A 56,997-nucleotide genomic window follows, 5' to 3' on the forward strand; every position below is an offset into this window, starting at 1 on the left:
CCACTGTTCATCGTGGAAAACGGTTTTGGTGCCTACGACAAAATCGGCGACAGCGGCATCATTGAAGATGATTACCGTATCGATTACCTGCGTGCGCATATCGAAGAGATGAAAAAAGCGGTGTTTGACGATGGCGTGGAGCTGATGGGTTATACGCCGTGGGGCTGCATCGACTGCGTCTCTTTCACCACCGGACAATATGATAAGCGCTACGGTTTTATCTACGTCAACAAACATGACGACGGCAGCGGCGATTTTTCCCGCGCGAAGAAAAAGAGCTTCAGCTGGTATCAGCAGGTGATTGCCAGCAACGGTGAGCAGCTGTAACACACCGTGCTGTTTATCTGATAACACACAATAAAAAGCCGGGCATTGCCCGGCTTTTTTTATGCGCAAAATTACTGGTAGTCGCCGATCGGCACGCAGGAACAGAACAGATTGCGGTCGCCAAAGACGTCATCAAGGCGCTTCACCGTTGGCCAGTATTTGTTTTCGCTGCCGCCAGGAAACACCGCCAGCTCACGGCTGTAAGGATGCGTCCATTCACCGACGATCTCTTTCTGCGTATGCGGAGCATTCACCAGCGGGTTGTCTTCAGCAGACCATTCGCCTGCGGCAACGCGATCGATCTCCATACGAATCGCCAGCATGGCATCGATAAATCGATCCAACTCGATTTTGCTTTCCGATTCCGTCGGCTCCACCATCAGCGTTCCGGCTACCGGGAATGACATGGTCGGCGCATGAAAACCGTAATCGATTAAGCGCTTGGCGATATCCAGCTCGCTAATGCCGGTCTGCTCTTTCAGCGGTCGAATATCCAGAATACATTCGTGCGCCACATGACCGTCACGACCGGTATAGAGAATTGGGTAGGCTGATTTCAGACGGCTGGCGATGTAGTTAGCGTTTAAGATCGCCACTGAGCTGGCCTGTTTTAGCCCTTCCGCGCCCATCATGCGGATATACATCCAGCTGATCGGCAGAATCGATGCGCTGCCGAACGGGGCAGCGGACACCGCGCCCTGCTGCGTCAGCAAGTCGTCGATTTGCACCACGCTGTGACCTGGCACGAACGGCGCCAGATGCGCTTTAACGCCGATAGGGCCCATACCTGGACCGCCACCGCCATGTGGAATGCAGAAGGTTTTGTGCAGGTTCAGGTGCGAAACATCCGCGCCGATGTAACCTGGCGTGGTGATGCCCACCTGCGCATTCATGTTGGCGCCGTCCAGATAAACCTGGCCACCAAACTGATGCACGATTTGGCACACTTCACGGATGGTTTCTTCGTACACGCCGTGCGTTGACGGATAAGTCACCATAATGCAGGAGAGTTTGCTGCCCGCCTGTTCGGCCTTGATGCGCAGATCGTGCAGGTCAATGTTGCCCTGTTTGTCACAGGCGACCACCACCACCGACATACCCGCCATCTGCGCAGATGCTGGATTAGTGCCGTGCGCCGAACTCGGAATCAAACAGATTTCACGCTCACCTTCATTGCGGCTTTCATGGTAGCGGCGGATAGCCAGCAGGCCAGCATACTCGCCCTGAGCGCCAGAGTTTGGCTGCATGCAGAGTGCGTCATAGCCGGTCAGCTGCACCAGCCACTGCGACAGCTGGCCGATCATCTGCAAATAACCGCCCGCCTGTTCTGCCGGGCAGAAAGGATGCAGCTCGGCAAATTCCGGCCAGGTAATCGGAATCATTTCCGCCGCCGCGTTCAGTTTCATGGTGCAGGAGCCGAGTGGGATCATCGCCTGATTCAGCGCCAGATCCTTTTTCTCCAGGCTGTGCATGTAACGCATCATCTCAGTTTCGCTGTGATGACGGTTAAATACTGGATGCGTCAAAATGGCATCGTGACGCTGCAGTGCTGCTGGAATAGAGCTACTGTTGCTCGCCGCGCGATCGAGCGCCTCAATATCCTGACCGTGATCGTCGCCAAGCAGGATAGCGAACAGCGTAGCGACATCTTCACGGCTGGTGGTTTCATCCAGCGTAATACCGACGGCGTTGAGAATATCGCTGCGCAGGTTGACGCCAAAGCTCAGCGCACGATTCAGCACTGCTGCCTTGTCGGCGACCTCAATGGTTAAGGTGTCGAACCAGCTGGTATAGCGGCATTTCAGGCCGCCCTGCTGCAGGCCGGCAGCCAGAATATCGGTCAGGCGATGGATGCGGCTGGCGATGCGCTGCAGGCCAACCGGGCCATGAAATACCGCATACAGGCTGGCGATATTGGCTAACAGCACCTGTGAAGTACAGATGTTGGAGTTGGCTTTTTCACGACGAATATGCTGCTCGCGCGTTTGCATCGCCATGCGCAGCGCGGTATTGCCCGCAGCATCGCGCGATACGCCAATGATGCGTCCCGGCATCGAACGTTTGTGCTCGTCGCGGGCAGCGAAAAACGCCGCATGTGGCCCGCCGTAGCCCATCGGCACACCAAAACGCTGCGCCGATCCGAATACGATATCGGCGCCCTGCTTGCCTGGCGCCTCCAGCAGCAGCAGTGACATAAAGTCTGCCGCTACGCTGACCACCACTTTACGTGCGGTGAGTTCGGCAATCAGCTGACGATAATCATGCACTTCGCCACCGGTGCCCACCTGCTGTAACAGCACGCCAAACAGCGAGTCATGCTCAATCGCTTTCTCTGCGCGATCGACCAGTACCTCAAAGCCGAAGGTTTCAGCACGTGTGCGTACCACGTCCAGTGTCTGCGGGTGAATGTCGTCAGCGACAAAAAACTTATTGGCGTTTTTTAGCTTGCTGACGCGCTTCGCCATCGCCATCGCTTCGGCGGCGGCGGTGGCTTCGTCCAGCAGCGAGGCAGAGGCGATATCCAGCCCGGTTAAATCCAGCGTCAGCTGCTGGAAGTTCAGCAGCGCTTCGAGACGACCCTGCGACACTTCTGGCTGATAAGGGGTGTAAGCGGTATACCAACCGGGGTTTTCCAGCATATTGCGCAGGATAACCGGCGGCGTCAGCACCGGGGTATATCCCATGCCGATGTAAGATTTGTAACGCTGATTCTGACTGGCAATCGCTTTTAGCTCGGCCAGCGCCTGATGTTCCGTCATCGCTTCGCCGACCGCCGGTGGCCCCGGCAGCTGAATATCCGCGGGTACAATGGAAGCGATCAACGCATCGAGAGAATCTGCGCCGATCGCCTGCAACATGTCGTGCTGCTGCTGTAGTGACGGGCCGATATGGCGCTCAATAAATGCACCGGTATGTTCAAGCTGACTGAGAGTCTGGGTCATTAGCGGTAAATCCTGCATCGGGCATGGTGAATAAAAATCCCTTCGATAAGCAAAGGGTGCAGGCGAGGCTGGCCTCGCCCAGGCCCTTTCTCGCGGACAAAAAGGGCCAACGCGGGTTTACTCTTCGATAGACGCCTTGTAAGCGTCAGCATCTAACAGGTCGTCCAGTTCTGATGCATCGCTGGCCTTGATTTTAAACAGCCAGCCATCGGTATAAGAGCCACTGTTAACCAGCTCTGGCGAGTCCGTCAGCGCATCATTCACCGCCACGACTTCGCCGCTTAACGGTGCATAAATATCGGATGCGGCTTTAACTGATTCGGCTACGGCACAGTCATCGCCAGCGGTATAAATCGCGCCAACATCAGGCAGATCGACAAACACCATATCGCCCAGCAGCTCCTGTGCATGTTCGGTGATGCCAACGGTGTAAGTGCCGTCCGTTTCTTTGCGCACCCATTCGTGGCTGTCGCGATATTTCAATTCATTAGGTACATTGCTCATCGCCATTCTCTCCTGACGTAAATTACTGGACCGGCTTACCGGCACGAACAAAAACGGGTTTAGTGACGTCAACCGGCATTTCGCGGTTGCGAATCTGCACGATGGCACGCTGGCCAATTCCGGCTGGTACACGTGCTAAGGCGATGCTGTAGCCCAGCGTCGGTGAGAAGCTGCCGCTGGTAATAATGCCCTGCTGTTGCTGACCGAGTTCATCGGTGAAATGCACCGGCAGCGCATTACGCAGCACGCCTTTTTCACGCAGGATCAGTCCCACCAGCTTCTCGCTGCCATTGGCGCGTTGCGCTTCCAGTGCCTCACGACCAATAAACTGACGATCGGCCGGTTCCCAGCTCACCGTCCATGCCATGTTGGCGGCCAGCGGCGAGACGCCTTCGTCCATCTCCTGACCATACAGGTTCATGCCCGCTTCCAGCCGCAGCGTGTCACGCGCGCCCAGCCCTGCCGGTTTCACCCCAGCAGCGATCAGCTGCTGCCAAAAGTCAGCAGCCTGCGCGGCAGGCAGGGCAATCTCATAACCTGCTTCGCCGGTGTAACCGGTGGTGGCGATAAAAAGATCGTCAGCCTGCACGCCAAAGAATGGCTTCATGCCGGCCACGGCCTGCCGTTGCGTGTCGCTGAGTAAAGAGTGCGCTTTTGCCTGCGCCTGCGGACCCTGCACGGCAATCAACGCCAGATCGTCACGTTCGATCAGCTCAACGGCAAAAGGCGCGGCGTGTTCGCGGATCCATTGCAGATCTTTTTCACGCGTGGCGGAATTCACTACCAGACGGAAGAAATCCTCCGCCATGAAATAGACGATCAGATCGTCAATAACGCCGCCGGAAGCGTTAAGCATGCCGGTATAAAGCGCCTTGCCCGGCTGCGTCAGTTTGGCGACGTCATTAGCCAGCAGGTAACGCAGAAAATCACGGGTACGGCTGCCGTGCAGATCAACGATGGTCATGTGCGAGACATCAAACATGCCGGCATCGTTGCGCACCGCATGGTGCTCGTCCATCTGCGAGCCATAATGCAGCGGCATCATCCAACCATGGAAATCGACCATACGTGCACCGCAGGCCTGATGCTGTTCATACAATGGAGTCTGTTGAGTCATAACTATCCTGTGCATAAGCAAGTCGTTATTTTCTGGCGTTTTTACCGGCCGGAATGGCCGACGCAAACGTTATCTTTATCCTGACGTTATCACCTTCAATCGGGATTAACCATAAGCAAAACAGGGTCGAAACCGTTGCGCTGCGCTTTCTACTCGCAGGCGCTAACAGCGAATATAACCAATTATTTTTATGAAAGCAGAGGATTGAACCGCATCTGAAGGCTGCAACCAGTAAAATTGTGCGCAGGCTCGCGTTTGTTGATTTTTTTATTCACCGCTACCTCACCTTTCGAATGAGAAAATCTAATCCGATTACGCAGCAAAATTAGAATTATTCAAATGAAGGATCGTTACGGGGCGGGCGCGCACCAGCAGAGTGCAAAGGCGGCAAAACAGCGAGGGATGAGCAAACCAGAAGCATAAAAAAGGCCAGCAAGCTGGCCAGTTATCTGTTGGATTAGCGCGGCTGGCGTAGCCATTCCGGCAGGTCATTCAGACCCATCGCTTGCCTGAGCATCAGCGGCTTAACGCCCGGCAGGTTATTTGCCAGCTTCAGGCCCACATCGCGAAAGAGTTTTTTAGCGGGATGCGTACCGGCAAACAGCTCACGAAAACCTTGCATGCCTGCCAGCATCATAGCGGCACTGTGTTTGCGGCTGCGTTCATAACGACGCAGATAAAGATGCTGACCGATATCTTTGCCCTGTGTATGCAACCGCTTAATTTCACCAATCAACTCGGCGGCATCCATAAAGCCAAGATTGACACCCTGTCCGGCCAACGGATGAATCGTATGGGCGGCATCGCCGACCAGCGCCAGCCGGTGCGCGGCAAAATTACGCGCATAGCGCGCCACCAGAGGGAAGGTGTGTCGCTCGCTCTCAACCTGACACAGACCAAGACGCATATCGAACGCTACCGAGAGCTGCTGATTAAACAGCGCAGCGGGCATCGACTGCAGGCGTGAAGCCTCCTGCGGTGAAATCGACCAGACGATCGAGCTAAGATGCGGATCGCTCAGGGGCAGAAACGCCAGAATGCCTTCGCCATGAAACACCTGACGTGCCACGCCATCGTGCGGTAGATCCGTGCGCACATTAGCGACCAGCGCATGATGTTCATAATCCCAAAAGGTGAGCGGAATATCCGCTTTGTTACGCAGCCAGGAGTTGGCACCATCGGCGGCAATCAGCAAGCGGGCGCTCATCATGGTGCCATCCTGCAGCGTCACGAACGCTTCGTTATCGCCAAACGCCACCTGCTGCAGCTGCGCCGGAGCAATCAGCGTCACTTCGCTGAGCGAAGATGCACGCTGCCAGAGTGCCTGATGAATCACCTGATTCTCAACGATGTGGCCAAGGTGCGACAGCCCCTGCTGTTCATCGTCAAAGCTAATGGTGCCGAAGCTGTCCCGATCCCACACCTCCATGCCGTGATAGCAGCTGGCGCGTAATTCAAGAATGGAAGACCAGACGCCAAGATGCTGCAGCAATGTCTCGCTGCCTGCATTGATCGCCGATACGCGCAATCCCGGCGCGTCATCAGGCTGGAAGGGCTGCGGCTGCGCCTTTTCCAGCACCGCCACGCGCAATCCGCTGCCCTGCAAACCACAGGCTACGGCGAGCCCAACCATTCCGCCACCGGCGATTATCACATCATAAGTTTGCATTCAAAGCCTCATGTTAACGCTTAACCCAGCCCAGCGTACGCGACGCCAGCTGGTTGCGCAGTAACGGTAAATTGTCCATGGTCATCAGCCCCAGATTACGGCCAACAACTAACGGAGAGTAGCGATTGGCAAACAGGCGCACCAGGCTGTCGGTGACACCAATGGTTGCCTGTCGATCGGGCTGCCGACGCTGTTGATACTGCTGGAGAACGTTAAAGCTGCCGATATCCCTCTGTTGGTGATGCGCTGCGGCCAATGTTTCCGCCAGCGACATCACATCGCGCATGCCCAGGTTGAATCCCTGGCCAGCGATCGGATGCAGCGTTTGCGCCGCATTACCCACCAACGCCAAACGGTGGCTGATCTGCTGATTGGCCTGCTGCAGCGCCAGCGGATAACAGCTGCGCGTGCCGACCTGCGTGAAACGTCCCAGCCGCCAGCCAAAGGCGCGCTGTAGCTCGGCGAGAAACTGCGTATCGCCCCAGTTTTCAACCGCGTGACGCTTTTCCTGCGGATGACACCAAACCAGTGAACTGCGCCCGCCTGACATCGGCAACAGCGCCAGCGGCCCGTGTTCGGTAAAGCGCTCAAAAGCGCGGCCCTGATGCGCGATCTGCGTGGAAACGTTAGCGATCAATGCCACCTGTTGATACGCCTCCTGCTGCCAGTGAATGCCGCAGGAGGCGGCCAGCGGCGAACGCGTACCATCGGCAGCGACCAGAAGTTGTGCCGTCAACGTCTCGCCGTCAGCGAGCGTAACCTCGACGTTATCCTGCTGCCGGGAAACCGTTTTTACCGATGCCGGGCAGCGCAGGCTAATGCCCGGTGCCTGCTGCAACAGCGTAAACAGGCGCTGGCCGACTTCGTGCAACTCGACCACCTGCCCCAGCGCCCGCAACCCATAATCCTGTGCATTGAGAGAGACAAAACCCGCGTGGCCGCGGTCGCTTACGTGCACATGGGTAATCGGCGTGGCCAGGCTTTGCAGAGCAGGCCATAAACCAATGGCCGCCAGCTGTTGGCAGGTACCCTCAGCCAGCGCAATTGCACGACCATCGTAGCCAGGATGCGCATTGCTGCCCGGCTGGCGCGCTTCGATTAAGGTAACCGGTAACGTGCCCTGAGTCAGCGCGGAAATGGCCAGCGCCAGCGTGGCGCCGGTCATGCCACCGCCCGCAATGATGATGCTCATTTTGCCGCCGCCATTGATGCTCATTTTGCCGCCGCCATTAATGCCTCAATCTCAGCCGCCTCTTTAACCACGCTGGCGGTGAGATTCTCATTACCTGTTTCGGTAATCACAATGTCATCTTCAATGCGTACGGCGATACCGCGATATTCAGCAGGCACGTCAGCATCTGGCGCTATATAGAGGCCAGGCTCAACGGTGAGCACCATGCCCGGCGCCAACGTGCGGGTGCGCTCGGAGGTGCCATAGTTTCCGACGTCATGCACATCCAGTCCCATCCAGTGACCGAGGCCATGCATGTAAAACTGACGATGTGCAGAATCTGCAATCAGCTCGTCAACATCGCCCTGCATAACGCCCAGCTTCACCAGGCCAGAGACCATAATGCGCACAACAACGTCATTCACTTCGCGAATGCTGATGCCGGGGCGAAACAGCGCCAGCGACTGATTCAGGCAATCAAGGACGATGTCATAAATAGCACGCTGCGCGGCGGTAAATTTACCGTTAACCGGATAGGTACGCGTAATATCGCCAGCGTAGCCGTGTAACTCGCAACCGGCGTCCACCAGCACCAGATCGCCGTCGCGCAGCTCACTCTCGTTTTCGGTGTAATGCAGGATACAGCCGTTTACGCCGCCGCCGACAATGGTGTTATAGGCCGGGAAGCGAGCACCGTGACGAATAAATTCATGCTCAATCTCGCCCTGCAGCTGATATTCATACATTCCGGGCCGACAGGCTTGCATGGCGCGTGTGTGGGCCAGCGCGCTGATCTCACCGGCACGGCGCAGCACGGCTAGCTCCTCAGCGCTTTTGAACAGACGCATTTCGTGCACCCAGGGACGCCAGTCAGTGACGGTTGCCGGCGCCGAGAGGTTTTTACGAAAGCCGCGGCGCAGTGTTTCCAGCGCGTCGAACAGCTGGCGATCGGCGTCGGCGTATTCGCCCTGAGCGTGGTACACCACATCCAGACCATTTAACAGCAGATGCAGCTGCTCCGGCAGGTCGCTCCAGGGAAGCGCACGATCAACACCGAGTTTCTCAGGCGCGGCATCCTGCCCGAGACGGCGGCCAAACCAGGTCTCCGCCGTCAGATCGCGAACCCGGTTAAACAGCACGCTGTGGTTATGCGTTTCATCGCTTTTAATCAGCAGCAGCAGCGCTTCCGGCTCATTAAAACCGGTGAAGTACCAAAAATCGCTGTTCTGGCGATAAGGATATTCGGTGTCATTGCTGCGCGGCGCTTCCGGTGCGGCGAAAATCAGCGCGGCGCTGGCCGGGGCCATACGAGACAGCAACGCCTGACGACGTTGCTGAAAAGTGTTCAGCGTAATCATTATCTGCACTCCCTGTTAAATGGACGTTTATACCCCGGCGGTCACTGCGCCACGCGCGGCTAAGTTAGTGTAGCGTCGGTTTTTTTTGCACTTCATGCGCGGTGGGTGACTGATGGGTAAAAGAACTGAAGCAAAGCACGGCGGCAACGCGTACGTATTCGATCACCTCTTCCAGCGACTGCTCCAACTCTTCCTGATCTTCATCCTCATCATAGCCAAGTTGGGCAATGGTGCGCAGGTCGTCAATCGCTTCGCCCGTCTCGCCGGTGACCTTATCCAGTTTAGTTTGCGTCACGCCTAAACCCAGCAGGAAATGGTTAACCCATCCGGCCAGCGCATCTGCACGATCGAAGACGGTAATATCGTCGCCTTCTGGCAGGTAGAGCTGGAACATAAAGCCATCATCTTCTAGTGCATCCAGCACGCTGCCGTGCAGCAGCAGCAGCGGCTGGGAAACCGCCTGTGGAAAAGCCAAACCTTCATTAATCAAATCGTTAACCAGCGGCTTCCAGCTGTGGTCGAGATTGCCGCCGCAGATAATGCCACTCAGTAATCCGTGGATTTCGGCGGGCGTCATGCCGACGCCCTGCTGGGTAAGTACGGCTGCCAGGGTGTCGTAGTCTGGCGCAGAGTTCTGTAAAGACATAAGTATTCATCGTCGTTGGCGGAATAAGTTCATGGTATGCTACCACCAGGTGCCGCAACGATTCCAGAAAAGGGGTTGTAACTTATTTAGCGGGTCTATATAGTGGCGCCCCTCCCAAGCCATTGAACGGTAAGGGTGAAGCGGGCGCAGTAATCAGTCGGGAAGGTTCAATGTCGGCACAACCGGTAGATATACATATTTTTGGCCGTTCTTTACGAGTAAATTGTCCGCCAGAACAGCAAGATGCTTTAAATTTGGCGGCGGAAGATCTCAATCAACGGTTGCAAGATTTAAAAGTTCGCACTAGAGTCACAAATACAGAGCAGCTGGTGTTCATCGCTGCGTTGAATATTTGCCATGAGCTGGCGCAGGAAAAAAGCAAGACCCGCGACTATGCTGCTAACATGGAACAACGCATCCGAATGCTGCAGCAGACCATTGAGCAGGCATTACTTGAGCAAGGTCGCATTACTGAACGCCAGGGTGCTAAGTTCGAATAGTACTTCATGGTTACTGTGATAGAGTAACGGTGAAGCAAATTTTCTCTGAGATGTTTGCAAGCGGGCCAGTCCCCTGAGCCGATATTTCATACCAACAGAGTGTGACGCTCTGCTACCTGTGTGCATGCTCGGTCCGTCCGAGAAGCCTAATGGTTGCGACGGCATACTCACCTTGAACCAAGGGTTCAAGGGTTACAGCCTGCGGCGGCATCTCGGAGATCTCCCCTCTTCTATCACCCTTTAAGTACCAGCACGTTACACGTGAAAAAAATCACTTCTTATGCCTTAACTCTTGCTGTGAGCAACGCTTTTTTCATCCTGCACTTCTTCTCGTTAATCATCCTGTTATAGTGATTTTATTCACTTTCCGCGTTAGCAGGTAACTCAATGCCGTCGCTCTCATTACGTGACAGACAGGATATCCGCAGCCATATTCGGCATCTGCGCCGCTCGCTCTCTGCTGCGCAACAGCAGACGGCAGCCGATCGGGTTGCTGAACACGCCATCAATTTCGCCCCGGTCACGCAAGCGCAGAACATCGCTCTGTTTCTCTCCTTCGACGGCGAGCTGAATACCCGGCCGTTGATAGCGCGTCTCTGGCAGCAGCATAAAAACGTCTTTTTGCCTGTCCTGCATCCTTTTGCACGCGGTCAGCTGCTGTTTTTGCGCTATACGCCAGAAAGCGACCTGCGCCTTAATCGTCTGCGCATTCCGGAGCCGCCACTGGACGTGCGTCATATTATTCCGCTGTCTCAGCTGGATATCATCATGATGCCGCTGGTTGCTTTTGACAGTTACGGCCAGCGGCTGGGCATGGGCGGTGGATTTTACGATCGCACGTTACAGCACTGGCAGCAGCATCGCCTGGCCACGATCGGCCTGGCGCACGATTGTCAGCATGTGGATGCCTTGCCGGTCGCAGAATGGGATGTACCGCTGAGCGCAGTGATTACGCCAGCAAAACTGTGGCAATGGGATTTAACATGAGGAGAGAACGGATGCGCTTACAGAGCATAGGGGAAACAAAATAGCCCGCCGCCTGAAACAGGCATGCGGGCCGGGACATCAGCAGTGAGCGTCGTTAAATCAGTAGAGCAGGCGCGCGCGCATGGTGCCTGGAATGGCCTTCATCAGCTGTAGCGCTTTATCCGCTACCGTTTGATCGGCATCGATGTCGATCACCACGTAGCCCATATACGGCGTGGTTTGCAGGAACTGGGCGGCGATGTTGATGCCTTGCTCAGCAAAGATCTGGTTGAGCGCGGTCAGCACGCCAGGACGGTTCTCGTGGATATGCAGCAGTCGGCTGACATGCTCGCCATGAACTGGCAGAGAGACTTCCGGGAAGTTAACCGCAGAGAGCGTTGAACCGTTATCGGAGTACTTAGCCAGCTTACCGGCCACTTCAATGCCGATATTTTCCTGCGCTTCTTCGGTGGAACCACCAATGTGCGGCGTCAGAATCACGTTGTCGAACTCACACAGCGGCGACGTGAAAGGATCGCTGTTGGTTGCCGGCTCGGTAGGGAAAACGTCAATTGCGGCGCCAGCAAGGTGTTTACGCTTCAGCGCATCGCACAACGCAGGAATATCCACTACCGTACCGCGCGAGGCGTTGATCAGCAGCGCGCCTGGCTTCATCCAGGCCAGCTCTTTCTCACCGATCATATCCTGCGTTGAGGCAGTTTCCGGCACGTGCAGCGTGACGATATCGCTCATTCCCAGCAGTTCGCTGAGCTGGTTAACCTGAGTGGCATTGCCCAGCGGCAGTTTATTCTCGATATCGTAAAAATAGACGTGCATGCCCAGGCTTTCCGCCAGCACGCCAAGCTGCATACCGATGTGGCCATAGCCGATGATGCCGAGCTTTTTGCCGCGCGCTTCATAGGAGCCAACCGCCAGCTTGTTCCAGATACCACGGTGCGCCTTGGCGTTCGCTTCCGGAATACCGCGCAGCAGCAGCAGCAGCTCGCCGATCACCAGTTCTGCAACAGATCGGGTATTAGAGAAAGGTGCATTAAACACCGGAATACCGCGCTGCGCCGCAGCATTGAGATCAACCTGGTTAGTGCCGATGCAGAAGCAGCCAACCGCCACCAGTTTTTCTGCCGCCGCGAAAACTTCTTCCGTCAGCTGCGAGCGCGAACGGATGCCGATGAAATGCGCATCGCGAATTGACGCTTTCAGTGCTTCTGTATCCAGCGCACCTTTATGAAATTCGATGTTGGTGTAACCCGCAGCACGCAGATTTTCCAGCGCGCTTTGGTGCACGCCTTCCACCAGCAGGAATTTAATCTTGTCTTTCTCCAGTGATACCTTTGCCATTTCCCGACCCTATTATGCAGACTTCAGATGGAGCTGATGATCGGCAGCTGTACCCATGCAAAAGAGCGTTTCTCCTGTCCGTCACGATTCAGCACGGTGACCAACCGGACAATTCTCTTCTGCCTGCGTCAGCTAACCAGATATAAGCCAGCCTTCTGCCAAAATAACAAAATTTACGTATGGAGCAATACAAACGATTGCCTGGCATGCAGCACAGGCAGAGCGCCTGTTGCTGCGACATGGCACAAAATCTGGTTAAGGAATTTAGCCCCAGAATGTTAGCAATGTCAGCGTGCTGTTTGTGACATAAGTCACTAAATATTGCGGGTTAACAAAAGTTACGTTTTAGCGGAAAAAACTCAGCGCTGCAGATCATTTCTCAATGGTTCGCACGCCATTTGGACCGCCAATCAATGCCACGTCGGCTCCGCGGGCAGCAAACAGCCCTACCGTCACCACGCCAGGCAGCGCGTTAATGGCCTGCTCAAGCGCAATCGGCTCCATGATACGCAAGTTGTGCACATCCAGAATGATATTGCCGTTATCGGTAATCACATGCTGGCGATATTCCGGCAGACCACCCAGCTTAACCAGCTCGCGGGCAACAAAACTGCGCGCCATCGGGATCACCTCAACCGGCAACGGAAAGTGCCCCAGCACGTCGACTTCTTTTGACGCATCGGCGATGCAGATAAACCTGGTCGCCACGGCGGCAATGATCTTTTCGCGCGTTAATGCCGCGCCACCGCCTTTGATCATTTCCATTTGCGGATTGATTTCATCTGCGCCATCGACATATATCGCCAGCGAATCGACCTCGTTCAGGTCAAAAACGGGAATGCCCAACGCCTTCAGTTTTAACGTCGAAGCTTCCGAACTGGATACCGCACCGTCAATCTGGTGTTTTATCGTGCCCAGCGCATCAATAAAATGCGCGGCGGTGCTGCCGGTGCCCACGCCAACAATCGTGCCGGGCTGGACATATTCCAGCGCGGCCCAGCCTACGGCCTTTTTCAGTTCATCCTGAGTCATGATATAAACCTGTGCTGCCACTAAGTTGAGGCGCGTAGTATAAATCAAGCTTCTGTGAAAGTGCGCATAGCACAGAGAGCGATTCGCAGCTTTGTAAGCCAGCCCACAAAACACACTGTAACGAGAAGTACCCGGCAACAGGCTGTTTTATGGCATAGTGCAGAAAACCATCCTGAGAGAGAAACAGAACGCTAATGAAACGCCCGGATTATCGAACGCTTCAGGCGCTGGACGCAGTGATTCGTGAACGCGGCTTTGAGCGCGCGGCACAAAAGCTTTGCATTACGCAGTCAGCGGTCTCACAGCGTATCAAACAGCTGGAAAATCTGTTTGGCCAGCCGCTACTGGTGCGCACCGTGCCGCCCCGCCCCACCGAACAGGGACAAAAACTGCTGGCACTGCTGCATCAGGTTGAGTTGCTGGAAGAGGAGTGGCTGGGCGATGAGAACAGCGGCACCACACCACTGCTGCTGTCGCTGGCGGTCAATGCCGACAGTTTGGCGACCTGGTTACTGCCTGCGTTAAAAGATGTGCTGGCTGATTCACCGGTGCGCCTCAATTTGCAGGTGGAAGATGAAACACGCACTCAGGAGCGCCTGCGCCGCGGTGAAGTGGTCGGCGCGGTAAGTATCCAGCCGCAGCCATTACCCAGTTGCCTGGTCGATCAGCTGGGCGCGCTGGACTATCTGTTTGTTGGCTCGCCCGACTTTGCCACCCGCTATTTTCCCAACGGCGTCACCCGCTCAGCGCTGCTGAAGGCACCTGCGGTGGCGTTTGACCATCTTGATGATATGCATCAGGCGTTTCTGCAGCAGAACTTCGATCTCTCTCCCGGCAGCGTACCCTGCCATATCGTCAACTCGTCAGAGGCCTTTGTGCAGCTGGCAAGACAGGGTTCAACCTGTTGTATGATCCCGCACTTGCAGATTGAGCGCGAGCTGGCGAATGGCGAACTGGTGGATTTAACGCCGGGACTGCTGCAGCGACGCATGCTTTACTGGCACCGTTTTGCGCCCGAAAGTCGCCTGATGCGTCGGGTAACGGATGCGCTGCTGGCGCATGGTCATCGCGTGTTAAGACAAGATGCGGAGATGATCTAAAAAACAGGGCGGGATGCCGCCCTGTTAACTGATTTACTGCGGCTGAAGCTGGAACACCACATCAACTTGATCGTCAAAGTGGATGCTCTGCTGCTCATAGGTTTGCTGCGCGGTCGTGTCCGCCATTGCCGAAGCTGATTTATACATGCGTGCCACCGGCATTGGCTGATAATTTGAGACGTGATACCGCACGCTCCATACCGCGCCAAGCTTGCTGTGGAAACCTTCAGCCAGTGCCTGTGCCTGCTGGGTCGCATTGGCAATTGCTGCCTGGCGCGCTTTATCCTTGAACGCTTCCGGGTTGGCTACACCTAACTCAACCGAGCGAATCTCATTCAGACCCGACTTCAGCGCACCGTCCAGCAGCTCATTAAGCTTATCGAGCTGGCGCAATGTGACCTGCACCTGACGCACGGCACGGTAGCCTTTCAGCACCGCTTTGCCCTCTTTGGTGTAATCATATTCCGGCTGCGTACGCAGGTTAGCGGCATCAATATCTTTTTTCTCAATGCCATTTTTATTCAGAAAATCAAAATACTGTGCGACGCGATCGTCAGCCTGTTTCTTTGCCTCTGCGGCTTCTTTAGACGAAACATTCACTTCGATAGCCAGCGTGGCGATGTCAGGCGTTGCGTCAACGCTGGCCTGGCCAGACGTCACAACGTGCGGGCCGTTAGGCAGTTCTTCCGCCTGAGAAACCAGCGGCAGCGTGCCCATTGCCATCAGGGCTGAAAGAGCCAGAGCTTTCATTTTCACCAAAGTCCTCCTTGAGGGGTTATCGCTAAAAGATGGGATTACAACGCCAGCTTGCCTGAGCAGCAAGCGGTTTTCCATGTGCGATGTTCTGAGTTTTCATTGTGGCAAAAGTTCCGCCAACGCGCGCGAACTCTTTAGTGAAAACCGGCAATGCCCTGTTGCGCCAGGCGAAACGCGATAAACCACATGATGACACCCACCAGCAAATTGATAATGCGCTGGGCAGCGACCGTGCGCAGAACCGGTGAAAGCGATGCCGCTAACAGCGCCAGGCCAAAAAACCAGGCCAGCGAGGCACTAATGGTGCCAAAAGCAAACCAGCCACGTGCCGCCTGCGGTAGCTGACTGCCCAGGCTACCCAGCACCACAAAAGTATCTAAATAAACGTGCGGATTAAGCCAGGTCACCGCCATCATGGTGGCAACAATCCGCCAGCGGCTCTGCTTTGCCACCGTTTCGTCAGCCAGCGACAGGTTACGATTACAGGCAATGCGTAAGGCACCAAAGCCATACCACAGCAGAAATGCTACGCCGCCCCAGGTGACCAGATTAAGCAGCAGCGGTGACTGCGTTAACAACGCGCTGCCGCCAAAAATCCCGGCACAGATCAGCACCATATCGCTCAGGCTACAAAGCGCGGCGGTCATAATATGAAACTGCCTACGCACGCCCTGATTGAGCACAAACGCATTCTGTGGGCCTAAAGGTAAAATAAGCGCCAGACCAAGCATAACGCCTTGAAAATAATAGGAGAGCATGCCGTTTTCCCGTTATGGCTATGAACAGACGCAGTGTAAATCGCGACCACTATTAGTGGAAATTCAAAATAGTGATAGAGCATTAGCGCAGCTGATAACCTGACAACCGACATAAAAAAAGGAGCCCTCAGGCTCCCTTATTCAATACAGCGTGTTATTTGCTGAGCGACACTTTTTGCTCAGCATCCGGCTGCGCAGGCTCAGCACGATGCAGATGCACATCCATCTGTGGATAAGGAATACCGATGCCGTGCTCGTCCAGCTTGAGCTTGAAGTTCTTCATCAGATCCCAGTAAACATTCTGCAGATCGCCGCTGTTGCTCCAGCAGCGCACCACGAAGTTCAGCGATGACGCTGCCATTTCGTTCAGGCCAATCTGCACGCCTTTTTCCTGCAGTACGCGTGAATCGGCATCAACCACTTCGCGCAGCAGCGTCAGCACCTGATCGACATCCGCATCATACGCGACACCGATAATGAACTCGTTGCGTCGTACCGGCTCGCGCGAGAAGTTGACGATGTTACCGGAGATAATTTTGCTGTTCGGCACCACCACAATTTTGCCATCGGCGGTACGTAACGTGGTAGAGAAGATCTGCACGCTTAATACCGTGCCCATCACGCCGCCGAGATCGACAAACTCACCGGTGCGGAACGGACGCAGCGTGACCAGCAACACGCCAGCCGCCAGGTTAGAGAGCGATCCCTGAAGTGCCAGGCCAACGGCCAAACCGGCTGCACCCAGCACGGCAATCACCGAGGCGGTTTGCACGCCAACCCGTCCCAGCGCGGCAATCAACGTAAAGGCAATAACGCCATAACGCACCAGCGTGGCCAGAAAGTCAGAAACCGTGTCATCAATGTGACGCGCGCGCAGCAGACGCTTGACGCCGTTAGAGATAATCCGCGCGATGATCATACCGATGATCAAAATGGCGATAGCGGCCACGATGTTTACCGCATAACTCAGCAGCAGCGCCTGATTGCGCACCAGCCAGCTCCCGGCGCTGTTAATGCCATCAACTACATGCAAATCTTCCATCTGTTAGCCCTGTTGTTGTTCCTGAAAAGAAGCATTATTGCCGAAGCGCTTCGGCAATCCACAGAGAAAGGGTAACTAATAAATAACGGATACGCCAAATCCCCGTTGAATTTGCTCTGTTTTTTGAGCTGATTCCATAAAAAAAGGCCCCGAAGGGCCTTATTTTGTACAAACTTTCGCAGCTTACAGCACGTCGACAGCGTTCAGTTCCTGGAACGCCTGCTCTAAACGCACAACCATAGAAGATTGTGACGCACGCAGCCATACGCGTGGATCGTAGTACTTTTTGTTTGGCTTCTCAGCGCCTTCCGGGTTACCCAGCTGCGCCTGCAGATAGCCTTCGTTCTTTTTGTAATACTGCAGAATGCCGTCCCAGGTTGCCCACTGGGTATCGGTATCAATGTTCATCTTGATCACGCCGTAGCTGATAGATTCTTTGATTTCTGCAGCAGAAGAACCGGAACCACCGTGGAACACGAAATCCAGCGCGTTGTGCGGCAGATTGTGTTTCTTGGTCACGAATTCCTGAGAATCACGCAGGATGGTTGGGGTCAGCTTCACGTTGCCTGGCTTGTAAACGCCGTGCACGTTACCAAAGGAAGCGGCGATGGTGAAACGTGGGCTGATAGCGCTCAGTTTCTCATACGCGTAGTTCACATCTTCTGGCTGGGTGTAAAGGGCTGATGCGTCCATGTGGCTGTTGTCGACGCCATCTTCTTCACCACCAGTACAACCTAATTCGATCTCCAGCGTCATATCCAGTTTGGCCATGCGCGCCAGATATTTGCTGCTGATCTCGATGTTTTCTTCCAGTGATTCTTCAGACAGGTCGATCATGTGTGAAGAGAACAGCGGCTTACCGGTTTTCTTGTAGTGCTCTTCGCCCGCGTCCAGCAGACCGTCGATCCACGGCAGCAGTTTCTTGGCGCAGTGGTCAGTGTGCAGGATAACCGGCACGCCATACTGCTCGGCCATCAGGTGAACGTGCTGTGCACCGGCGATAGCACCGAAAATAGCGGCGCCCTGTGGCTTGTCAGTTTTGAAACCTTTACCCGCGATAAACGCGGCACCACCGTTGGAGAACTGGATGATGACCGGCGCTTTTACTTTCGCGGCAGCTTCCAGTACGGCATTGATGGAGTCGGAACCCACACAGTTCACTGCAGGCAGAGCAAACTTGTTCTCTTTGGCGACTTTAAAGATTTTCTGCACGTCATCACCGGTGACAACGCCTGGTTTTACGAAATCAAAAATTTTAGACATCTCATAGGTCCTGTTTTGTCGGCCGTGTATACGGGGTACAAGGGATTTAGCGCCCTTGCGGGCAATATTTCAGGCAGGACACTGCGCCTGCCTCCATAAGGTTACTGTTTCGCACGCTCTTCGAGCATAGCAACAGCTGGCAATGTTTTACCTTCCACGAATTCCAGGAAAGCACCGCCACCGGTTGAGATGTAGGAGATTTTATCCTCGATGCCGAACAGATCGATAGCCGCTAAGGTATCGCCGCCGCCAGCCACAGAGAACGCGTCGCTGTCCGCGATCGCATTGGCCACAATTTCAGTGCCCTTGCGGAAATTAGGAAACTCAAACACGCCTACTGGGCCGTTCCACAGGATGGTTTTGGCATTTTTCAGAATGTCAGCCATCGCCTGTGCGGTTTCATCACCGAAGTCCATAATCTCTTCGTTTTCCTGAACGTCGGAAACTTTTTTCACCGTTGCCGGGGCAGTTTCAGAGAATTCTGTGCCGACGCGGGAGTCAGTCGGTACTGGAATACCGTATTGATCGCGCAGGTCTTTCGCTGCTGCCACGAAGTCTGGTTCATAGAGTGATTTACCGACCTTGTTGTCGATCGCGACGAAGGTATTCGCGATGCCGCCGCCAACGATCACGGTATCAGCAATTTTCACCAGCGATTGCAGTACATCAAATTTGGTAGAGACTTTTGAGCCGCCAACCACCGCCACCAGCGGACGTTCCGGGTTGCTCATTACTTTACCCAGCGCTTCCAGTTCAGCCGAGAGCAGCGGGCCAGCGCAGGCAACAGGTGCAAATTTTGCCACGCCGTGGGTCGAAGCCTGCGCGCGGTGTGCGGTGCCAAAGGCATCCATTACAAATACATCGCACAGTGCCGCGTATTTTTTCGAGAGGGCTTCGTCGTCTTTTTTCTCACCTTTGTTGAAGCGCACGTTTTCCAGCACAACCAGTTCGCCTGCGCCTGCTTCAACGCCATCAAGGTAATCTTTTGCCAGCGTAACGTTGGTGCCGTTCAGTTTCTCTTTCAGGTAGTTAACCACCGGCAGCAGAGAAAACTCTTCGTTATACTCGCCTTCAGTTGGACGACCCAGATGAGACGTTACCATCACTTTAGCGCCCTGCTTCAGCGCCGCTTCGATGGTTGGCAGCGAAGCACGAATACGTGCGTCGGACGTCACTTTTCCTGCTTTTACCGGTACGTTCAGATCCGCACGGATCAGAACACGTTTACCTGCCAGATCCAGATCGGACATCTTAATTACAGACATGGTGAACCCTCTCGTTGATTCTCATCTAATTTTGTCAGACGCAGTCCGCGCCTTACCTGAAACCGCTTGCGGCCATGGCTAACGTGGTATCGAGCATCCGGTTAGCAAAGCCCCACTCGTTGTCGCACCAAACCAGCGTCTTGATCAGGTGCTGACCGCTGACCCGCGTTTGCGTGCCGTCCACAATGGCACTGTGCGGATCGTGGTTAAAATCTACTGAGACTAACGGCAATTCCGTATAGTCAACTATACCACGAAATGCCCCTTCTGCCGCCTTGCGTAACAAGGCGTTAACCTCTGTTGCCGTCACCGCCTGTTCAACGCTGACGCTCAGGTCAATGGCCGTCACGTTAATCGTAGGCACCCGCACCGCAATCGCCTCAAAGCGATCGTTAAATTTAGGAAAAATACGGGTAATGCCAGCCGCCAGCCGCGTATCCACCGGAATGATCGACTGACTGGCCGCGCGTGTCCGCCGCAGGTCGCTGTGATAGGCGTCAATCACCTGCTGATCGTGCATCGCCGAGTGAATCGTAGTGACCGTGCCCGATTCGATACCAAATGCATCATCCAACAGCTTGATGACGGGAATAATGCAATTGGTGGTGCAGGAGGCGTTGGAAACGATGCGGTCATCAGGCTGCAGCGCCTGTTCGTTAACGCCAAAAACCACGGTTGCGTCGAGATCGTTGCCGCCAGGATGCGAGAACAGCACCTTTTTGGCTCCCGCCTGCAAATGTGCTTCACCGTCCGCGCGGCTGCCATACACGCCGGTGCAATCCAGCACCACATCCACATTGAGTTCGCGCCACGGCAGATCGGCGATAGCGGGTTGATGCAGCAGGCGCAGCGTATCATCGCCGACCCACAGCAGATCGCGTTCCTGACGCACGTCAAATGCGAAACGCCCGTGGCTGGTGTCATATTTCAACAAATGCGCCATTCCTGCCGCATCGGCCAGCTCGTTGATGGCAACCACGGTGATTTCCGCGCGACGGCCGGTTTCATACAGGGCACGCAATACGTTACGCCCAATACGTCCAAAGCCATTTATCGCCACACGAACAGTCATACTTTTCCTGCAACCCCGGTGATTAAGGCGGTAAGCGTGAGTCAGACAGCGTAATTTGTACAGGAATTTTCGCCGCCCTTGTTTCAGCGTAACCTGTATATGGCACCTTTACTGAAACGGTTCAGCTACGATAATGGAAGGCAGGAATAAGCGGAATGATTGCGATCAATTCATCGTGCGAATTTTCGATCCACATCACAAAACCAGCAAAATTCTGGCTGCTGAATGCGCATCAAACAAATCATCGTCCGTGAGAACAAACCACAATAAAAAAGGGGACGATATGCTCGTCCCCTTTCTGCAGGCAAAGTGATTAAACGCGATTACAGCAGCGCTTTCGCTTTTGCCACCACGTTATCAACCGTAAAGCCAAACAGCTCGAACAGCTGCTCGGCCGGTGCGGATTCACCAAAGCTGGTCATGCCGACGATAGCGCCATTCAGGCCGGTATATTTGTACCAGTAATCGGCAATGCCCGCTTCGATGGCGACGCGTGCGCTGACCGCTTTCGGCAGCACCGATTCGCGATAGGCTTCATCCTGCTTGTCGAACGCATCGGTAGACGGCATGGAAACCACGCGCACCTTGCGGCCTTCGGCGGTCAGCGTGTTGTACGCACCTACCGCCAGTTCCACTTCAGAACCGGTTGCGATCAGAATCAGCTCAGGCTGGCCATCGCAATCCTTCAGCACATAGGCGCCGCGCGCCACGTTGGCCAGCTGCTCGGCTGTACGATCCTGCTGGGCAAGGTTCTGACGCGAGAAGATCAGCGCGGTTGGGCCATCCTGACGCTCGATGGCATATTTCCACGCCACAGCAGATTCAACCTGATCGCAGGGACGCCACAGGCTCATGTTTGGCGTAGTACGCAGGCTGGCCATCTGCTCAACCGGCTGATGCGTTGGGCCGTCTTCACCCAGGCCGATGGAATCATGGGTATACACCATGATCTGACGGATTTTCATCAATGCAGCCATACGGGCCGCGTTACGGGCATATTCCACAAACATCAGGAAGGTTGCGGTGTACGGCAGGAAGCCGCCGTGCAGCGCAATGCCGTTGGCGATAGCGGTCATACCGAATTCGCGCACGCCGTAATGAATGTAGTTACCGGCAGCATCGTCGTTGATTGGCTTTGAGCCAGACCAGATGGTCAGGTTGCTCGGGGCCAGATCCGCAGAACCGCCCAGATATTCCGGCAGAATCTTACCGAAGGCTTCGATGGCGTTTTGCGACGCTTTACGGCTGGCGATTTTGGCCGGATTTGCCTGCAGTTGCTCAATAAACTTCTGCGATTCCTGCTGCCAGTTAGCGGGCAACTGGTTGGTTGAGCGGCGCTTGAATTCCGCGGCCAGCTCAGGATGCGCCTGCGCATAGACAGCAAATTTCTCGTTCCAGGCTGACTCTTTCGCCTGGCCCGTCTCTTTGGCATCCCACTGCGCGTAGATGTCTTGTGGAATCACGAACGGTGCGTGTTCCCAGCCCAGCTGTTTGCGGGTCAGCGTGATTTCGTCATCGCCCAGCGGCGCGCCGTGCGAATCGTGCGTGCCCGCTTTATTCGGTGAACCAAAGCCGATAACGGTTTTGCACATCAGCAGTGATGGCTTATCGCTGACGGTTTTCGCTTCTTCAATCGCGGCTTTAATGGCATCGGCGTTATGTCCGTCTACGCCCTGCACCACGTGCCAGCCGTATGCTTCAAAACGCTTCGCGGTATCGTCAGTGAACCAGCCATCAATGTGGCCGTCGATGGAAATGCCGTTGTCATCATAAAATGCCACCAGCTTGCCCAACTTCAGCGTACCGGCCAGTGAACAGACTTCATGGGAAATGCCTTCCATCATGCAGCCATCGCCCATAAACACGTAGGTATTATGGTCAACAATGTCGTGTCCCGGACGGTTGAACTGTGCGGCCAGCGTGCGTTCAGCAATGGCGAAACCCACTGCGTTAGCGATGCCCTGGCCCAGCGGACCGGTGGTGGTTTCAATGCCCGCGGTGTAGCCATATTCCGGGTGGCCTGGCGTTTTGGAGTGCAGCTGACGGAAGTTTTGCAGCTCGTTAATCGGCAGATCGTAGCCGGTGAGGTGCAGCAGGCTGTAGATCAGCATGGAGCCGTGACCGTTGGAGAGCACAAAGCGATCGCGATCGGCCCACAGAGGATTTACCGGGTTGTGGTTCAGGTAGTCGCGCCATAACACTTCAGCGATATCCGCCATGCCCATCGGGGCGCCCGGATGGCCCGATTTTGCTTTTTGCACAGCATCCATACTCAATGCGCGAACGGCATTGGCCAGCTCTTTACGAGAAGACATGTTTTACTCCAGATCGGATATACGGCTTGGCCACACTTAACCTATTGTAATTAATGGATTATAAGGCAAAGCCAGGGGAAAGATGCCGATCAATGTACATGAAATAAGGGTAGAAAGTACATGGCGTACAATGCGATTTATCATGCGTAATTCGCGCATTCCGCGGTGTGCTGCTGGAAATCTGTGCACACTCCCGTTATAAACAACAGATTCTGCGCTGGCCTCTGTTGCGCAGGCTACTTTGCACACGCTTTTTTGCCTTGTTATTGAATGGAAACAATCTGATGAAAATGACCCAACTCGCCGCCACTCTCGGCGTTACCCTGCTGCTAGCCGGCTGCCAGAATTTCGACAGCAATGCGCTAATGCAGTCCGGTGCGCAGGCTTTTCAGGCCGTCACGCTCAACGATCAGCAGGTGAAAACCCTGAGCGATCAGTCGTGCCAAAAAATGGACAGCGAAAATAAGGTAGCGGATGCCAACGATCCGTATCAGCAACGACTGAATAAAATTGCTGCCGCGCTGGGCGACAACATCAACGGCACGCCCGCTAACTACAAGGTTTATCTGACCAAAGACGTCAACGCCTGGGCGATGGCCAACGGCTGTATCCGTGTTTATAGCGGCCTGATGGATTTAATGTCCGACAATGAAGTGACCGCGGTAGTGGGTCATGAGATGGGTCACGTTGCACTGGGCCATACGCGCAAAGCGATGCAGGTTGCGTACGGCACCACGGCGGCGCGCACCGCGGCGGCTTCAGCGGGCGGCATTGCGGCCACGCTTTCGCAGTCACAGCTGGGTGAAATGGGTGAAAAGCTGGTGAATGCCCAGTTCTCACAGAGCCAGGAATCACAGGCGGATGATTACTCGTTCGATCTGCTGAAAAAACGCGGCATCAGTCAGGAAGGTTTGGTGACCAGCTTTGAGAAGCTGGCAAAACTCGAAGGGGCGCAGCAGAGCAGCAGCATGTTTGACTCGCATCCGTCATCCAGCGCCCGCGCTGAGCACATTCGTCAGCGTATCGCCGCAGGCAAATAAATCAGTGAAACAAAAAGGGGCGTCAGTTGCGCCCCTTTTTCTATTTCAGGAAGCCTTTTAGCAGGCCGCCAACATCACTTTTGCCCGGTGAACTGGTATCCAGCTCGCCTTTCGGCGACAGCTTATCTACCACCATCGGCAGCATTTTTGCCACCGTGGATGCGGCGCTGTGAATATCCGTGCCCAGCTTATCTGCCAGCGATTTCAGACTCTCTTCGCCCAGCGCAGCATGCACTTCTTCGCCGCTCACCGGCTTGTTACCGCTGTTGCTCAGCCAGGAGTCAACTACCGACGACAGACCGCCGCTGCGCAGTTTTTCCAGCAGCCGATCCGGCCCGCCCTGCTCCTGTACCCATTTCCAGATAGCGAGTAGCTGATTAAACTTCACGCCCTGAGCACCGCCGAGCGCGCCGCTTAAATCATCAAGTAATCCCATATTTCTCTCCTGCAAGCTTCTGAACAGAGTTAAGTGTAGTCGGCGAAGCGGCTATCAACCTTTATTGACCGCCTGCACGTGCAGCATATCCAGCGCCAGCGTCGCCGCCGCCAGGGCGGTCAGGTCGGACTGGTCGTAACCCGGCGCCACTTCCACCAGATCCATACCCACGATGTTCATGCCCTGCAGGCCACGTACCAGCTTGGTTGCTTTATCGGTGGTCAAACCGCCGATCACCGGCGTGCCGGTGCCAGGCGCGTGCGCCGGATCGAGGCAGTCGATGTCAAAAGTCAGGTAAACCGGCAAATCGCCTACAATCTGCTTCACCTGCTGCAGAATATCGTCAACGCTGCGGTCATTCACCTGCGCGGCATCCAGCACGGTATAGCCGAGATCTTTATCAAATTCGGTACGAATACCGATCTGCACGGAATGCGCTGGATCGATCAGCCCTTCGCCTGGCGCATGATGGAACATGGTGCCGTGATCAAACTTAGCGCCGTTGGAATAGGTATCGGTATGCGCATCAAAATGCACCAGTGCCATTTTGCCAAAATGTTTGGCGTGCGCGCGCAGCAGCGGCAGCGTGATGTAGTGATCGCCGCCGAAAGTCAGCATGCGCTTGCCGCTGGCCAGCAGTTTTTCTGCGTGCGCCTGCAGTCGGTCGGTGAGATCCTGCGAATCACCAAAGGCGTAAACCAGATCGCCACAGTCCACCACGTTCAGGCGCTCACGCAGGTTAAAGTTCCACGGCCAGCGGCAGCCTTCCCACGCCAGGTTAGTAGAAATTTGACGGATCGCGCCCGGGCCAAGGCGGCTGCCAGGACGGCCTGAGGTCGCCGCATCAAATGGAATACCGGTAATAACCCACTCCGCATCGCTATCCCACGGGGTAAAGTGAACCGGGAAGCGCATAAACCCAAAGGCGTTGGAAACCAGCGAGTTGTCATATTCATGACCAAGGGTGTTATTCATAACAAATCCTCTGTTTTGCCTGTGCACAGCGGTATCAGGCTAAAAAAATCCCCTCCGCGTCGTTAACCCGACGAGGAAGGGATCGATAACGTTAGTTAACGTCACCAGACGACGTTAACTTTAGGGCAGTAACGCGGTTACTCATCTTCCAGATAGGTGTAACCGTACAGGCCGCTTTCAAACTCCTCAAGGAACTGCGCGCGCAGCTCTTCGTCGAGATCGGTTTGCTTCACCTGATTACGGAACAGCGTCATCAGCTCTTCCGGATCAAGCTGCACATATTCCAGCATATCGGCAACGGTATCGCCTTCATCAGAGAGCTGCACTTCAACGCTGCCATCCGGGAAGGCAAAGACGTCAACGGCTTCGGTGTCGCCAAACAGGTTGTGCATGTTGCCAAGAATTTCCTGATAGGCGCCAACCATAAAGAAGCCGAGCATCGGTGGATTTTCCACGTCGTACTGCGGCATCGGCATGGTAGTGGCGATGCCGTCACCGTCAACATAGTGATCGATGGTGCCATCGGAGTCACAGGTGATATCCAGCAATACTGCACGGCGCTCAGGCACCTTATCCAGCCCTTCCAGCGGCAATACCGGGAACAGCTGATCGATACCCCACGCATCCGGCATCGACTGGAACAGCGAGAAGTTGACGTAAATTTTATCCGCCATGCGCTCCTGCAGTTCGTCGATAATCGGGCGGTGCGCGCGGTTGCTTGGATCCAGATGCTGCTGAATATAGTGGCAGATACTCAGATAGAGCTGTTCCGCCCAGGCGCGCTGGCCGAGATCGTAAGTGCCCGCCGAGTAGCCGGTATGGATATCAGAGAGATCCATCTGGCTGTCGTGCAGCCATTCACGCAGTGAACGACGGTTGTTTGGCTCGTGCATCTCCAGCCAGGTTTCCCACAGGCTGATGATGGGACGCGGCGCATCAGCTTCTGGCGCCACCGGTGTGCTGAACTCGTTGCGTTCAACGCCGATGATGTTAGAAACCAGCACCGTATGGTGCGCGGTTACCGCACGGCCCGATTCGGTGATCACTGTTGGATGCGGCAGACCATGCTCTTCACAGGCATCGCCAATCGCCCAGATCACGTTGTTGGCATATTCGTTCAGGCCGTAGTTCACCGAACAATCTGACTGTGAGCGCGTACCTTCATAGTCAACGCCCAAGCCGCCGCCAACATCGAAACATTTTATGTTCACGCCCAGCTTGGCCAGCTCAACATAGAAGCGCGCCGACTCGCGCACGCCGGTGGCGATATCGCGGATATTGGACATCTGCGAGCCGAGATGGAAGTGCAGCAGCTGCAGGCTTTCCAGACGATCCGCTTCACGCATGATTCTGACCAGTTCCAGCACCTGCGTCGCCGACAGACCGAACTTCGATTTTTCGCCGCCGCTTGACTGCCATTTACCGGAGCCCTGCGATGCCAGACGCGCACGAATACCGAGGCGCGGCACCACGTTCAGCCGTTCTGCTTCTTCCAGCACCAGCTTCACTTCGGTCATTTTTTCGAGAACCAGATAGACCTTGTGGCCCATTTTCTCGCCGATCAGCGCCAGACGAATATATTCGCGATCTTTGTAGCCGTTACAGACAATTACCGAGCGCGTCATACCGGCATGCGCCAGCACCGCCATCAGCTCAGCTTTAGAACCCGCTTCCAGACCCAGCGGCTCGCCGGAGTTGATCAGCGACTCAATCACGCGTTTGTGCTGGTTAACCTTAATGGGATAAACCAGGAAGTAGTCGCCGGTATAGCCATAGGATTCGCGCGCACGTTTGAATGCGGCATTGATGGAGCGCAGGCGGTGTTGCAGAATTTGTGGAAAACAGAACAGCGCAGGCAGTCGTTGCCCTTCCGCTTCGCGTTCTTTAACCAGCTTCGCCAGATCGACGCGCGCTGAGGGCACATCCGGATCGGGACAAACGCTGATATGACCTAATTCGTTAACGTCATAATAGTTATTTCCCCACCAGGCAATGTTGTATGTGCGCAGCATTTTGCTGGCATCCTGATCGCTCATCGCTACCTCCTGCATGGAGCGGAGTACACCCTGTTCGCCTGCTGACGAACCCTTAATGTTTTTCATGTCGTCAGACATTGCGAACCTCAATATAAGTAGTTACTGATAAAGTGTAAAACACGTCGCCAAACTCCGTGTTACGAATGATAAAAAAGCGTAAGCCATCCCTCAGCAGAGGCTGAGAGGTCCGGAAATCACAAATTTAACCGGCGCTCGTGTCGTGATGATTACCGAATCGATTAAAATTTCGGCTGATTGCGAAGGAAGAGATCAACGGGATGAGGCACTGAAGCACGAAGCCGCGCAGCGAACCGGAAGAGAGAAGAAAAGCCTGGTTCATTACTCGCATCACCTCCACACATACGGTCAGCATGTGGATAAACGGTAAGAGGATGAATATCAGATATCGCGTAACCTTCCCGCGCCTGACTAAGTGCCAACAGAGCAGCGGCGTTTTATACAGCGGATAAGGGTTAAATGCAAAAACAAAATATTGAATTTGCAGCAGATGTCCGAATATTTAATATATCTTTCCCGCATCACGCGCGATCTAACAAAAAAATTACTGGCAATTCGCCTGAGCTGTAACCTAGAATGGACGTCCAGATGTTAATCCATCTAAACCCTTTTTTGCTGCTCACGGCGTTGCCTGATGGAGCATGCAGATGGCGCAGCCACGCATGCTATGCAGTGCTTTCTAAACCGATTTCTAAGGTACAGATAAATGGCTAAACACCTTTTCACATCCGAGTCCGTATCCGAAGGACATCCCGATAAAATCGCTGACCAGATTTCCGATGCCGTGCTGGATGCGATTCTCGCTCAGGATCCTAAAGCGCGCGTAGCCTGCGAAACCTACGTTAAAACCGGTATGGTGCTGGTTGGTGGTGAAATCACTACCAGCGCATGGGTCGATATCGAAGAGATTACCCGTAATACCGTACGCGATATCGGCTATGTCCATTCCGATATGGGCTTTGATGCGAACTCATGCGCCGTGCTCAACGCCATCGGCAAACAGTCGCCGGATATCAACCAGGGCGTTGACCGCAGCGATCCGCTGGAGCAAGGCGCTGGCGATCAGGGCCTGATGTTTGGTTACGCTACCAACGAAACCGACGTGCTGATGCCTGCACCGGTGACCTATGCGCACCGTTTAGTGCAGCGTCAGGCTGAAGTTCGTAAAAGCGGCGAGCTGTCATGGCTGCGTCCGGATGCGAAAAGCCAGGTGACCTTCCAGTACGCCGACGGCAAAATTGTCGGTATTGATGCGGTCGTACTGTCCACGCAGCATTCTGAAGAGATCGGTCAGAAGGATCTGCAGGAAGCGGTGATGGAAACCATCATCAAGCCGGTACTGCCTGCTGAATGGCTGAACGCCGACACCAAATATCACATCAACCCAACCGGCCGTTTCGTTATCGGTGGGCCAATGGGCGACTGTGGTCTGACCGGCCGTAAAATCATCGTTGATACCTACGGCGGCATGGCGCGTCACGGCGGCGGTGCTTTCTCCGGCAAGGATCCATCAAAGGTTGACCGTTCAGCGGCCTACGCAGCGCGCTACGTTGCCAAAAACATCGTTGCTGCTGGCCTTGCCGATCGCTGTGAAATTCAGGTTTCCTACGCTATCGGCGTGGCAGAACCGACCTCCATCATGGTGGAAACCTTTGGCACCGAGAAGATCTCTACCGAGCAGCTGACGCTGCTGGTGCGTGAATTCTTCGACCTGCGTCCTTACGGTCTGATTCAGATGCTGGATCTGCTGCATCCGATCTACCGTGAAACTGCTGCCTACGGTCACTTTGGCCGCGAACATTTCCCATGGGAAAAAACGGACAAAGCAGCGCTGCTGCGTGAAGCCGCTGGCTTCTGATTATCCGTTTAATTTCTAACTAAAGCGGGCTCTGGCCCGCTTTTTTTGTTCCTGCGCATCTTTTTACTTATTTTCCGATAGCGATTTTTCTGAAAATTCGTCCCAAATCCCGCTAAAAAACTGCTGATAATCGCCGTCTGGCGCAGGCATTTTCATCATCCTCATCTACAATTTTCCCTGCCCGCTGAAGCATTTAAATGATAACGATTACAATTTGAAACGCTTTACTTTTCTGTAATTTAAGAATTTCAGGCCGTGGTTTTCATAATTGAAATGCGTTATTTTCAGCGTCGTCTGATAGCCGATAAATAGAAGGATGTCAGAAACTTAACAACTGCTCTACCTTACTGGTTATTGACCAATCCAGGGTGATAAATGCTGAAAAACAGGGTTTCGGCGTGTGTAACCGATTACACCAGTGTGATCTGTCTCACTTTTTACTCTGCGCGGGTTTTTTAACATTCATAAAAACAATGATGGATACATGTGGAGGCAAAATGCCTGGGAATACACACAAAAGCAGGACTTCAAATAAGGCAATGACCTTATTTGTCTGCTTTCTTGCCGCACTGGCGGGCTTACTTTTCGGACTCGATATCGGCGTGATCGCCGGTGCGCTGCCGTTTATTGCTAAAGACTTCAACGTTACTGCCCACCAGCAGGAATGGATTGTCAGCTCGATGATGTTCGGCGCGGCGATCGGTGCGATCGGTAGCGGCTGGATGTCCTCGCGTCTGGGACGTAAGAAAAGCCTGATGGCCGGTGCCGTTCTGTTTGTGATCGGCTCGCTCTGGTCATCCATGGCGCCAAACCCCGATATGCTGATCGTGGCACGCGTGCTGCTGGGTCTGGCAGTGGGTATCGCCTCTTATACCGCTCCACTTTACCTCTCTGAAATTGCGCCGGAAAAAATCCGCGGCAGCATGATCTCCCTTTACCAGCTGATGATCACCATCGGTATTCTGGGCGCTTATCTCTCCGATACCGCGTTCAGCTTCACCGGCAACTGGCGCTGGATGCTGGGCATTATCACCATTCCTGCCCTGCTGCTGCTGATTGGCGTCTTCTTCCTGCCAAACAGCCCACGCTGGCTGGCGGCGAAAGGCAACTTCCGCGATGCACAGCGCGTACTGGATCGCCTGCGTGATACCAGCGAACAAGCGAAACGTGAGCTGGATGAAATTCGCGAAAGCCTGAAAATCAAACAGAGCGGCTGGAGCCTGTTCACGTCCAACACCCATTTCCGTCGCGCCGTTTATCTGGGCGTTCTGTTGCAGGTTATGCAGCAGTTCACCGGTATGAACGTCATCATGTATTACGCGCCGAAAATCTTTGAAATCGCTGGCTTTACCAATACCACCGAGCAGATGTGGGGCACAGTGATTGTGGGTCTGATCAACGTACTGGCGACCTTTATCGCTATCGGTCTGGTCGATCGCTGGGGCCGTAAACCTACACTGACGCTGGGCTTCCTGGTGATGGCGGCAGGTATGGGCGTGCTGGGCACCATGCTGCACATGGGCATCCATTCTGTTGGCGCGCAGTACTTTGCCATTGCAATGCTGCTGATGTTCATCATCGGTTTTGCCATGAGTGCGGGTCCGTTGATTTGGGTTCTGTGTTCTGAAATTCAACCGCTGAAAGGCCGCGATTTCGGTGTCACCGTTTCAACCACTACCAACTGGATTGCTAACATGATCGTTGGCGCCACCTTCCTCACCATGTTGAATACGCTCGGCAACGCCAACACCTTCTGGGTGTACGCGGGTCTGAACATCTTCTTCATCGTGCTGACGCTGATGTTGATTCCTGAAACCAAAGGCGTTTCGCTGGAGCATATCGAGCGTAACCTGCTCGCCGGTAAGAAACTGCGTGATATCGGTCATCGCGACTGAGAGTAAATTAACGGCGGGATCATCCCGCCGTTTTTCTTTCCACTGATTGCCATCCCCTCTTCTGCGATTTATCCTCCCGACATGAAACCGATTCGTCTTCCCGTCGCCCTGCAACAGGCCGTGATGCAGTCGCTGCGCACCCATTTGCAGCAGGCTAATCAGGCACTGAAAACCCACTACCCGGAACCGGCGCTCAATTATCAACAGCGCGGTACCGCCGCGGGCACCGCCTGGCTGGAGAGCTGGGAGATTCGCCTCAATCCTGTGCTGTTGCTGGAAAACCAAAACGCCTTTATCGACGAAGTGGTGCCGCACGAACTGGCGCATCTGCTGGTGTGGAAACACTTTGGCCGCGTGCCGCCGCACGGCAAAGAGTGGCGCTGGATGATGGAAACCGTGCTTGGCGTTCCGGCGCGTCGTACCCACCAGTTTGCCGTCGCCTCGGTGCGGCGCAATACCTTTCCCTATCGCTGTCGTTGCCAGCAGCACCAGCTGACGGTTCGTCGCCATAATCGCGTGCAACGTGGCGAAACGCAGTATCGCTGCGTGCACTGCGGCGACGTTTTGCAGGCGGAATTATCCGCCAGCAGCTAAATCTGCTACCCTGCGAGCACGCTTAGCTAAAGACAAAATTTGGAATATGCCTCGCAAATTAATCATCGCATCCGCGCTGCTTTTTACATCTTTCGCCGCACAGAGTCTCAACCTGAATAATTATCATCAGAATAATTTTCAGCAGGCGAAAACCTATGCCGTTGAGATCAACAGCGGCGCGCCCTCTTTCTACTGCGGCTGTAAAATCAGCTGGCAGGGCAAGAAAGGCACGCCCGATCTCGCTTCCTGTGGCTATCAGCCGCGTAAAAACGCTGAACGTGCCAGCCGCATCGAATGGGAACACGTGATGCCAGCCTGGGAGTTTGGTCATCAGCGCCAGTGCTGGCAGGATGGCGGCCGCAAAAACTGCAGCAAAGATGCGGTATACCGCAAAATCGAAAGCGACCTGCATAACCTGCAACCCGCCATCGGCGAAGTGAACGGCGATCGCGGCAATTTTCCCTACAGCCAGTGGAACGGCAGCGAGCAGCAGTATGGCCGTTGTGAGATGAAGGTAGACTTTAAAAACAAGCAGGCGGAGCCGCCCGCCCGTGCCCGCGGTGCCATCGCACGCACCTACTTTTACATGCGCGACCAGTACAAGCTGCGCCTGTCACGCCCACAAACGCAGCTGTTTGAAGTATGGGATAAACAGTATCCGGTATCGGCGTGGGAATGTGAGCGCGATACGCGCATTGCGCGGGTTCAGGGCAACCATAATCCGTACGTGCAGCGTGCTTGCCAGCGCTAAAATCTCTGCCCTACACTAAGACACCCTTTTACGTCGGGCCTGCGGTTAACGCTGGCCCGGCCTTTCACTTACGTCCTGGCCACGCGTTATAACGCGAGGCTTTTTATTCTCAGGAAGCCCATGCGTATACCCCGCATTTATCACTCAGAACCTCTTCACGTTGGCAGCGAAATCGATCTGGAAGAGGATGCCGCCAACCACGTTGGACGCGTACTGCGCATGAGCGCCGGTCAGCAACTCGAGCTATTTGATGGCACTAATCTGACTTTTTCGGCTGAGATAACGCAAGCGGACAAAAAGCGTGTAAAAGTAAGGGTTGTTAGCAGCAATGCGGATAACCGCGAATCGCCGTTGCATCTGCATCTTGGGCAGGTGATGTCGCGCGGCGAGAAAATGGAGTTCACCATCCAGAAATCCATTGAGCTGGGCGTGAACGTCATTACCCCCTTGTTTTCTGAACGCTGTGGCGTGAAGTTAGACGCTGAGCGGCTGGCAAAGAAGATTCAGCAGTGGCAAAAAATTGCCGTTGCCGCCTGTGAACAGTGCGGCCGTAACTGGCTGCCTGAAATTCGCCCGGCGATGACGCTGCAGGCCTGGTGTGCGGAAGCGGACAGCGGGCTAAAGCTTAATCTTCATCCGCGCGCGCAGCACAGCATCAATACGCTGCCGCAGCCGGTAGAACGCGTGCGCCTGCTGATTGGTCCTGAAGGCGGCCTGACCACAGAAGAGATTGCGATGACGGCGGATCAGGGCTTTACTGATATTTTGCTCGGCCCGCGCGTCTTGCGCACCGAAACCACCGCGTTAACGGCCATTACCGCATTGCAGGTTCGATTTGGCGATCTCGGCTAACGTTGCCCCGCGGCGCTAAGTCAGCCTGGCCTGTTTGTGGCATGCTACTGCACAGCTAAACTAAACGAATAAATGAAGCGAGCCATTAAGGCTCACCGGGAGAATAAGATGATTAAGTTAGGCATTGTAATGGACCCCATCGCGTCCATTAATATTAAAAAAGACAGCAGCTTTGCCATGTTGCTGGAAGCACAGCGCCGTGGTTACGAAATTCACTACATGGAGATGAACGATCTCTATCTGCGCGGCGGCGTGGGCCGCGCCCGCACGCGCACGCTGAGCGTCGAGCAGAACTACGACAAATGGTATGAATTCGGCAGCGAGCAGGACATTGCGCTGGCCGATCTTAACGTCGTACTGATGCGTAAGGATCCGCCGTTTGATACCGAGTTTATCTACGCGACCTATATTCTGGAACGCGCTGAAGAACAGGGCACGCTGATCGTCAACAAACCGCAAAGCCTGCGTGACTGTAACGAGAAGCTGTTTACCGCCTGGTTTGCCGAGCTGACGCCAGATACGCTGGTAACGCGCAGCAAAGAGCAGATCCGCGCCTTCTGGGAAGAGCACGGCGATATCATTCTGAAACCGTTGGACGGCATGGGCGGCGCCTCGATTTTCCGCGTGAAGAAAGAGGATCCGAACCTGTCGGTGATCATCGAAACGCTGACCGAACACGGTAACTTTTACTGCATGGCGCAGAACTATCTGCCTGCGATTACCGAAGGCGACAAGCGCGTGCTAATGGTCGACGGTGAACCGGTGCCTTACTGCCTGGCGCGCATTCCTAAGTCGGGCGAAACCCGTGGTAACCTCGCGGCCGGTGGCCGTGGCGAAGCGCGTCCGCTGACCGAAAGCGACCTGGAAATTGCTCGCCGTGTTGGTCCAACCCTGAAAGCCAAAGGGCTGATTTTTGTTGGCCTCGACATCATTGGTGATAAACTCACCGAAATTAATGTAACCAGCCCAACCTGCATTCGCGAAATCGAAGCCGCTTTCCCGATCTCCATTACCGGCATGTTAATGGATGCCATTGAAAAGCGTTTGGGCTGATTCAGCAAACGGGGGGTGATCCCCGTTTTGCCAACCCGTTAATTGTACTTTCGGCACAAACCGCGAGCTTCATATTGCGCTTACGCTTGCCTGCTGCCGATGAGCCAGGTGAGTCGACAGAGTGCCGTATTATGAAGCGGCGCGGTTTGTTGCCAACAGCAATTGACCGCAGATAAAACGAGTGAGAATGAATTTACAGCATCATTTTTTAATTGCGATGCCTTCGCTACAGGACCCGCTCTTCAAACGCTCGGTGGTCTACATTTGCGAGCACAACGATGAGGGAGCAATGGGCATTATCGTGAATAAGCCGATGGAAAACCTCAACGTTGACGGCATGTTGAAAAAGCTGAAGATCTCTCCAACCACGCGTGATCCGGCCGATAAGCTTGATAAACCGGTGTTCTCCGGTGGCCCGCTGGCGGAGGATCGCGGCTTTATTCTGCATTCTGCGCAGCGCACTTTCGCCTCCAGCATTCGTATCTCTGATAACACGGTGATTACCACTTCCCGCGACGTGCTGGAGTCCCTGGGCACCCCAGAGCAGCCGCAGCATGTGCTGGTGGCGCTGGGCTATTGCGCGTGGGAGAAAGATCAGCTGGAAGAGGAGCTGCTGGAAAATGCCTGGCTGACCACCTCCGCCGACAGCAACATCCTGTTCCATACCCCGATTGCTGAACGCTGGCGTGAAGCGGCGAAAAGCATTGGCGTGGATATTCACAATATCGCCAGTGAAGCAGGTCATGCCTGATGTCGCATACGCTTCTGGCCTTTGATTTTGGCACCAAAAGTATCGGCGTGGCGATTGGCCAGCAGATCACCGGCAGCGCCCGTCCGCTAACCGCCATTAAAGCGCGTGACGGCATTCCTGACTGGCAGCTGATCGAGCGCCTGCTGAAAGAGTGGCAGCCCGATTTCGTGGTGGTTGGCTTGCCGCTCAACATGGATGGCACCGAACAACCGTTAACTGACCGCGCACGGAAATTTTCCCAGCGCCTGCATGGCCGCTTTGGCGTGCGCGTTGAGCTGCACGATGAACGTCTCAGCACCGTTGAAGCACGGGCAGAGCTGTTTGCTCACGGCGGATTTCGTGCGCTGAACAAAGGCAGCGTCGACTCGCTGTCGGCGGTGATCATCCTTGAAAGCTGGTTCGATACGCACTGATTAACCGCCTGCGTCCGGCGTTGCCGCCGCAGCCACCAGCGCCAGCCGGCTGCGCTCCTGCAGGCTCTGTTCAAAGGTTTGCATGCCAGACTGCGCGCCGGTTTGCAGCAGGCCCGGCAGCTGATGGGTTTTGCCTTCGCGGATCAGGTTGGCGGCCGCAGGCGTGTTGATCAACACTTCAAACAGGCCAATGCGACCGCCCTGCCGCGCCGCAACCAGCCGCTGCGCCACCACCGCCTTCAGGCTGCCCGCTAACTGCGTGCGCACCAGATTTTTCTCTTCGGCAGGAAACACATCCACCAGCCGTTCCACCGCCTGCGCTGCGCCCCGGGTATGCAAGGTTGCCAGCACCAGATGGCCGGTTTCTGCCGCCGTCAGCGCCAGGCGTATGGTTTCGCTGTCACGCAGTTCACCCAACAGAATGACATCGGGATCTTCTCGCAGCGCCGCTTTTAGTCCCAGCGCAAAGCTGCTGCAGTGCTGGCCCACCTCGCGCTGCTGAATCAATGCCCGCTGGCTGCGGTGCACAAACTCAATGGGATCTTCCAGCGTCAGAATATGCACATCGCGCTGCACATTGAGCTGATGGATCATCGCCGCCAGCGTGGTGGATTTACCGCTGCCGGTGGCGCCGGTCAGCAAAATCAGGCCATCCTGCTGCTCAAGCAGCGTTGATACCACAGCAGGCAGCCGCAGCGTCTCCAGCGCCGGCGGTTCGCTGGCAATCAGCCGCAGCGCCAGCGAAAGGCCATTACGCTGTGCAAACAGGTTGGCTCGCAGACGCGTGCCATCAGTGGTGGTCAGAGCAAAATCGACATGGCCAACGCTCTCCAGATAGCCAAGCTGCGTGGCACTGAGCCACTGGCGCGCCAGCTCCTCCAGCCGCTCGCCAGCCACTGTCTGCTGTTGTGGAATGGGTTCCAGTGCGCCATATCGCCGCCACAGCGGCAAATGTCCGCTGCAAAGGTGCAGATCGGCGGCATTATGCTTTACACTAAGCGCCACGATATCATCCACATTCATAATACTCTCCCGACTATGACCTCAATTCAGCACAACCTACAGCACGTACGCCAGCAAATCTCAGCGGCGGCGCAGCGTTGCGGCCGCGCTTCCGAAGAAGTCAGGTTGCTTGCAGTCAGTAAAACCAAGCCTGTGAGCGCGATCGAAGAAGCTATTCAGGCAGGCCAGCTCGCCTTTGGGGAAAATTACGTTCAGGAAGGGGTTGAAAAGATCGTGGCGCTGGCCTCACATCAGCAGGTGGAGTGGCACTTTATTGGGCCACTGCAGTCGAACAAAAGCCGTTTGGTCGCAGAGCATTTTCACTGGTGTCACACGGTGGATCGTCTGCGCATCGCCAGCCGACTGAGTGAGCAGCGTCCTGCGGCGCTGGGCGAGCTGAACGTCCTGATTCAGGTCAATATCAGCGACGAAGCGAGCAAGTCAGGCATTGCGTTACCGGACGTAGCGGCGCTGGCTGATGCTATCAGCGCCCTGCCCAATCTGCGGCTGCGCGGGCTGATGGCTATTCCGGCACCGCAGTCCTCTTATCAGGATCAACTGGCCGTCTGCCTGAAAATGGCCGGCGCTTTTGAGGCACTACAACGAGACTATCCTTCTGTCGATACGCTTTCTCTGGGAATGAGCGACGACATGGACGCCGCGATTGCGGCAGGCAGCACCATGGTGCGCATTGGAACCGCCATTTTTGGCGCACGCGATTACTCCACACAACAATAATTGAGGAACCTCATGCTGACGCTGACTTTTCTGGTCAAAACCCTGATCGACCTGTACGTAATGGTGCTGCTGTTGCGCATCTGGATGCAGTGGGCGCGCTGCGATTTTTACAATCCGCTGGCGCAGTTCGTGGTCAAAGTGACCCAGCCTATCGTCAAGCCGCTGCGTCGCGTTATTCCGGCTATTGGGCCGGTGGATACCGCCTCTCTGCTGCTGGCGTTTGTGTTGACCACGCTGAAATACCCGATTTTACTGCTGATTCAGGTGGGTGCCTTTTCGGTCGATCCAACCAACCTGCTGGTTGGGCTGCTGTCGCTGCTGAAATCGGCGGGATATCTGGTGTTCTGGGTGATCATCATTCGCTCACTGATGAGCTGGATCAGCCAGGGACGCAACCCGGTAGATCAGGTGCTGCTGCAGCTGACCGAGCCACTGATGGCGCCGATTCGTCGTATGCTGCCCGCCATGGGCGTCATCGACTTCTCCGCCATGATTGTGATTCTGGTGCTGTACGCGCTGAACTTCCTCGGCATGGATCTCTTCCCTGGCCTGTGGTACCTGCTGTAACCGATGAATTCTGGAACTCCTATGCAAAAAGTAGTACTCGCTACCGGCAACGCCGGTAAAGTGCGCGAAATGGCCGATCTGCTGGCGGACTTTGGCCTCGATGTCGTGGCGCAAAGCGACCTTAACGTCATCTCCGCTGAAGAGACCGGCCTGACCTTTATCGAGAATGCCATTTTGAAGGCGCGTCACGCGGCGCAGATTACCGGGCTGCCTGCCATTGCCGATGACTCGGGTCTGGCAGTAGATGCGCTTGGCGGCGCACCGGGCATCTACTCGGCGCGTTACGCCGGTGAAGATGCCAGCGATGAGCAGAATCTGCAAAAATTGCTGGCAGCGCTGGAAAACGTGCCAGACGATCGCCGTCAGGCGCAATTCCACTGCGTGCTGGTTTATGTGCGTCACGCCGCCGACCCAGTGCCGCTGGTGTTCCACGGTAGCTGGGCCGGTGAGATTGCCCGTGCGCCAGCGGGTGCAGGCGGCTTTGGTTACGATCCGATTTTCACCGTGCCCGAACTGGCAAAAACCGCCGCCGAGCTGAGCAAAGAGCAGAAGCGTGCGATTTCTCATCGTGGAAAAGCGTTGAAGCTGCTGCTGGATGCCATGCGTAATGGTTGAGTTGCCGCCGCTGAGCCTTTACATCCACATTCCGTGGTGCGTACAAAAATGCCCTTATTGCGACTTCAATTCACACGCGCTCAAGGGCGAAGTGCCGCACGAAGAGTATGTGCGTCATCTGTTGGCCGATCTCGATAACGATGTGGCGCTCACCGCAGGCCGCGAAGTCAGCACCATCTTTATTGGCGGCGGCACGCCGAGCCTGCTCAGCAGCGAAGCGATGCAGCTGTTGCTGGATGGCGTACGTGCACGTCTGCCGCTGGCCACCGACGCGGAAATCACCATGGAGGCGAATCCGGGGACGGTAGAAGCCGATCGTTTCAGCGGCTACCAGCGCGCTGGTGTGAACCGCATCTCCATTGGCGTGCAAAGCTTTAGCCCGCAGAAGCTGCAACGTCTGGGACGCATCCACGGCCCGGAAGAAGCGATTCGCGCGGCACATCTTGCCGCCGGGCTGGGGCTGCGCAGTTTCAACCTCGATTTGATGCACGGCTTGCCCGATCAGTCGCTGGCTGAGGCGCTGGACGATTTAAAACAGGCGATTGCGCTCAATCCGCCGCACCTCTCCTGGTATCAGCTGACTATCGAGCCGAACACCCTGTTTGGATCGCGGCCGCCGGTGCTGCCGGATGACGATTCGCTGTGGGATATTTTCGAGCAGGGCGATGCGCTGCTGCGCGCTGCCGGTTATCAGCAGTATGAAACCTCAGCCTATGCCAAACCCGGCTATCGCTGCGAACACAACCTGAACTACTGGCGCTTCGGTGATTATCTCGGTGTGGGTTGTGGCGCACACGGCAAGCTCACGCAGCCTGACGGCACGATTCTGCGCACGGTAAAAACGCGTCATCCACGCGGATTTATGGCGGGAAATTATCAGGAAAAGCAGTTTGCCGTTGCCGATCACGACAAGCCGTTTGAGTATTTCATGAACCGTTTTCGTCTGCTGGAGGCGATGCCGCGCGACGAGTTCAGCCGCTATACCGGCCTGCCGGTAGCGATCATTCGGCCACAGATCGATTGTGCGCTGGAGAAAGGCTACATCACAGAAAGCGAGCAGAGCTGGCAGATTACCGAACAGGGCAAGCTATTTTTGAATTCGCTGCTGGAGCTGTTCCTCAGCGAAGAAGAATAGAAAAAGGCGGCTCTGGGGCCGCCTTTTTTATCCCTGCTAAACGATCAGGAACGGATACCGGCAACCAGCGCCTTGCGCTGCGCTTCCAGCGTCGTCACCCGGTTACAGACTTCGTGACCGAAGTTCTGGAAATCCTGTTCCTGATTGCTCCATTCCGCCTGAATCGCCTGCTGTAAACCGCCGAGATTGCCCATAATCGCCTGCAACGGATTACCGTTGCCACCGCCGCCGGACTGCTTTGAGCCCATTTCATTCAGGCTGTCCTGCAAGACGCCACCGAGGCTGCTCTGCACCAGCTGTTCACCATCCTGACGTACCTGATCGATCGCCTGGTGGTGGAACGTCAGCCCATCGCTGCGATGTTCGATAATGCGGTTCATCTGCTGCTTAAGCTGGGTATTCAACGTGCTGAGACGATTACGCACGTTGCTCTGCTCGCCCAGCTTCTCAACGATAACCCGATCCAGCGCCACGCGCCCTTTTTCCAGACGCTGTGTGGCGCCCTGATCGATCCACGGCAGATCGCGACGCAGCGCAGCCTGATAATCGATCGCTTTCTGGCGCGTGGCGTTATCGACCTCAACGGCGCTGCCGTTGAACTTCACGTTGCCAGTGGGGGAAATTTCGAGGTTGCCATTGCTGCCAACCACCTGCACGCTCTGCGGACCCACCACCACGTCATCCTGTGGCTTCACGCTGCATTCGTAAGCGGCCTGCGCCTGAACGGCGGCCAGCATCAGCATCGCCGCCAGTGTTTTTCGAATCATGCCTTCTCCTGATTAGGGTTATCCTGCGCCCGGAAGGGAGCGACCGGGGTGCCCGATCGCGGTATTGCATGCTCAGCGGGACGTGCTGCTTAGTCCCACCAGACGTCGAATAGTTCAGTGACTTTAACGTCGGCGTACTGGCGATCTTCCAGCCATTTGCGCACCAGTTCACGATGCTCGTCGGTGCATTTGCCAGTCTGCTGCAGGCAGATTAAACCTTCCCACTGCAGATATCCGCTGCCATCAAACGCCAGGCCCGCGGGATCGATCACTTCGTTAATCAGGGCATCAACGGCGGCATCAATTTCCGCTTCGCTGGTGCCGTCGGGAAAACGCCAGGCAACGGAAAAGCCCAGTTCCTGAAACTCATCAATGTGCAGTTTTTTCCGCAGACGACGACTACGTTGTGTGGCCATTATTTCACCCTCTCAAACATTAAATCCCATACGCCGTGGCCCAGTCGCTGCCCGCGTTGCTCAAACTTGGTTAACGGTCGCGATTCAGGACGCGGCACATAATTGCCCTCCTCGGACAGATTTTTATACCCGGCGATGCTGCTCATCACTTCCAGCATGTGCTCGGCGTACTGTTCCCAGTCGGTGGCCATGTGAAAGACGCCGCCCAGCTTCAGCTTGCGCATCACCAGTTCAGCAAAAGGCCCCTGCACGATGCGGCGCTTATTGTGACGCGCTTTATGCCAGGGATCGGGGAAGAAGAGCTGCACCATGCGCAGTGAGTGATCGGGAATCATCTTTTCCAGCACTTCCACCGCATCGTGACACATCACGCGCAGGTTGTTGACGCCCACCTCTTCCGCCGCGCTCAGACAGGCCCCAACGCCGGGAGCATGCACTTCAATGCCGAGAAAATTTTGCTGCGGATTGCTGCTGGCCATCGCCACCAGTGACGCGCCCATGCCGAAGCCGATCTCCAGCACCGTGGGTGCCTCGCGGCCAAACAGTTGCGGCAGATCGATCGGTTCAGGCTGGTATTCAACGCCCAGAACTGGCCAGAGTTGATCCAGCGCCTGCTGCTGGCCTTTGGTCAAACGACCCTGGCGGCGTACAAAACTGCGGATGCGCCGCAAAGGCCGTCCGTTCTCATCAAATTCTGGAGTTATGACGTCATTGATCATCGGTTGCCTGCTGCTGTGCTTATTTTGGGAAAACGGCATTATGCAAAGTTACCAGGCAGAAGCAAGCTCTTGCAAACTTCCGGTTTACAGCATTACGCGTCTGTGCTGGAATTCCTGCCTGAGTGTAGAGTAATCACGGAAAATTTCCTTCTTATGATGCAAGCGCAACCATTCGCGCAACAAGTGCTGGAATGGTATCAGCGCTTTGGCCGCAAAACCCTGCCGTGGCAACAGGAAAAAACGCCTTATAAAGTCTGGCTGTCAGAAGTGATGCTGCAACAAACGCAGGTCGCCACGGTGATTCCCTACTTCCAGCGTTTCATGGCGCGTTTTCCAACCGTAACCGATCTTGCCGCCGCGCCGCTGGATGAAGTGCTGCATTTGTGGACCGGGCTGGGCTATTACGCCCGTGCGCGCAATCTGCATAAAGCAGCACAACAAATAGCGGATAAACATCAGGGCATCTTCCCGCAAAACTTCGAGGACGTCTCAGCGCTGCCAGGCGTCGGTCGCTCCACCGCGGGCGCCGTGCTGTCGCTGTCGCTCGGCCAGCATTTTCCTATCCTTGATGGCAACGTAAAACGCGTGCTGGCACGCTGTTATGCCGTCTCCGGCTGGCCCGGCAAGAAAGAGGTAGAGAAAAAGCTGTGGCAGATCAGTGAAGAGGTCACACCGGCGCAGGGCGTCAGCGAATTTAACCAGGCGATGATGGATCTCGGCGCGCTGGTCTGTACGCGCTCCAAACCGAAATGCGAACTCTGCCCGCTGAATCGCGGCTGCATCGCCTATGCCACCAGCAGCTGGGCGAGTTACCCGGGCAAAAAGCCGAAGCAGACGCTGCCGGTGCGTGAAGGCTGGTTTTTGATGATGCAGCGCGACGACGGCATCTGGCTGGAGCAGCGCCCGCCCGTGGGCCTGTGGGGTGGCCTCTATTGCTTCCCACAGTTTAACAGCGACGCCGATCTGCGCGACTGGCTGCGCAGCCAGGGACGCGATCCGGCGGCGTTGCAGCAGCTCACCGCCTTCCGCCATACCTTCAGCCATTTTCATCTCGATATCGTGCCAATGTGGTTACCCGAGCCTTCTTCCGGCGCAGCGATGGATGAAGGCAGTGGTCTCTGGTATAACTTAGCGCAACCGCCGTCTGTGGGACTGGCCGCTCCGGTTGAGCGGCTGCTGCAACAGTTGCGTCACCCACAACAATTGACGACCCGCGTGACCGAAGAGGAAGAGTAATGAGCCGCACTATTTTTTGTACCTATTTACAGCGTGATGCTGAAGGCCAGGATTTTCAGCTCTATCCTGGCGAGCTGGGTAAGCGTATTTACAACGAAATTTCGAAAGAAGCCTGGTCGAAATGGATGGCGAAACAGACCATGTTGATCAACGAGAAAAAGCTCAACATGATGAACGTAGCCGATCGTAAGGTGCTGGAGCAGGAGATGGTTAACTTTCTGTTTGAAGGCAAAGAGGTTCATATCGACGGTTATACGCCACCAGAAGCGTAACCGTTTGGGCCTCGGCTGAGGCCCGCACTTTATCAGGCACTGACACTAGTCGACTCTAAAATGAATAAAAAATTAATTGCCTTAATGGTAATAGCGCCACTCCTGATCTCCTGCTCCGGCAATAAAAAGCAAGTTTCACACGAAGAATGGGTCAAAGACACCAACGCTTTCGATATCTTAATGGGCCAGTTTGCCCATAACATCGAGAACATCTGGGGCATCAATGAAGTTCTGATCGCCGGCCCGAAAGATTACGTAAAATATAGCGATAACTACTATACGCGCAGCCACATCAACTTTGATCGCGGCTCAATCACCATTGAAACCATTTCTGGCACCGATCCTTCGGCCAGCCTGCGTCAGGCGATTATCAGTACGCTGTTAGTCGGCGACGATCCCGGCAATGTGGATCTCTATTCCGACGCCAACGATATCAAGATCAGTAAAGAACCGATGCTCTATGGCCAGGTACTGGATAACACCGGTGCGCCGATTCGCTGGCAGGGCCGCGCCGCCAGTTTTGCTGATTACCTGTTGCAGAACAAGTTGCAGCGACGCACTTCCGGCCTGCATGTGATCTGGTCGGTGACCATTCCGATGGTGCCGAACCACCTCGACAAACGTGCGCATAAGTATCTGCCGCTGGTGCGTAAATCTGCCGATAAATACGGCGTTGACCAGTCGCTGATTCTGGCAATCATGCAGATTGAATCGAGCTTCAACCCCTACGCAGTCAGCCATTCTGATGCGCTGGGCCTGATGCAGGTGGTGCAGCACACCGCTGGCGTTGACGTGTTCCGCATGAAAGGGAAATGGGGCAAACCGAGCCGCAGCTACCTGTTCGATCCGGAAAACAACATTGATGCCGGTACCGCTTATCTGTCGATTCTGCAAAACAGTTATTTGGGCGGGATTTCCAACCCAACCTCCCGCCGTTATGCGGTGATCACCGCTTACAACGGCGGCGCCGGTAGCGTGCTGCGTGTGTTCTCAAGTGATAAGAACCGTGCGTTTAACCTGATTAACGCCATGTCACCAGCGCAGGTTTACCAGACGCTGACCAGCGATCACCCTTCCGCCGAGTCACGACGTTATTTGTATAAGGTGAGTACCGCGCAGCGGAGTTATCGATAGGGATGGGATTTTGTTTCGTTCTGCCTGGCGGCGGCTTTTAAGGTCAACGTCTTAAGGTCAACGGCCATTTCGTTCTGCCCTACGGGCCGCCCGAGCAGGGGCGGCATGCGCCCCCCCCTGCACCCCGGCTATCCGGCAAACACAACCGCCCGCCTCAGGCGGGTACCTTCGTCGGTTCACATTTCTTCACGGACCGCTCGCGATTCGCTCCTGCTCAGCGCTCCCTTGTCCCGCCATCCATGGCGGGACATCCTAAAATGTTCACCTCCTCAGCGGTGGTGATGCCTCCTCAAGGTCAACAACCAGGTCAAAACCCAAGTCAAAACCCAAATATCTAAGGCACAGACACTTCGACTTTTAAGTTTGTTGGAGTTCAGGTTTTGGGTTTTAGTTTTGGATTTCGAGCTTTGAGCTTTGAGCTTTGAGCTTTGAGCTTTGAGCTTTGAATTTTAGATTTTAGATTTTAGATTTTAGATTTTAGATTTTAGATTTTAGGTTTTAGGTTTTAGGTTTTAGATTTTAGGTTTTATTTAGAATTTCATCTTTTATCTTTTCGGGTTTGACCTGGGTTTTGACCTTGAGGAGGCATCACAAACGCCGAGGGAAAAGCGTTTTCCAGGGCGAGCCGCAGGGATGCGGCGAGAATAAGCGCCGCGCCGGGAGCGCGTCGCGCATGGTCCGTCAGGAAAACGCTTTTGCTGAGGGTACCCACGAAGTGGGCGATTGTGTTTGCCGGATAGCGCGGGTGCAGGGCCGGGGCGACTGCCGGCCCTGCTCGGGCAGGCTTTAGCCTGTACGAAATGGTCTTTGACCTGGCCCTGCTCGGGCAGGCTTTAGCCTGTACGAAATGGTCCTTGACCTGGCCTTAAAAAGCCCGCCTGCAAGGCAAAATCGCCCTGCCACACCCCGCCTGCAAGGCAAAAAAAAGGCTGCCTGAAAGACGGATTGCCTTCCAGGTCGCCTGGCTTAATTCCCCTGGTGTTGGGAATAGTATTAGCGTTTTATATTTTTGAACTGCTGTGTGGTCTCGGTTAATGCTACTTCTGTCGGCAGCCGCTCCATAGAGCTGGCACCGTAAAATCCATCGCATAACGGGCAATGTTCAAGAATATATTGTGCATCCTGCGGCGTGGCGATCGGGCCACCGTGGCACAGAACAATCACATCCTCGCGCACTGCTTTTGCTGCCTCTGCCCATGCATTTATTATCGGCACACAGTCCGCCAAACTTAAGGCGGTTTCGGCACCAATATTACCGCCGGTGGTTAAACCCATGTGCGGCACGATAATGTCGGCGCCCGCTTCGGTCATCGCCACCGCGTCATCGGCGCTGAACACATAAGGCGTGGTCAGCAGATCTTTTTCATGCGCCAGGCGAATCATCTCCACTTCCAGCGCATAACCCATGCCGGTCTCTTCCAGATTGGCGCGGAAGTTACCGTCAATCAGGCCAACGGTAGGGAAATTCTGTACGCCTGAAAACCCCAGCGTTTTGAGATCGTCGAGAAACTTATCGAACAGGCAAAACGGATCGGTGCCGTTGACGCCCGCCAGAACCGGCGTCTTTTTCACCACCGGCAGCACCTCTTTCGCCATGTCGACCACGATTTCATTGGCGTTGCCGTAGGCGAGCAAACCCGCCAGCGAACCGCGGCCCGCCATGCGATAGCGGCCAGAGTTATAGATGACGATCAGATCGATGCCACCCGCCTCTTCGCACTTCGCTGAAAGGCCGGTGCCCGCGCCGCCGCCAATAATCGGCTCACGGCGGGCGATCATCTGCCGAAAGGTGCTGAGTATTTCCTGACGCGTAAACGCAGGCATGTTAAATCTCCCTGGAAAACAGTTGGCGAAATATTCCGACCGCTTCGTTAGCAAAAAGTGGATCATTAATGTTATAGGGCAGGCGGATCAACTGCCGCCGGCTATTTTGTTGCAGCTCCGCCTCAAGCGTGCGGATAAAAGCGTCGTTAGCCTGCGGGTTCCAGAATGGCTGGCCCGGCGCATCAAGCGCTGAGAAACCGCCTTCCGGCAGCAGGAAACGTATTTCGCCCTGGCAACGGTTCAGCTTGGCCGCGATCCATTTCGCCATGACGACATTTTCTTCTGGCGTGGTGCGCATCAGCGTCACCTGCGCGTTGTGCTCGTAAAACAGGCGCTCGGCATAACGCGCCGGTACGCTGGCCCGCGCGCCGAAGTTGACCATATCCAGCGCTCCACAGGAGAGCACGCACGGCACACCGCTGTGGGCGATGGCATCAAAGCGATCTTCGCCGCAGGCCAACACGCCGCCAAACAGCAGATCGCACACTTCGGTGGTGGTTAAATCGAGCACGCCATCAAGCATGCCGCTGGCGATCAGCTTTTCCATCGCCCTGCCGCCGCTGCCGGTGGCGTGAAACACCAGGCAGTCGAACTCCGCTTCCAGCTGATCGCTGACGTTCTGAATGCAGGGCGTGGTGACACCAAACATTGTCAGGCCCAGCGCAGGTTTGTCGCTGCTGGCCGTGGCGTCGGCAAACAGCACCGCGCCCGCCATCTGATGCGCGGCGTTGCCTAACACCTGACGAGAAATACGGTTCAGGCCGGCGACGTCGGTAACGGAATAGATCATGCTGATATCGCTGGCCCCGATGTAGCCGGAGATATCTCCTGACGCCATGGTCGAGACCATAATTTTTGGAATGCCGATCGGCAGCATCTGCATCGCAGGCGTAATCAACGCCGTGCCGCCGGAGCCGCCCAGGCCAATAATGCCCGCAACGTCGGTGGCCTGGCTGAGAAAGCGTTCAAACGCCAGCGCCATCGCCGCGATCGCTTTACCGCGATCACCACAAAATACTGCGGATGCCCCTTCAGGATGGCAGGCCGCAACCTGCTGCGGTGTGATATCGGCAGCAGAATCGACATGCAGCGCATGGGTAGACAGGTCCACCGTTTTCACCGGCAACGCCGTTTTCACAATCAGATCGCGAACGAAATTGAGTTCTCTTCCTTTAGTATCAGCCGTGGCAACTGCATAGATAAAACCCTTGTCTACGTTCATTTCTGTTACCTAATCCTGTTATATTAATCAATAACGAGTTGATAAATTTGAAATAAAAACCACACTATCCTGTGCAGAGCAGGCTGAATACGCGTTTCTGCCCAACAATATAACCGGTGTGATTAATAAATCAAGAGAATGAAACAACCGTCTCAATGTATCCACACCGTCGCTGCGTAATTTCGTCCGCAGTCGGCGGGTAATTTTTGCTATAGTGCCTTTCCGGTTACTGCTGCCGGATAAAGACAAGATGAGGTTATTGTGGTCGAAAGGGATCCCCAACAAGGAACGTCACTCACATCGACGCGCGCCCGCACGCGCCGCTTGTTGATTGACACCGCTATGGCGCTGTTTGATGGCGGCGCTTTTCCTTCCGTAACGGAAGTGGCGCATGCTGCTCAGCTCTCACGCGCGACCGCCTATCGCTACTTCCCGACGCAAAGCGCCCTGGTTTCCGCTATTGTCACCGAGACATTAAGCCCGATGCGCCAGTGGCAGCCCACGGAAAAAGAGAGTGGTGCCCGCATGGAAGAGCTGATCGCCTTTGCCTTCCCCAAAATGCTGCAACACGAAGGCACGCTGCGTGCGGCGCTGCATCTTTCGCTGACGCAATGGGCACAGGCGCAGGCGCCTGATGCGCTGCCGGTTAAAGAGAAACTGGTACGCGGCAATCGCAAACAGCTGCTGCAAAAAGTGGTCGAGCCGCTTGAGAAAGAGCTGCCGCCAGCGCTACTCAACAAGGTAATCTATTCGTTGTCGCTGATCTACGGTTCCGAAATTTTTCTGGTTATGAAGGATATCTGGGGTTGTAACGACAGCGAGTTAACAGAAGTGGCGCAATGGATGGCCAAAGCGGTGATTAATCAGGCGCGTCTTGAGGCTGGAAGCACATCGTAAAAATGGCGGCCTGCGCCGCCATATCGGTTGATCAACGCAGGACGTAGCCCATCAGCCTTTTCGCTCCCTGGTCATCCGTTTCGCTGTAAACGCCCTGCAGCTCCGGCGAGAAGCCCGGCAGCAAATTGATGCCCGCTTCCAGTGCGAGAAAATAACGCTGCACCGCCCCGCCCCACACTTCGCCCGGCACCACGCACAGCACACCCGGTGGATAAGGCAATGCGCCTTCGGCCGCAATGCGCCCCTGTGCGCTGGCGATCGGTACCAGCTCCACTTCGCCGCGAATAAACGCAATATTGGCATCCTGCGGATTCATCGCCACCGCAGGAAAACTCGCCTGACGAAACATCGCTTTTTGCAAATCCTTCACGCCATAGCTGACATAGAGATCGTGCATCTCCTGACAGAGCTGGCGCAGCGTATAATCCGCATAGCGCACCGCATTCTTGCGCCAGATGGTCGGCAGCACGTCGCTTAACAGCGCATCCTCTTTTACATGCCGTTCGAACTGCTGCAGCATCGCCACCAGCTGCGCCATCTTTTCGCGACTTTCCGCCGGTGTCAGCAGGAACAGAATCGAATTCAGATCGCACTTTTCCGGCACGATGCCGTTTTCACGCAGATAGTGAGCGAGGATGGTCGCCGGAATGCCAAAATCGGCATAGTCGCCGCTGGCCGCATCGATGCCTGGCGTGGTGAGCAGCAGCTTGCAGGGATCGATAAGATATTGATCGCGCGCGTAACCGGCAAACCCGTGCCACTCTGCGCCCGGCGCAAAGCTGAAGTAACGCGCGTCACCGGCGATGGTCTCGGTTGGCGCAGCCTGCCACGGCGCGCCGTCAACACTATCCGGCAGGAAGGGCCTGATCATTTCGCACTGACTGAGTATCGCCTTGCGCGCCTCAATGCCCATGATCACACATTCGTGCCACAACCGGCGACCCGCAGGCCCCTGGTGCATTTTGGCGTTCACATCCAGCGCGGCAAACAGCGGGTAAAACGGGCTGGTTGAGGCGTGCAGCATAAAGGCATTGTTCAACCGCTTATGGCTACAAAACCGCGCTTGGCCGCGCAGGTGATTATCTTTTTTATGAATCTGCGAGGTTTGCGAAAATCCCGCCTGCTGTTTATGCACCGACTGCGTGACAAAAATGCCGGGATCGTCGGCGTTCAGTTCGAGCAACAGCGGCGAACAGGCGGCCATCACCGGTATAAACTGCTCATAACCGACCCACGCCGAATCAAACAGAATGTAGTCGCACAGGTGGCCGATGCGGTCAATCACCTGGCGGGCGTTATAAACCGTGCCGTCATAGGTGCCGAGCTGAATGATCGCCAGCCGGAAAGGCCGCACATCGGTGGCGCGTTCAGGCGCTACCGCTGCGATCTGTTCACGCAGATACGCTTCATCAAAACAGTGCGCATCGATGCCGCCAATGAAGCCAAACGGATTACGCGCCGCCTCCAGATAAACCGGCGTGGCACCCGCCTGAATCAGTGCGCCGTGGTGGTTGGACTTGTGATTATTACGATCGAACAGCACCAGATCGCCGCGGGTCAGCAGCGCGTTAGTCACCACTTTGTTGGCGCTGGAGGTGCCGTTGAGCACGAAATAGGTTTTGTCGGCGTTAAACACCTTCGCCGCAAATTTTTGCGCATCTTTCGCCGATCCTTCATGAATCAGCAGATCGCCGAGCTTCACGTCGGCATTGCACATATCGGCACGAAACAGCGTTTCGCCAAAGAACTCGAAAAACTGGCGTCCGGCCGGATGCTTTTTAAAGAACGCGCCGCCCTGATGCCCCGGACAGGCAAAGGTGCTGTTTTCCATCGCGACATATTTGGTCAGCGTATCGAAAAAAGGCGGTAGCAGCGCCGCTTCATAGGCGGCCGCGGCCTCTTCCAGCAGCGCGCCATCACCTTCATCGCCGCGCAGTATCGCAGTGACTTCGGGCAGATTTTCCGGCAGCTCCCCCGGCGCCAGCTGAATAAATACCGGCAGCGAAAAGCCGGTATGCCGCAGCAGCGCCAGCATCCCGCTGCGCGCATCGGCCAGCGACAACACAACGGCGGCAATGTCGGTAAAGTCAGTGTTATCCAGCGTTACGATCTGGCGTATCGTGCGCAGTCGCAGCACAGGAGCCAGCGCAATGCTGGCGGCAATTTTTAACGGAGTCATAGCACAAATCCCCGGCGGTCAAGGATGAGCGGGTGCCTGAGGCACAGCAAAGGAGAGCACAGCACTCCCGGCGAATGATGTTGATTCTGGTGCAAAGCGATATCGCGCCTCACCCGCCAGACATCAGTAAAAACAGAGGATGATGTCTGCTTTTACGCATGTCCAACAGCCAACAAACCCGGCTTCACCGCAGATTAGGTGTGTGTATCGCACCAGCATGGCAAGCTACGCATCGCCCGGATTCCACCTTAACAACACGGCGATCAACAGCATCAGCCAGCAGCAGTAAACCCGTCATCGCGATAACCTTCCACAAGGAGAACAAACAAAGAAAAGGAGAAAAAAAGGCCGCGCAATAATCGCACTTTACCCACCGCCAAACAACCCAAAAAGAATAAATAAAAAGTCACACCTAAAAAACACAAGATACTGAAAAAATTAAAATAAAATAAAAAAACACGAAAAATATCGATTAAAAAATCTCAATAACCGAAAAATTATGCAAATAACTCACTCATTCCTCGCCTCCAAACCCTTAGTTTACTGGCCCGCTCATTATCTCTCCTCGATTCATACCTGGCGAACAGCTTCCCGACTCCAGCCGTCCGCTGTTCAATTTCCGCTTTTCTCTTTCCGCCTTTCGCCTTTCGCTTTTTGCTTTTTGCTTTTTGCTTTTGATTTTGACCTGGGTTTTGACCTTGAGGAGGCATCACTACCGCCGAGGCAAAAGCGTTTTCCAGGGCGAGCCGCAGGGATGCGGCGAGAAGGCGCGTTGAGCCGGGAGCGAATCGCGCCTGGTCCGTCAGGAAAAGGGATTTGCTGAGGGCACCCGCTTCAGCGGGCGGGTGTGTTTGCCGGATAGCGCGGGTGCAGGGCCGGGGCGACTGCCGGCCCTGCTCGGGCTGCCTGCAAGGCAGAACGAAATCGCCTTTGACCTGGCCTTTGACCTTGCCGTTGACCTTAAGACATTGACCTTAAAACATTGACCTTAAAAAGCCGCCTGCCAGGCACCCCCCCCTACACCAATAACTCCCCCAACCTCCGCAAAGCATGACTCGCCGCCTGCACAATCACTCGCTCCGGCTCATCCTTAAACAGCATGCGCTCGCTGACCACGCCGCCGTTGGGCAGGCTCCATGCAAACCAGATGGTGCCCGCTGGTGTACCGTCTTCCGCATCGTCCGGCCCGGCGTAGCCGCTGATCGCCAGGCCCACCGCCTCCTGGGCCAGCGCCTTAATGCCCTCGGCCATTTCACTCACTACCTGCTGGCTGACCGCCGTATATTGCGCCAGGCTCTCGGCCTTCACACCGAGCACGCGCTGCTTGGCATCTTCGGTATAGCTCACCACGCCGCAGCTAAAAAAGTCCGCGCTGCCGCTGGTGGCCCCCATCGCCTGGCTGGTGAGGCCCGCCGTGCAGGATTCCGCAATCACCAAACGCACGCCCGCTGCCTTTAATTTTTCCGCCGTTTCTTCCGCTAACGAAATCAGTGCCTTATCCATATTTTTCCTCCGCAATCTAACGTAGCCGGTAGCGGCTACCCGTTGAAAATAATCCTAGCTCAACGGCCCGATCGGGCAAGCGTAACGCGGGCACCCAAACCCAACGCGGAAACATTTTGAGAAAGTAAAACACGTATTGAAAACACCACTTTTACGGCTTAACGCGATTTATGTACCAGGCTTAGAAGAAAAATAATCAGCAGAACAATGTGGAGCATTATGAAAGAGCAAAATCGCACCGTAGGCATCGCGCCTTATGGCGGCTCAGCCGGTGGCTGGGGCGCATTAAAAGCCGTGGCTGACGCTATTCGCGGCCAGATGTCGGTCAAACAGGATGTGATCGCCCTGTTCAAAGTTAACCAGCCGCAAGGCTTTGACTGCCCCGGCTGCGCCTGGCCCGATCCGCAGCACGCCTCATCGTTTGAGTTCTGTGAAAATGGCGCCAAGGCGGTTTCCTGGGAAGCCACCAGCAAGCGCACCACGCCAGAATTTTTCGCCGCGCACACGGTCAGTGAGCTTTGGCACCGCAACGCGTTTGAGCTGGAAGGCGAAGGCCGCCTGACGCACCCGATGAAATATGACGCGGCAACAGATACTTATCAGCCGATTGAGTGGGAAACCGCCTTTAACGAGATTGGCGAGCATCTGCGCAGCTATGAAGACCCCAACAGCGTGGAATTTTACACCTCGGGCCGCGCCTCAAATGAAGCCGCGTTTCTGTGGCAGCTGTTTGCCCGCGAATATGGCACCAATAACTTCCCCGACTGTTCCAACATGTGCCACGAGCCTACCAGCGTCGGCCTGCCGGAATCGATCGGCGTCGGCAAAGGCACGGTGCAGCTGGAAGATTTTGATCACGCCGATCTGGTGCTCTGCATCGGCCACAATCCCGGCACGAACCATCCGCGCATGCTCGGCACACTGCGCGAAGTCTCCAAACGCGGCGGCACCATCGTCGCCATCAACCCGCTACGCGAGCGCGGACTGGAGCGCTTTACCTCGCCGCAAAGCCCTATCGAGATGCTGTCGTTTAGCTCAACCGAACTCGCCTCAACCTACTACAAAGTGCGCGTCGGTGGTGATGCCGCCATGCTGAAAGGCGTGATGAAGCTGCTGCTGCGCATGCATGAAGATGCGTTGGCGGCGGGCGAGCCGGGCGTGATCGACGAAGCCTTCATCAACGAACACACCGAAGGTTTTGACGCGCTGAAAGCCGATCTCGATGCCACCGACTGGGATCACATCCTGAAGGTGTCGGGCATGGAACGTGAGGAAATCCAGCACATTGCGCGTCTGTACGCCAGTGCGGAGAGAACCATCGTCTGTTACGGCATGGGCATTACCCAGCACCAATACGGCACGCAAAACGTGCAGCAAATCGCTAACCTGCTGCTGATGCGCGGCAATATTGGTAAAAAAGGCGCCGGCATCTGCCCGTTGCGCGGCCACTCCAACGTGCAGGGTGACCGCACCGTTGGCATCACCGAAATTCCGTCGCAGGAACTGCTCGACAGCATTGAAAAAGCTTTTGGCTTCCGGCCGCCGCAGGAACACGGTCACGGGGCGGTTGAGGCGATTCGTGCCATTCGCGATGGTCATTCGAAAGCCCTGCTCTGCCTTGGCGGCAACCTGGCGGAAGCGATCTCCGATCCGCAGGTCACCTTCCCGGCGATGCGCAAGCTCGATCTGGTGGTGCACATGGCGACCAAGCTCAACCGTTCGCACCTGCTGCTTGGCAAGCATAATTACCTGCTGCCAGTGCTGGGCCGTACCGAAACCGACGTGCAGAAGTCTGGCGCGCAGAGCGTTACGGTGGAAGATTCCATGTCGATGGTGCACGCCTCGCGCGGCTCGTTAAAGCCTGCCTCGCCGCATCTGAAGTCCGAACCGGCGCTGGTTGCCGGGCTGGCGATGGCCACCCTGCCGAATACCGTGGTGGACTGGCAGAAGATGATCAACGACTACAGCTTTATTCGCGACGCCATTGAAAAGGTGTTCCCGGCCTTTGCAGACTTCAATGAGCGGGTGAAGCAGCCAGGTGGCTTCCACCTGCGTAACACCGCCGCTGAACGCGTCTGGAACACGCCAACTGGCCGCGCGCAGTTTAAGGTGATGCAGGGGATTAACGAAGATCCACGCTCGCTGAAATGTCACGATATGGTGCTGACCACGCTGCGTAGCCACGATCAGTACAACACCACGCTGTATGGCCTGAACGATCGCTATCGCGGCGTCACCGGTCGCCGTGATGTACTGTTCATCAATGCCGATGAAGCGGAGAAGCGTCAGCTACGCGTCGGCGATCAGGTTAACGTCATCGCGCTGGATGCTGAGGGCAATCACACGTCGCGCCGCATGGATAATCTCACCATTGTAGTGCTGGATATGGCCGCCGGTTCTGCAGGCGCTTACTATCCTGAAGCGAACGTGTTGGTGCCGCTGGACAGCCACGATACCAAAAGCGGCATTCCAGCCTATAAAAGCGTGCCGATCGCCATGGAACGCGTAGCGGAACCGGTGGAAACCTCGGGCGCGCGCCGCTAACCTTTCGCCAGACGATGGATAACAGCCCACTTCGGTGGGCTTTTTTACGCCGCTCACTGCTTTCTTTTTCATCAATTTGCCTGTTATGTTACAGGTCAATCTGCTGAACAGGAGTCGGTCATGACGCGTCTTACTGCAAAAGATTTCCCGCCCGAACTGCTCGAGCTTTACGACTATTACGCCCACGGAAAAATCAGCAAACGTGAGTTCATTTCGATGGCGGCGAAACTCGCCGTTGGCGGCATGACCGGCGCGACGCTGCTGGGCATGATGAGCCCCAACTATGCGCTGGCGCAGCAGGTGGAGTTCACCGATCCCGCCATTATCCCGGAATATATTCATTACGATTCGCCTACCGGCAACGGCGAGGTGCGCGCCTACATGGTGAAACCGGCCAACGCCAGCGGTCCGCTGCCCGCCGTGATGGTGGTGCATGAGAACCGTGGCCTAAACCCTTATATAGAAGATGTCGCCCGCCGCGTTGCCAAAGCGGGCTTTGTGGCGCTGGCGCCGGATGGCCTGAGCAGCGTGGGCGGCTATCCCGGCAATGACGACAAAGGGCGCGAGCTGCAGGCGCAGGTCGATGCCACCAAACTGATGAATGACTTTTTCAACGGCATCGATTTTTTAATGCACCATCAGGCCAGCAACGGCAAGGTCGGCATAACCGGTTTCTGTTACGGCGGCGGTGTCGCCAATGCGGCGGCGGTTGCCTTTCCGGAGCTGCGCGCCGCGGTGCCTTTTTATGGGCGCCAGCCGAAAGCGGAAGATGTGCCGCGCATCAAGGCGCCGCTGCTGATCCACTATGCGGCGCTGGATACGCGCATCAATGAGGGCTGGCCCGCCTGGGAGGCGGCGCTCAAGGCGAACAATAAACAGTACGAGGCCTGGATCTATCCTGGCGTAAACCACGGCTTTCACAACGATTCAACACCGCGCTACGACAAAGCCGCTGCCGATCTCGCCTGGGATCGCACGCTGGGCTGGTTCCGACGATATCTGGTGTAGTGCGTGGCAGACTTCAGCTGCCGCGCTTCTCGTTGTGGCCCAGATTTCTGTCCGGGAAGGCGTGATCGCGCAGCCGCTGCTTCATCGCCGCCGCCTCCGGAAAGCCGCCGTCGACCTTGCGATCCCACAGCAGCGTGCCATCGGCTTTGATCTGATAGATGCCGCCGGTGCCCGGCACCAGCGTCACCGATGCGAGATCGGTGCTGAAGGTGTGCAGCAGTTCCTGCGCCATCCATGCGGCGCGCAGCAGCCAGTTGCATTGTGAACAGTATTCGATGGTGATAGCGGGTGAAGGGGACATGACGATACTCCGACAAGGATCAGAATGAAGCCCTATTTTGCCAGCTATTGCGCGGCAAGCCCACATTCGTGCAGCCACAGCCACTGGTGGTAAGTGCGCGGGCGCAGTGAACGGGTATTATCGCGATGACGCGATCGCGTGGCAATGTCGCGACGATGGCTCATGCCAACCGATTTCCTGCCGGACAATGTTGTCCGCAGGCATGTTTAACGCAGTATTCAGGAGAAGCTATGTCAGGGTTATTTTCCCCCTTTACGCTGAAATCAGTGACGTTGCGCAACCGCATCGCCGTACCGCCAATGTGCCAGTACAGCGCCGTTGACGGCTTCACTAACGAATGGCACAACGTGCACTACAGCGCTCTGGCGCGTGGCGGCGCGGGCCTGGTGATCGTTGAGGCCACCGCGGTTTCCCCTGAGGGCCGTATCACACCGGGATGTACCGGCATCTGGAACGACGAGCAGGCTGAAGGCCTGGCTAAGATCGCCCGTGACATCAAAGCAGCAGGCGCGGTGCCGGGGATTCAGATTGCCCACGCCGGGCGTAAAGCCAGCGCCAACCGCCCGTGGGAAGGCGATGACCATATCACCGCCGGTGATGCCCGCGGCTGGGAAACCATCGCGCCATCTGCCGTGGCCTTTGGTCAAAACCTGCCGCAGGTGCCACGCGAAATGACACGTGAAGATATCGCCCGCGTCACCGCTGATTTTGCCGCCGCTACCCGTCGCGCCCGCGATGCCGGTTTTGAGTGGATTGAGTTGCATTTCGCCCACGGCTATCTGGCGCAGAGCTTTTTCTCGGTGCACTCCAACCAGCGCACTGATGAGTACGGTGGCGATCTGCAGGGCCGCAGCCGCTTCATGCTGGAAACGCTGGATGCGGTACGCAAAGAGTGGCCTGAGCACCTGCCGCTGACCGCCCGTTTCGGCGTCATCGAATATGATGGCCGCGACGAAGAGACGCTGCAGGAGTCAATTTGGGTGACGAACGAGATGCGTAAAAACGGTCTGGATATGCTCAGCGTCAGCATCGGCTTTTCTACGCCGGACGCCGCTATTCCGTGGGGACCGGCATTTCTGGCGCC

Annotated in this window: 52 protein-coding genes and 1 other RNA gene (2 of these 53 running past the window's edge); 25 read left to right on the forward strand and 28 right to left on the reverse strand. The window is 55.6% G+C overall.

The window, feature by feature from the left end:
- Positions 1–327 carry the 3' portion of a 6-phospho-beta-glucosidase gene (locus EM595_RS14280; RefSeq protein WP_067433437.1) on the forward strand. 1,113 nt of this gene lie to the left of the window's left edge, so only the last 327 of its 1,440 coding nucleotides appear in the window; its start codon lies off the left edge, out of view; it ends in the stop codon at positions 325–327.
- A gap of 71 nt (positions 328–398) precedes the next feature.
- Here EM595_RS14280 and gcvP read toward each other — a convergent pair whose 3' ends face one another.
- The 7 genes from gcvP to EM595_RS14315 form a co-directional block, all read right to left on the reverse strand.
- The gene (gene gcvP, locus EM595_RS14285; protein ID WP_067433438.1) at positions 399–3,269 is read right to left on the reverse strand and encodes an aminomethyl-transferring glycine dehydrogenase; all 2,871 of its coding nucleotides are present in this window, start codon (positions 3,267–3,269) and stop codon (positions 399–401) included.
- A 117-nt stretch (positions 3,270–3,386) separates the two neighbouring features.
- Complete coding sequence (gene gcvH / locus EM595_RS14290; RefSeq protein WP_067435509.1) at positions 3,387–3,773, reverse strand: glycine cleavage system protein GcvH; 387 nt, start codon at positions 3,771–3,773, stop codon at positions 3,387–3,389.
- 22 nt (positions 3,774–3,795) lie between these two features.
- On the reverse strand, positions 3,796–4,890 hold the full coding sequence (gene gcvT / locus EM595_RS14295) for a glycine cleavage system aminomethyltransferase GcvT (RefSeq protein ID WP_067433439.1): 1,095 nt from the start codon (positions 4,888–4,890) through the stop codon (positions 3,796–3,798).
- 457 nt (positions 4,891–5,347) lie between these two features.
- A complete protein-coding gene (ubiI, locus tag EM595_RS14300; RefSeq protein ID WP_067433440.1) occupies positions 5,348–6,559 on the reverse strand; it encodes an FAD-dependent 2-octaprenylphenol hydroxylase in 1,212 nt (403 codons plus the stop codon).
- Positions 6,560–6,572: 13 nt separating this feature from the next.
- Positions 6,573–7,751: a 2-octaprenyl-6-methoxyphenyl hydroxylase gene (ubiH, locus tag EM595_RS14305; protein WP_067435511.1), complete on the reverse strand. Its 1,179-nt coding sequence runs from the start codon at positions 7,749–7,751 to the stop codon at positions 6,573–6,575.
- Between the two features lie 20 nt (positions 7,752–7,771).
- Positions 7,772–9,088, reverse strand: coding sequence for a Xaa-Pro aminopeptidase (pepP, locus tag EM595_RS14310; RefSeq protein WP_067433441.1), 1,317 nt, complete (start codon positions 9,086–9,088; stop codon positions 7,772–7,774).
- Positions 9,089–9,152: 64 nt separating this feature from the next.
- Positions 9,153–9,734 carry a YecA/YgfB family protein gene (locus tag EM595_RS14315; RefSeq protein WP_067433450.1) on the reverse strand — a complete coding sequence of 194 codons (582 nt, stop codon included), beginning with the start codon at positions 9,732–9,734 and terminating at the stop codon, positions 9,153–9,155.
- Positions 9,735–9,904: 170 nt separating this feature from the next.
- Between EM595_RS14315 and zapA the strand changes: the two genes are divergently transcribed.
- The 3 genes from zapA (at position 9,905) to EM595_RS14330 (ending at position 11,221) form a co-directional block, all read left to right on the forward strand.
- Entirely contained in the window at positions 9,905–10,234 is a 330-nt protein-coding gene (zapA, locus tag EM595_RS14320; RefSeq protein WP_067433453.1) for a cell division protein ZapA, read from the forward strand.
- 39 nt (positions 10,235–10,273) lie between these two features.
- Positions 10,274–10,457, forward strand: a non-coding RNA gene (gene ssrS / locus EM595_RS14325) — 6S RNA.
- Between the two features lie 164 nt (positions 10,458–10,621).
- Positions 10,622–11,221: a 5-formyltetrahydrofolate cyclo-ligase gene (locus EM595_RS14330; RefSeq protein ID WP_067433456.1), complete on the forward strand. Its 600-nt coding sequence runs from the start codon at positions 10,622–10,624 to the stop codon at positions 11,219–11,221.
- A 99-nt stretch (positions 11,222–11,320) separates the two neighbouring features.
- Here the strand turns inward: EM595_RS14330 and serA are convergent, their stop codons facing one another.
- Positions 11,321–12,559, reverse strand: coding sequence for a phosphoglycerate dehydrogenase (serA, locus tag EM595_RS14335; protein ID WP_067433459.1), 1,239 nt, complete (start codon positions 12,557–12,559; stop codon positions 11,321–11,323).
- A 372-nt stretch (positions 12,560–12,931) separates the two neighbouring features.
- On the reverse strand, positions 12,932–13,591 hold the full coding sequence (gene rpiA / locus EM595_RS14340) for a ribose-5-phosphate isomerase RpiA (RefSeq protein ID WP_067433462.1): 660 nt from the start codon (positions 13,589–13,591) through the stop codon (positions 12,932–12,934).
- Positions 13,592–13,785: 194 nt separating this feature from the next.
- Between rpiA and EM595_RS14345 the strand changes: the two genes are divergently transcribed.
- A complete protein-coding gene (locus EM595_RS14345) occupies positions 13,786–14,691 on the forward strand; it encodes a LysR family transcriptional regulator ArgP (protein WP_067433465.1) in 906 nt (301 codons plus the stop codon).
- Positions 14,692–14,724: 33 nt separating this feature from the next.
- Here EM595_RS14345 and EM595_RS14350 read toward each other — a convergent pair whose 3' ends face one another.
- The 7 genes from EM595_RS14350 to tkt all read right to left on the reverse strand — a co-directional run bounded on the left by EM595_RS14350 (position 14,725) and on the right by tkt (position 23,162).
- Positions 14,725–15,447, reverse strand: a complete 723-nt coding sequence (locus tag EM595_RS14350) for an oxidative stress defense protein (protein ID WP_067433467.1) — start codon at positions 15,445–15,447, stop codon at positions 14,725–14,727.
- 134 nt (positions 15,448–15,581) lie between these two features.
- A complete protein-coding gene (gene argO, locus EM595_RS14355; RefSeq protein ID WP_067433470.1) occupies positions 15,582–16,205 on the reverse strand; it encodes an arginine exporter ArgO in 624 nt (207 codons plus the stop codon).
- A gap of 154 nt (positions 16,206–16,359) precedes the next feature.
- Positions 16,360–17,247: a small-conductance mechanosensitive channel MscS gene (mscS, locus tag EM595_RS14360; RefSeq protein ID WP_067433473.1), complete on the reverse strand. Its 888-nt coding sequence runs from the start codon at positions 17,245–17,247 to the stop codon at positions 16,360–16,362.
- 183 nt (positions 17,248–17,430) lie between these two features.
- On the reverse strand, positions 17,431–18,510 hold the full coding sequence (gene fbaA, locus EM595_RS14365; RefSeq protein WP_067433476.1) for a class II fructose-bisphosphate aldolase: 1,080 nt from the start codon (positions 18,508–18,510) through the stop codon (positions 17,431–17,433).
- 101 nt (positions 18,511–18,611) lie between these two features.
- Positions 18,612–19,775, reverse strand: coding sequence for a phosphoglycerate kinase (gene pgk / locus EM595_RS14370; protein WP_067433479.1), 1,164 nt, complete (start codon positions 19,773–19,775; stop codon positions 18,612–18,614).
- A 52-nt stretch (positions 19,776–19,827) separates the two neighbouring features.
- A complete protein-coding gene (gene epd / locus EM595_RS14375) occupies positions 19,828–20,847 on the reverse strand; it encodes an erythrose-4-phosphate dehydrogenase (RefSeq protein ID WP_067433482.1) in 1,020 nt (339 codons plus the stop codon).
- 323 nt (positions 20,848–21,170) lie between these two features.
- A complete protein-coding gene (tkt, locus tag EM595_RS14380; protein WP_067433485.1) occupies positions 21,171–23,162 on the reverse strand; it encodes a transketolase in 1,992 nt (663 codons plus the stop codon).
- A gap of 284 nt (positions 23,163–23,446) precedes the next feature.
- Here tkt and loiP point away from each other — a divergent pair, with 284 nt between their 5' ends.
- Positions 23,447–24,202, forward strand: coding sequence for a metalloprotease LoiP (loiP, locus tag EM595_RS14385; RefSeq protein WP_067433488.1), 756 nt, complete (start codon positions 23,447–23,449; stop codon positions 24,200–24,202).
- Between the two features lie 40 nt (positions 24,203–24,242).
- Here loiP and EM595_RS14390 read toward each other — a convergent pair whose 3' ends face one another.
- The 3 genes from EM595_RS14390 to speA form a co-directional block, all read right to left on the reverse strand.
- The gene (locus EM595_RS14390; RefSeq protein WP_067433491.1) at positions 24,243–24,638 is read right to left on the reverse strand and encodes a YidB family protein; all 396 of its coding nucleotides are present in this window, start codon (positions 24,636–24,638) and stop codon (positions 24,243–24,245) included.
- A 54-nt stretch (positions 24,639–24,692) separates the two neighbouring features.
- Positions 24,693–25,613, reverse strand: coding sequence for an agmatinase (gene speB / locus EM595_RS14395; RefSeq protein WP_067433494.1), 921 nt, complete (start codon positions 25,611–25,613; stop codon positions 24,693–24,695).
- Positions 25,614–25,750: 137 nt separating this feature from the next.
- On the reverse strand, positions 25,751–27,727 hold the full coding sequence (speA, locus tag EM595_RS14400; RefSeq protein WP_067433497.1) for a biosynthetic arginine decarboxylase: 1,977 nt from the start codon (positions 27,725–27,727) through the stop codon (positions 25,751–25,753).
- A 646-nt stretch (positions 27,728–28,373) separates the two neighbouring features.
- Here speA and metK point away from each other — a divergent pair.
- From metK to ruvX, 8 genes are all read left to right on the forward strand, one after another.
- Positions 28,374–29,525, forward strand: coding sequence for a methionine adenosyltransferase (metK, locus tag EM595_RS14405; protein WP_067433500.1), 1,152 nt, complete (start codon positions 28,374–28,376; stop codon positions 29,523–29,525).
- Between the two features lie 497 nt (positions 29,526–30,022).
- On the forward strand, positions 30,023–31,420 hold the full coding sequence (locus tag EM595_RS14410; protein ID WP_071852525.1) for a sugar porter family MFS transporter: 1,398 nt from the start codon (positions 30,023–30,025) through the stop codon (positions 31,418–31,420).
- A gap of 81 nt (positions 31,421–31,501) precedes the next feature.
- Positions 31,502–32,014 carry a SprT family zinc-dependent metalloprotease gene (locus EM595_RS14415; protein WP_067433505.1) on the forward strand — a complete coding sequence of 171 codons (513 nt, stop codon included), beginning with the start codon at positions 31,502–31,504 and terminating at the stop codon, positions 32,012–32,014.
- Positions 32,015–32,060: 46 nt separating this feature from the next.
- Positions 32,061–32,765, forward strand: a complete 705-nt coding sequence (gene endA / locus EM595_RS14420) for a deoxyribonuclease I (RefSeq protein ID WP_067433507.1) — start codon at positions 32,061–32,063, stop codon at positions 32,763–32,765.
- A gap of 120 nt (positions 32,766–32,885) precedes the next feature.
- A complete protein-coding gene (gene rsmE, locus EM595_RS14425) occupies positions 32,886–33,617 on the forward strand; it encodes a 16S rRNA (uracil(1498)-N(3))-methyltransferase (protein WP_067433511.1) in 732 nt (243 codons plus the stop codon).
- Positions 33,618–33,725: 108 nt separating this feature from the next.
- The gene (gshB, locus tag EM595_RS14430; protein ID WP_067433514.1) at positions 33,726–34,670 is read left to right on the forward strand and encodes a glutathione synthase; all 945 of its coding nucleotides are present in this window, start codon (positions 33,726–33,728) and stop codon (positions 34,668–34,670) included.
- A gap of 187 nt (positions 34,671–34,857) precedes the next feature.
- Positions 34,858–35,421, forward strand: a complete 564-nt coding sequence (locus EM595_RS14435) for a YqgE/AlgH family protein (RefSeq protein ID WP_067433517.1) — start codon at positions 34,858–34,860, stop codon at positions 35,419–35,421.
- Positions 35,421–35,834 (forward strand): Holliday junction resolvase RuvX, encoded by a 414-nt coding sequence (ruvX, locus tag EM595_RS14440; protein ID WP_173645378.1) that lies wholly within the window; start codon positions 35,421–35,423, stop codon positions 35,832–35,834. Before EM595_RS14435 ends, ruvX begins: the two co-directional genes overlap by 1 nt.
- Here the strand turns inward: ruvX and EM595_RS14445 are convergent, their stop codons facing one another.
- Positions 35,835–36,857 carry a type IV pilus twitching motility protein PilT gene (locus EM595_RS14445; protein WP_067433523.1) on the reverse strand — a complete coding sequence of 341 codons (1,023 nt, stop codon included), beginning with the start codon at positions 36,855–36,857 and terminating at the stop codon, positions 35,835–35,837.
- Between the two features lie 15 nt (positions 36,858–36,872).
- On the opposite strand from EM595_RS14445, the gene EM595_RS14450 reads away from it, so the two are divergent.
- The 4 genes from EM595_RS14450 to hemW are packed head-to-tail and all read left to right on the forward strand — an operon-like array spanning position 36,873 to position 39,891.
- Positions 36,873–37,574 (forward strand): YggS family pyridoxal phosphate-dependent enzyme, encoded by a 702-nt coding sequence (locus EM595_RS14450; protein ID WP_067433526.1) that lies wholly within the window; start codon positions 36,873–36,875, stop codon positions 37,572–37,574.
- A 12-nt stretch (positions 37,575–37,586) separates the two neighbouring features.
- Positions 37,587–38,141, forward strand: coding sequence for a YggT family protein (locus EM595_RS14455; protein ID WP_067433529.1), 555 nt, complete (start codon positions 37,587–37,589; stop codon positions 38,139–38,141).
- 21 nt (positions 38,142–38,162) lie between these two features.
- Positions 38,163–38,756, forward strand: coding sequence for an XTP/dITP diphosphatase (locus EM595_RS14460; RefSeq protein ID WP_067433532.1), 594 nt, complete (start codon positions 38,163–38,165; stop codon positions 38,754–38,756).
- Positions 38,749–39,891 carry a radical SAM family heme chaperone HemW gene (gene hemW, locus EM595_RS14465; protein ID WP_067433535.1) on the forward strand — a complete coding sequence of 381 codons (1,143 nt, stop codon included), beginning with the start codon at positions 38,749–38,751 and terminating at the stop codon, positions 39,889–39,891. Before EM595_RS14460 ends, hemW begins: the two co-directional genes overlap by 8 nt.
- A 44-nt stretch (positions 39,892–39,935) precedes the next feature.
- Here hemW and EM595_RS14470 read toward each other — a convergent pair whose 3' ends face one another.
- From EM595_RS14470 to trmB, 3 genes are all read right to left on the reverse strand, one after another.
- On the reverse strand, positions 39,936–40,658 hold the full coding sequence (locus tag EM595_RS14470) for a YggN family protein (protein WP_067433538.1): 723 nt from the start codon (positions 40,656–40,658) through the stop codon (positions 39,936–39,938).
- A gap of 89 nt (positions 40,659–40,747) precedes the next feature.
- On the reverse strand, positions 40,748–41,074 hold the full coding sequence (locus EM595_RS14475) for a YggL family protein (protein WP_067433540.1): 327 nt from the start codon (positions 41,072–41,074) through the stop codon (positions 40,748–40,750).
- Positions 41,074–41,793, reverse strand: coding sequence for a tRNA (guanosine(46)-N7)-methyltransferase TrmB (trmB, locus tag EM595_RS14480; RefSeq protein ID WP_067433545.1), 720 nt, complete (start codon positions 41,791–41,793; stop codon positions 41,074–41,076). The genes EM595_RS14475 and trmB overlap by 1 nt, the downstream gene beginning before the upstream one ends.
- A 153-nt stretch (positions 41,794–41,946) precedes the next feature.
- Between trmB and mutY the strand changes: the two genes are divergently transcribed.
- The 3 genes from mutY to mltC are packed head-to-tail and all read left to right on the forward strand — an operon-like array spanning position 41,947 to position 44,435.
- Complete coding sequence (mutY, locus tag EM595_RS14485; RefSeq protein ID WP_067433548.1) at positions 41,947–43,029, forward strand: A/G-specific adenine glycosylase; 1,083 nt, start codon at positions 41,947–41,949, stop codon at positions 43,027–43,029.
- Positions 43,029–43,301, forward strand: a complete 273-nt coding sequence (locus EM595_RS14490; RefSeq protein ID WP_067433551.1) for an oxidative damage protection protein — start codon at positions 43,029–43,031, stop codon at positions 43,299–43,301. Before mutY ends, EM595_RS14490 begins: the two co-directional genes overlap by 1 nt.
- A gap of 60 nt (positions 43,302–43,361) precedes the next feature.
- Positions 43,362–44,435 (forward strand): membrane-bound lytic murein transglycosylase MltC, encoded by a 1,074-nt coding sequence (mltC, locus tag EM595_RS14495; protein ID WP_067433554.1) that lies wholly within the window; start codon positions 43,362–43,364, stop codon positions 44,433–44,435.
- Positions 44,436–45,428: 993 nt separating this feature from the next.
- Here the strand turns inward: mltC and EM595_RS14500 are convergent.
- Both EM595_RS14500 and EM595_RS14505 read right to left on the reverse strand, forming a co-directional pair.
- Positions 45,429–46,259 carry a phosphoenolpyruvate hydrolase family protein gene (locus EM595_RS14500; RefSeq protein WP_067433557.1) on the reverse strand — a complete coding sequence of 277 codons (831 nt, stop codon included), beginning with the start codon at positions 46,257–46,259 and terminating at the stop codon, positions 45,429–45,431.
- A gap of 1 nt (position 46,260) precedes the next feature.
- Positions 46,261–47,481 carry a Tm-1-like ATP-binding domain-containing protein gene (locus EM595_RS14505; protein WP_067433560.1) on the reverse strand — a complete coding sequence of 407 codons (1,221 nt, stop codon included), beginning with the start codon at positions 47,479–47,481 and terminating at the stop codon, positions 46,261–46,263.
- Positions 47,482–47,742: 261 nt separating this feature from the next.
- On the opposite strand from EM595_RS14505, the gene EM595_RS14510 reads away from it, so the two are divergent.
- Positions 47,743–48,378, forward strand: coding sequence for a TetR/AcrR family transcriptional regulator (locus tag EM595_RS14510; protein WP_067433563.1), 636 nt, complete (start codon positions 47,743–47,745; stop codon positions 48,376–48,378).
- A gap of 31 nt (positions 48,379–48,409) precedes the next feature.
- Here the strand turns inward: EM595_RS14510 and EM595_RS14515 are convergent, their stop codons facing one another.
- Positions 48,410–50,557 (reverse strand): ornithine decarboxylase, encoded by a 2,148-nt coding sequence (locus tag EM595_RS14515; protein WP_067433566.1) that lies wholly within the window; start codon positions 50,555–50,557, stop codon positions 48,410–48,412.
- Positions 50,558–51,574: 1,017 nt separating this feature from the next.
- Positions 51,575–52,060 carry a CinA family protein gene (locus EM595_RS14525; protein WP_067433572.1) on the reverse strand — a complete coding sequence of 162 codons (486 nt, stop codon included), beginning with the start codon at positions 52,058–52,060 and terminating at the stop codon, positions 51,575–51,577.
- 219 nt (positions 52,061–52,279) lie between these two features.
- Between EM595_RS14525 and EM595_RS14530 the strand changes: the two genes are divergently transcribed.
- Positions 52,280–54,604 carry an FdhF/YdeP family oxidoreductase gene (locus EM595_RS14530; protein WP_067435514.1) on the forward strand — a complete coding sequence of 775 codons (2,325 nt, stop codon included), beginning with the start codon at positions 52,280–52,282 and terminating at the stop codon, positions 54,602–54,604.
- A gap of 120 nt (positions 54,605–54,724) precedes the next feature.
- Entirely contained in the window at positions 54,725–55,612 is an 888-nt protein-coding gene (gene yghX / locus EM595_RS14535) for a YghX family hydrolase (RefSeq protein WP_067433575.1), read from the forward strand.
- Positions 55,613–55,625: 13 nt separating this feature from the next.
- Here yghX and EM595_RS14540 read toward each other — a convergent pair whose 3' ends face one another.
- Positions 55,626–55,913 carry an Rdx family protein gene (locus EM595_RS14540; RefSeq protein ID WP_067433578.1) on the reverse strand — a complete coding sequence of 96 codons (288 nt, stop codon included), beginning with the start codon at positions 55,911–55,913 and terminating at the stop codon, positions 55,626–55,628.
- Positions 55,914–56,143: 230 nt separating this feature from the next.
- Between EM595_RS14540 and EM595_RS14545 the strand changes: the two genes are divergently transcribed.
- Positions 56,144–56,997, forward strand: the 5' portion of a protein-coding gene (locus EM595_RS14545; RefSeq protein WP_067433581.1) for an NADH:flavin oxidoreductase/NADH oxidase. It continues 247 nt past the right edge of the window; 854 of the gene's 1,101 nt are visible here — the first part of the coding sequence; it begins with the start codon at positions 56,144–56,146; its stop codon lies off the right edge, out of view.

Origin of the sequence: Duffyella gerundensis (genome assembly GCF_001517405.1) — a bacterium.
GTDB lineage: Bacteria > Pseudomonadota > Gammaproteobacteria > Enterobacterales > Enterobacteriaceae > Duffyella > Duffyella gerundensis.

What these genes read in the sequence shown, in the direction of transcription:
- mltC (WP_067433554.1), top strand. Translation starts at nt 43,362, where the DNA reads ATGAATAAAAAATTAATTGCCTTAATGGTAATAGCGCCACTCCTGATC.
- EM595_RS14450 (WP_067433526.1), top strand. Translation starts at nt 36,873, where the DNA reads ATGACCTCAATTCAGCACAACCTACAGCACGTACGCCAGCAAATCTCA.
- trmB (WP_067433545.1), bottom strand. Translation starts at nt 41,793, where the DNA reads ATGATCAATGACGTCATAACTCCAGAATTTGATGAGAACGGACGGCCT.
- loiP (WP_067433488.1), top strand. Translation starts at nt 23,447, where the DNA reads ATGAAAATGACCCAACTCGCCGCCACTCTCGGCGTTACCCTGCTGCTA.
- mscS (WP_067433473.1), bottom strand. Translation starts at nt 17,247, where the DNA reads ATGGAAGATTTGCATGTAGTTGATGGCATTAACAGCGCCGGGAGCTGG.
- EM595_RS14315 (WP_067433450.1), bottom strand. Translation starts at nt 9,734, where the DNA reads ATGTCTTTACAGAACTCTGCGCCAGACTACGACACCCTGGCAGCCGTA.
- EM595_RS14460 (WP_067433532.1), top strand. Translation starts at nt 38,163, where the DNA reads ATGCAAAAAGTAGTACTCGCTACCGGCAACGCCGGTAAAGTGCGCGAA.
- speB (WP_067433494.1), bottom strand. Translation starts at nt 25,613, where the DNA reads ATGAATAACACCCTTGGTCATGAATATGACAACTCGCTGGTTTCCAAC.
- EM595_RS14475 (WP_067433540.1), bottom strand. Translation starts at nt 41,074, where the DNA reads ATGGCCACACAACGTAGTCGTCGTCTGCGGAAAAAACTGCACATTGAT.
- EM595_RS14500 (WP_067433557.1), bottom strand. Translation starts at nt 46,259, where the DNA reads ATGCCTGCGTTTACGCGTCAGGAAATACTCAGCACCTTTCGGCAGATG.
- EM595_RS14490 (WP_067433551.1), top strand. Translation starts at nt 43,029, where the DNA reads ATGAGCCGCACTATTTTTTGTACCTATTTACAGCGTGATGCTGAAGGC.
- EM595_RS14410 (WP_071852525.1), top strand. Translation starts at nt 30,023, where the DNA reads ATGCCTGGGAATACACACAAAAGCAGGACTTCAAATAAGGCAATGACC.
- EM595_RS14390 (WP_067433491.1), bottom strand. Translation starts at nt 24,638, where the DNA reads ATGGGATTACTTGATGATTTAAGCGGCGCGCTCGGCGGTGCTCAGGGC.
- zapA (WP_067433453.1), top strand. Translation starts at nt 9,905, where the DNA reads ATGTCGGCACAACCGGTAGATATACATATTTTTGGCCGTTCTTTACGA.
- EM595_RS14530 (WP_067435514.1), top strand. Translation starts at nt 52,280, where the DNA reads ATGAAAGAGCAAAATCGCACCGTAGGCATCGCGCCTTATGGCGGCTCA.
- speA (WP_067433497.1), bottom strand. Translation starts at nt 27,727, where the DNA reads ATGTCTGACGACATGAAAAACATTAAGGGTTCGTCAGCAGGCGAACAG.
- ubiH (WP_067435511.1), bottom strand. Translation starts at nt 7,751, where the DNA reads ATGAGCATCATCATTGCGGGCGGTGGCATGACCGGCGCCACGCTGGCG.
- pepP (WP_067433441.1), bottom strand. Translation starts at nt 9,088, where the DNA reads ATGATTACGCTGAACACTTTTCAGCAACGTCGTCAGGCGTTGCTGTCT.
- EM595_RS14330 (WP_067433456.1), top strand. Translation starts at nt 10,622, where the DNA reads ATGCCGTCGCTCTCATTACGTGACAGACAGGATATCCGCAGCCATATT.
- EM595_RS14445 (WP_067433523.1), bottom strand. Translation starts at nt 36,857, where the DNA reads ATGAATGTGGATGATATCGTGGCGCTTAGTGTAAAGCATAATGCCGCC.
- EM595_RS14505 (WP_067433560.1), bottom strand. Translation starts at nt 47,481, where the DNA reads ATGAACGTAGACAAGGGTTTTATCTATGCAGTTGCCACGGCTGATACT.
- EM595_RS14515 (WP_067433566.1), bottom strand. Translation starts at nt 50,557, where the DNA reads ATGACTCCGTTAAAAATTGCCGCCAGCATTGCGCTGGCTCCTGTGCTG.
- gcvP (WP_067433438.1), bottom strand. Translation starts at nt 3,269, where the DNA reads ATGACCCAGACTCTCAGTCAGCTTGAACATACCGGTGCATTTATTGAG.
- rpiA (WP_067433462.1), bottom strand. Translation starts at nt 13,591, where the DNA reads ATGACTCAGGATGAACTGAAAAAGGCCGTAGGCTGGGCCGCGCTGGAA.
- tkt (WP_067433485.1), bottom strand. Translation starts at nt 23,162, where the DNA reads ATGTCTTCTCGTAAAGAGCTGGCCAATGCCGTTCGCGCATTGAGTATG.
- metK (WP_067433500.1), top strand. Translation starts at nt 28,374, where the DNA reads ATGGCTAAACACCTTTTCACATCCGAGTCCGTATCCGAAGGACATCCC.
- ruvX (WP_173645378.1), top strand. Translation starts at nt 35,421, where the DNA reads ATGTCGCATACGCTTCTGGCCTTTGATTTTGGCACCAAAAGTATCGGC.
- EM595_RS14525 (WP_067433572.1), bottom strand. Translation starts at nt 52,060, where the DNA reads ATGGATAAGGCACTGATTTCGTTAGCGGAAGAAACGGCGGAAAAATTA.
- fbaA (WP_067433476.1), bottom strand. Translation starts at nt 18,510, where the DNA reads ATGTCTAAAATTTTTGATTTCGTAAAACCAGGCGTTGTCACCGGTGAT.
- endA (WP_067433507.1), top strand. Translation starts at nt 32,061, where the DNA reads ATGCCTCGCAAATTAATCATCGCATCCGCGCTGCTTTTTACATCTTTC.
- EM595_RS14415 (WP_067433505.1), top strand. Translation starts at nt 31,502, where the DNA reads ATGAAACCGATTCGTCTTCCCGTCGCCCTGCAACAGGCCGTGATGCAG.
- gshB (WP_067433514.1), top strand. Translation starts at nt 33,726, where the DNA reads ATGATTAAGTTAGGCATTGTAATGGACCCCATCGCGTCCATTAATATT.
- gcvH (WP_067435509.1), bottom strand. Translation starts at nt 3,773, where the DNA reads ATGAGCAATGTACCTAATGAATTGAAATATCGCGACAGCCACGAATGG.
- yghX (WP_067433575.1), top strand. Translation starts at nt 54,725, where the DNA reads ATGACGCGTCTTACTGCAAAAGATTTCCCGCCCGAACTGCTCGAGCTT.
- argO (WP_067433470.1), bottom strand. Translation starts at nt 16,205, where the DNA reads ATGCTCTCCTATTATTTTCAAGGCGTTATGCTTGGTCTGGCGCTTATT.
- EM595_RS14470 (WP_067433538.1), bottom strand. Translation starts at nt 40,658, where the DNA reads ATGATTCGAAAAACACTGGCGGCGATGCTGATGCTGGCCGCCGTTCAG.
- EM595_RS14345 (WP_067433465.1), top strand. Translation starts at nt 13,786, where the DNA reads ATGAAACGCCCGGATTATCGAACGCTTCAGGCGCTGGACGCAGTGATT.
- EM595_RS14540 (WP_067433578.1), bottom strand. Translation starts at nt 55,913, where the DNA reads ATGTCCCCTTCACCCGCTATCACCATCGAATACTGTTCACAATGCAAC.
- rsmE (WP_067433511.1), top strand. Translation starts at nt 32,886, where the DNA reads ATGCGTATACCCCGCATTTATCACTCAGAACCTCTTCACGTTGGCAGC.
- serA (WP_067433459.1), bottom strand. Translation starts at nt 12,559, where the DNA reads ATGGCAAAGGTATCACTGGAGAAAGACAAGATTAAATTCCTGCTGGTG.
- pgk (WP_067433479.1), bottom strand. Translation starts at nt 19,775, where the DNA reads ATGTCTGTAATTAAGATGTCCGATCTGGATCTGGCAGGTAAACGTGTT.
- EM595_RS14455 (WP_067433529.1), top strand. Translation starts at nt 37,587, where the DNA reads ATGCTGACGCTGACTTTTCTGGTCAAAACCCTGATCGACCTGTACGTA.
- epd (WP_067433482.1), bottom strand. Translation starts at nt 20,847, where the DNA reads ATGACTGTTCGTGTGGCGATAAATGGCTTTGGACGTATTGGGCGTAAC.
- gcvT (WP_067433439.1), bottom strand. Translation starts at nt 4,890, where the DNA reads ATGACTCAACAGACTCCATTGTATGAACAGCATCAGGCCTGCGGTGCA.
- hemW (WP_067433535.1), top strand. Translation starts at nt 38,749, where the DNA reads ATGGTTGAGTTGCCGCCGCTGAGCCTTTACATCCACATTCCGTGGTGC.
- ubiI (WP_067433440.1), bottom strand. Translation starts at nt 6,559, where the DNA reads ATGCAAACTTATGATGTGATAATCGCCGGTGGCGGAATGGTTGGGCTC.
- EM595_RS14435 (WP_067433517.1), top strand. Translation starts at nt 34,858, where the DNA reads ATGAATTTACAGCATCATTTTTTAATTGCGATGCCTTCGCTACAGGAC.
- mutY (WP_067433548.1), top strand. Translation starts at nt 41,947, where the DNA reads ATGATGCAAGCGCAACCATTCGCGCAACAAGTGCTGGAATGGTATCAG.